Annotated in this window: 57 protein-coding genes and 1 tRNA gene (2 of these 58 only partly in view); 30 read left to right on the top strand and 28 right to left on the bottom strand. The window is 65.3% G+C overall.

Annotated features, from left to right (window positions below; translation table 11 throughout):
• The 3 genes from FAZ11_RS15565 to ntrC all read left to right on the top strand — a co-directional run.
• On the top strand, positions 1-353 hold the 3' portion of the coding sequence (locus tag FAZ11_RS15565) for a DUF4124 domain-containing protein (RefSeq protein ID WP_058768503.1). 286 nt of this gene lie to the left of the window's left edge; the window shows 353 of its 639 coding nt (coding positions 287-639); the start codon falls outside the window, past its left edge; the stop codon is at positions 351-353.
• A gap of 171 nt (positions 354-524) precedes the next feature.
• On the top strand, positions 525-1,589 hold the full coding sequence (gene glnL, locus FAZ11_RS15560) for a nitrogen regulation protein NR(II) (RefSeq protein WP_058761471.1): 1,065 nt from the start codon (positions 525-527) through the stop codon (positions 1,587-1,589).
• A 12-nt stretch (positions 1,590-1,601) separates the two neighbouring features.
• Complete coding sequence (gene ntrC / locus FAZ11_RS15555; RefSeq protein ID WP_058761470.1) at positions 1,602-3,032, top strand: nitrogen regulation protein NR(I); 1,431 nt, start codon at positions 1,602-1,604, stop codon at positions 3,030-3,032.
• A gap of 1,250 nt (positions 3,033-4,282) precedes the next feature.
• On the opposite strand, the gene FAZ11_RS15550 is transcribed toward ntrC, so the two are convergent.
• A complete protein-coding gene (locus FAZ11_RS15550) occupies positions 4,283-4,840 on the bottom strand; it encodes a hypothetical protein (protein ID WP_137279402.1) in 558 nt (185 codons plus the stop codon).
• Between the two features lie 72 nt (positions 4,841-4,912).
• Here FAZ11_RS15550 and FAZ11_RS15545 point away from each other — a divergent pair, with 72 nt between their 5' ends.
• The 3 genes from FAZ11_RS15545 to rarD all read left to right on the top strand — a co-directional run bounded on the left by FAZ11_RS15545 (position 4,913) and on the right by rarD (position 8,881).
• Positions 4,913-5,380 carry a tRNA (cytidine(34)-2'-O)-methyltransferase gene (locus FAZ11_RS15545; RefSeq protein WP_058761468.1) on the top strand — a complete coding sequence of 156 codons (468 nt, stop codon included), beginning with the start codon at positions 4,913-4,915 and terminating at the stop codon, positions 5,378-5,380.
• Positions 5,381-5,456: 76 nt separating this feature from the next.
• Positions 5,457-7,805 carry an FdhF/YdeP family oxidoreductase gene (locus tag FAZ11_RS15540; protein ID WP_420849678.1) on the top strand — a complete coding sequence of 783 codons (2,349 nt, stop codon included), beginning with the start codon at positions 5,457-5,459 and terminating at the stop codon, positions 7,803-7,805.
• Between the two features lie 188 nt (positions 7,806-7,993).
• Complete coding sequence (gene rarD / locus FAZ11_RS15535) at positions 7,994-8,881, top strand: EamA family transporter RarD (RefSeq protein WP_058794293.1); 888 nt, start codon at positions 7,994-7,996, stop codon at positions 8,879-8,881.
• 45 nt (positions 8,882-8,926) lie between these two features.
• Here rarD and secB read toward each other — a convergent pair whose 3' ends face one another.
• Genes secB through FAZ11_RS15520 form a run of 3 tightly spaced genes read right to left on the bottom strand, consistent with a single transcriptional unit; the run spans position 8,927 to position 10,133 of the window.
• Positions 8,927-9,391 (bottom strand): protein-export chaperone SecB, encoded by a 465-nt coding sequence (secB, locus tag FAZ11_RS15530; RefSeq protein WP_058761466.1) that lies wholly within the window; start codon positions 9,389-9,391, stop codon positions 8,927-8,929.
• Positions 9,392-9,418: 27 nt separating this feature from the next.
• Positions 9,419-9,673, bottom strand: coding sequence for a glutaredoxin 3 (gene grxC / locus FAZ11_RS15525; RefSeq protein ID WP_137279403.1), 255 nt, complete (start codon positions 9,671-9,673; stop codon positions 9,419-9,421).
• 40 nt (positions 9,674-9,713) lie between these two features.
• Positions 9,714-10,133 carry a rhodanese-like domain-containing protein gene (locus FAZ11_RS15520; protein ID WP_058761464.1) on the bottom strand — a complete coding sequence of 140 codons (420 nt, stop codon included), beginning with the start codon at positions 10,131-10,133 and terminating at the stop codon, positions 9,714-9,716.
• Positions 10,134-10,314: 181 nt separating this feature from the next.
• On the opposite strand from FAZ11_RS15520, the gene FAZ11_RS15515 reads away from it, so the two are divergent.
• The 4 genes from FAZ11_RS15515 (at position 10,315) to FAZ11_RS15500 (ending at position 14,474) form a co-directional block, all read left to right on the top strand.
• Positions 10,315-10,926 (top strand): NAD(P)-dependent oxidoreductase, encoded by a 612-nt coding sequence (locus FAZ11_RS15515; protein WP_137279404.1) that lies wholly within the window; start codon positions 10,315-10,317, stop codon positions 10,924-10,926.
• Between the two features lie 133 nt (positions 10,927-11,059).
• Positions 11,060-12,343, top strand: a complete 1,284-nt coding sequence (locus FAZ11_RS15510) for a murein hydrolase activator EnvC family protein (RefSeq protein ID WP_058761462.1) — start codon at positions 11,060-11,062, stop codon at positions 12,341-12,343.
• 29 nt (positions 12,344-12,372) lie between these two features.
• Entirely contained in the window at positions 12,373-13,716 is a 1,344-nt protein-coding gene (locus FAZ11_RS15505; RefSeq protein WP_058761461.1) for a S41 family peptidase, read from the top strand.
• 2 nt (positions 13,717-13,718) lie between these two features.
• Positions 13,719-14,474, top strand: coding sequence for a divergent polysaccharide deacetylase family protein (locus FAZ11_RS15500; RefSeq protein ID WP_420849679.1), 756 nt, complete (start codon positions 13,719-13,721; stop codon positions 14,472-14,474).
• A 176-nt stretch (positions 14,475-14,650) separates the two neighbouring features.
• On the opposite strand, the gene FAZ11_RS15495 is transcribed toward FAZ11_RS15500, so the two are convergent.
• The 10 genes from FAZ11_RS15495 to FAZ11_RS15450 all read right to left on the bottom strand — a co-directional run bounded on the left by FAZ11_RS15495 (position 14,651) and on the right by FAZ11_RS15450 (position 22,355).
• Positions 14,651-15,412 carry a substrate-binding periplasmic protein gene (locus FAZ11_RS15495; protein ID WP_137279405.1) on the bottom strand — a complete coding sequence of 254 codons (762 nt, stop codon included), beginning with the start codon at positions 15,410-15,412 and terminating at the stop codon, positions 14,651-14,653.
• Positions 15,413-15,573: 161 nt separating this feature from the next.
• Positions 15,574-16,335 (bottom strand): substrate-binding periplasmic protein, encoded by a 762-nt coding sequence (locus FAZ11_RS15490; protein WP_058761458.1) that lies wholly within the window; start codon positions 16,333-16,335, stop codon positions 15,574-15,576.
• Positions 16,336-16,387: 52 nt separating this feature from the next.
• On the bottom strand, positions 16,388-17,107 hold the full coding sequence (locus tag FAZ11_RS15485) for a substrate-binding periplasmic protein (RefSeq protein WP_137279421.1): 720 nt from the start codon (positions 17,105-17,107) through the stop codon (positions 16,388-16,390).
• Between the two features lie 71 nt (positions 17,108-17,178).
• On the bottom strand, positions 17,179-17,961 hold the full coding sequence (gene hisF, locus FAZ11_RS15480; RefSeq protein WP_058761457.1) for an imidazole glycerol phosphate synthase subunit HisF: 783 nt from the start codon (positions 17,959-17,961) through the stop codon (positions 17,179-17,181).
• A 21-nt stretch (positions 17,962-17,982) separates the two neighbouring features.
• The gene (locus FAZ11_RS15475; protein WP_058779567.1) at positions 17,983-18,279 is read right to left on the bottom strand and encodes a chorismate mutase; all 297 of its coding nucleotides are present in this window, start codon (positions 18,277-18,279) and stop codon (positions 17,983-17,985) included.
• 10 nt (positions 18,280-18,289) lie between these two features.
• A complete protein-coding gene (gene hisA / locus FAZ11_RS15470) occupies positions 18,290-19,027 on the bottom strand; it encodes a 1-(5-phosphoribosyl)-5-[(5-phosphoribosylamino)methylideneamino]imidazole-4-carboxamide isomerase (RefSeq protein ID WP_007159787.1) in 738 nt (245 codons plus the stop codon).
• Between the two features lie 32 nt (positions 19,028-19,059).
• The gene (locus FAZ11_RS15465) at positions 19,060-19,317 is read right to left on the bottom strand and encodes a DUF2164 domain-containing protein (RefSeq protein WP_058761456.1); all 258 of its coding nucleotides are present in this window, start codon (positions 19,315-19,317) and stop codon (positions 19,060-19,062) included.
• Entirely contained in the window at positions 19,317-19,955 is a 639-nt protein-coding gene (hisH, locus tag FAZ11_RS15460) for an imidazole glycerol phosphate synthase subunit HisH (protein WP_137279406.1), read from the bottom strand. The genes FAZ11_RS15465 and hisH overlap by 1 nt, the downstream gene beginning before the upstream one ends.
• Positions 19,955-20,548: an imidazoleglycerol-phosphate dehydratase HisB gene (gene hisB, locus FAZ11_RS15455; RefSeq protein WP_058761454.1), complete on the bottom strand. Its 594-nt coding sequence runs from the start codon at positions 20,546-20,548 to the stop codon at positions 19,955-19,957. The genes hisH and hisB overlap by 1 nt, the downstream gene beginning before the upstream one ends.
• Before the next feature lie 142 nt (positions 20,549-20,690).
• Entirely contained in the window at positions 20,691-22,355 is a 1,665-nt protein-coding gene (locus FAZ11_RS15450) for an OFA family MFS transporter (RefSeq protein ID WP_137279407.1), read from the bottom strand.
• Positions 22,356-22,652: 297 nt separating this feature from the next.
• Here FAZ11_RS15450 and FAZ11_RS15445 point away from each other — a divergent pair, with 297 nt between their 5' ends.
• The 5 genes from FAZ11_RS15445 (at position 22,653) to FAZ11_RS15425 (ending at position 27,017) form a co-directional block, all read left to right on the top strand.
• Positions 22,653-24,872, top strand: a complete 2,220-nt coding sequence (locus tag FAZ11_RS15445; RefSeq protein WP_058772185.1) for an AsmA family protein — start codon at positions 22,653-22,655, stop codon at positions 24,870-24,872.
• Positions 24,869-25,933 carry an A/G-specific adenine glycosylase gene (mutY, locus tag FAZ11_RS15440; RefSeq protein WP_058772186.1) on the top strand — a complete coding sequence of 355 codons (1,065 nt, stop codon included), beginning with the start codon at positions 24,869-24,871 and terminating at the stop codon, positions 25,931-25,933. Before FAZ11_RS15445 ends, mutY begins: the two co-directional genes overlap by 4 nt.
• Positions 25,930-26,202: an oxidative damage protection protein gene (locus FAZ11_RS15435; RefSeq protein ID WP_058768518.1), complete on the top strand. Its 273-nt coding sequence runs from the start codon at positions 25,930-25,932 to the stop codon at positions 26,200-26,202. The genes mutY and FAZ11_RS15435 overlap by 4 nt, the downstream gene beginning before the upstream one ends.
• An 86-nt stretch (positions 26,203-26,288) precedes the next feature.
• Positions 26,289-26,364 (top strand) — tRNA-Phe (locus FAZ11_RS15430).
• A 299-nt stretch (positions 26,365-26,663) separates the two neighbouring features.
• The gene (locus tag FAZ11_RS15425; RefSeq protein ID WP_058761449.1) at positions 26,664-27,017 is read left to right on the top strand and encodes a hypothetical protein; all 354 of its coding nucleotides are present in this window, start codon (positions 26,664-26,666) and stop codon (positions 27,015-27,017) included.
• Between the two features lie 134 nt (positions 27,018-27,151).
• Here the strand turns inward: FAZ11_RS15425 and FAZ11_RS15420 are convergent, their stop codons facing one another.
• Positions 27,152-27,568: a cupin domain-containing protein gene (locus FAZ11_RS15420; RefSeq protein WP_240043608.1), complete on the bottom strand. Its 417-nt coding sequence runs from the start codon at positions 27,566-27,568 to the stop codon at positions 27,152-27,154.
• Positions 27,569-27,794: 226 nt separating this feature from the next.
• On the opposite strand from FAZ11_RS15420, the gene FAZ11_RS15415 reads away from it, so the two are divergent.
• Both FAZ11_RS15415 and FAZ11_RS15410 read left to right on the top strand, forming a co-directional pair.
• A complete protein-coding gene (locus FAZ11_RS15415) occupies positions 27,795-28,001 on the top strand; it encodes a hypothetical protein (protein ID WP_137279408.1) in 207 nt (68 codons plus the stop codon).
• Between the two features lie 213 nt (positions 28,002-28,214).
• Positions 28,215-28,556, top strand: coding sequence for a hypothetical protein (locus FAZ11_RS15410; protein WP_058772220.1), 342 nt, complete (start codon positions 28,215-28,217; stop codon positions 28,554-28,556).
• Positions 28,557-28,821: 265 nt separating this feature from the next.
• Here the strand turns inward: FAZ11_RS15410 and sutA are convergent, their stop codons facing one another.
• The 4 genes from sutA to glnK all read right to left on the bottom strand — a co-directional run bounded on the left by sutA (position 28,822) and on the right by glnK (position 31,550).
• Positions 28,822-29,157, bottom strand: a complete 336-nt coding sequence (gene sutA, locus FAZ11_RS15405) for a transcriptional regulator SutA (protein ID WP_058772194.1) — start codon at positions 29,155-29,157, stop codon at positions 28,822-28,824.
• Between the two features lie 71 nt (positions 29,158-29,228).
• Entirely contained in the window at positions 29,229-29,648 is a 420-nt protein-coding gene (locus tag FAZ11_RS15400; protein ID WP_058761445.1) for a secondary thiamine-phosphate synthase enzyme YjbQ, read from the bottom strand.
• Positions 29,649-29,821: 173 nt separating this feature from the next.
• Positions 29,822-31,162 carry an ammonium transporter gene (locus FAZ11_RS15395; protein WP_058761444.1) on the bottom strand — a complete coding sequence of 447 codons (1,341 nt, stop codon included), beginning with the start codon at positions 31,160-31,162 and terminating at the stop codon, positions 29,822-29,824.
• A gap of 49 nt (positions 31,163-31,211) precedes the next feature.
• Positions 31,212-31,550 carry a P-II family nitrogen regulator gene (glnK, locus tag FAZ11_RS15390; protein WP_003096476.1) on the bottom strand — a complete coding sequence of 113 codons (339 nt, stop codon included), beginning with the start codon at positions 31,548-31,550 and terminating at the stop codon, positions 31,212-31,214.
• 387 nt (positions 31,551-31,937) lie between these two features.
• Between glnK and FAZ11_RS15385 the strand changes: the two genes are divergently transcribed.
• Together FAZ11_RS15385 and FAZ11_RS15380 are read left to right on the top strand one after the other, a co-directional pair.
• The gene (locus FAZ11_RS15385; RefSeq protein ID WP_058772195.1) at positions 31,938-32,237 is read left to right on the top strand and encodes an accessory factor UbiK family protein; all 300 of its coding nucleotides are present in this window, start codon (positions 31,938-31,940) and stop codon (positions 32,235-32,237) included.
• Between the two features lie 64 nt (positions 32,238-32,301).
• Positions 32,302-33,792 carry a YifB family Mg chelatase-like AAA ATPase gene (locus FAZ11_RS15380; protein WP_058772196.1) on the top strand — a complete coding sequence of 497 codons (1,491 nt, stop codon included), beginning with the start codon at positions 32,302-32,304 and terminating at the stop codon, positions 33,790-33,792.
• A 4-nt stretch (positions 33,793-33,796) separates the two neighbouring features.
• Here the strand turns inward: FAZ11_RS15380 and FAZ11_RS15375 are convergent, their stop codons facing one another.
• Positions 33,797-35,050, bottom strand: coding sequence for an MFS transporter (locus FAZ11_RS15375; protein WP_204957108.1), 1,254 nt, complete (start codon positions 35,048-35,050; stop codon positions 33,797-33,799).
• Positions 35,051-35,120: 70 nt separating this feature from the next.
• Between FAZ11_RS15375 and FAZ11_RS15370 the strand changes: the two genes are divergently transcribed.
• Positions 35,121-35,549: a helix-turn-helix domain-containing protein gene (locus tag FAZ11_RS15370; protein WP_058772197.1), complete on the top strand. Its 429-nt coding sequence runs from the start codon at positions 35,121-35,123 to the stop codon at positions 35,547-35,549.
• Between the two features lie 58 nt (positions 35,550-35,607).
• Here FAZ11_RS15370 and FAZ11_RS15365 read toward each other — a convergent pair whose 3' ends face one another.
• The 3 genes from FAZ11_RS15365 to FAZ11_RS15355 all read right to left on the bottom strand — a co-directional run bounded on the left by FAZ11_RS15365 (position 35,608) and on the right by FAZ11_RS15355 (position 39,009).
• Positions 35,608-35,805: a hypothetical protein gene (locus tag FAZ11_RS15365; RefSeq protein ID WP_058768681.1), complete on the bottom strand. Its 198-nt coding sequence runs from the start codon at positions 35,803-35,805 to the stop codon at positions 35,608-35,610.
• A 144-nt stretch (positions 35,806-35,949) separates the two neighbouring features.
• Entirely contained in the window at positions 35,950-37,917 is a 1,968-nt protein-coding gene (locus FAZ11_RS25710; RefSeq protein ID WP_058772222.1) for a methyl-accepting chemotaxis protein, read from the bottom strand.
• Positions 37,918-38,079: 162 nt separating this feature from the next.
• Complete coding sequence (locus FAZ11_RS15355; RefSeq protein ID WP_058789468.1) at positions 38,080-39,009, bottom strand: LysR substrate-binding domain-containing protein; 930 nt, start codon at positions 39,007-39,009, stop codon at positions 38,080-38,082.
• Between the two features lie 104 nt (positions 39,010-39,113).
• Between FAZ11_RS15355 and FAZ11_RS15350 the strand changes: the two genes are divergently transcribed.
• Positions 39,114-40,514, top strand: coding sequence for a NorM family multidrug efflux MATE transporter (locus tag FAZ11_RS15350; RefSeq protein ID WP_058789469.1), 1,401 nt, complete (start codon positions 39,114-39,116; stop codon positions 40,512-40,514).
• Positions 40,515-40,583: 69 nt separating this feature from the next.
• Positions 40,584-41,231, top strand: coding sequence for a LuxR C-terminal-related transcriptional regulator (locus FAZ11_RS15345; RefSeq protein WP_099049426.1), 648 nt, complete (start codon positions 40,584-40,586; stop codon positions 41,229-41,231).
• Here FAZ11_RS15345 and FAZ11_RS15340 read toward each other — a convergent pair.
• Positions 41,194-42,867 carry a hybrid sensor histidine kinase/response regulator gene (locus FAZ11_RS15340; protein WP_081321669.1) on the bottom strand — a complete coding sequence of 558 codons (1,674 nt, stop codon included), beginning with the start codon at positions 42,865-42,867 and terminating at the stop codon, positions 41,194-41,196. The two genes, FAZ11_RS15345 and FAZ11_RS15340, sit on opposite strands and share 38 nt — an antisense overlap.
• 86 nt (positions 42,868-42,953) lie before the next feature.
• Complete coding sequence (locus FAZ11_RS15335; RefSeq protein ID WP_420849682.1) at positions 42,954-44,627, bottom strand: hybrid sensor histidine kinase/response regulator; 1,674 nt, start codon at positions 44,625-44,627, stop codon at positions 42,954-42,956.
• Between the two features lie 769 nt (positions 44,628-45,396).
• Between FAZ11_RS15335 and FAZ11_RS15330 the strand changes: the two genes are divergently transcribed.
• The 4 genes from FAZ11_RS15330 to FAZ11_RS15315 all read left to right on the top strand — a co-directional run bounded on the left by FAZ11_RS15330 (position 45,397) and on the right by FAZ11_RS15315 (position 47,737).
• Positions 45,397-45,891, top strand: a complete 495-nt coding sequence (locus FAZ11_RS15330) for a hypothetical protein (RefSeq protein WP_240043609.1) — start codon at positions 45,397-45,399, stop codon at positions 45,889-45,891.
• A 27-nt stretch (positions 45,892-45,918) separates the two neighbouring features.
• Positions 45,919-46,332 carry a hypothetical protein gene (locus tag FAZ11_RS15325; RefSeq protein ID WP_058768677.1) on the top strand — a complete coding sequence of 138 codons (414 nt, stop codon included), beginning with the start codon at positions 45,919-45,921 and terminating at the stop codon, positions 46,330-46,332.
• Between the two features lie 43 nt (positions 46,333-46,375).
• Positions 46,376-46,876, top strand: a complete 501-nt coding sequence (locus FAZ11_RS15320) for an OB-fold protein (protein WP_058768676.1) — start codon at positions 46,376-46,378, stop codon at positions 46,874-46,876.
• A gap of 219 nt (positions 46,877-47,095) precedes the next feature.
• Entirely contained in the window at positions 47,096-47,737 is a 642-nt protein-coding gene (locus FAZ11_RS15315; protein WP_058768675.1) for a LuxR C-terminal-related transcriptional regulator, read from the top strand.
• Here the strand turns inward: FAZ11_RS15315 and FAZ11_RS15310 are convergent.
• Positions 47,730-49,361 (bottom strand): ATP-binding response regulator, encoded by a 1,632-nt coding sequence (locus tag FAZ11_RS15310; protein ID WP_137279410.1) that lies wholly within the window; start codon positions 49,359-49,361, stop codon positions 47,730-47,732. The two genes, FAZ11_RS15315 and FAZ11_RS15310, sit on opposite strands and share 8 nt — an antisense overlap.
• Positions 49,358-50,053: a YoaK family protein gene (locus FAZ11_RS15305; RefSeq protein WP_058784733.1), complete on the bottom strand. Its 696-nt coding sequence runs from the start codon at positions 50,051-50,053 to the stop codon at positions 49,358-49,360. Before FAZ11_RS15305 ends, FAZ11_RS15310 begins: the two co-directional genes overlap by 4 nt.
• Positions 50,054-50,180: 127 nt before the next feature.
• Here FAZ11_RS15305 and FAZ11_RS15300 point away from each other — a divergent pair, with 127 nt between their 5' ends.
• The gene (locus FAZ11_RS15300; protein WP_058784734.1) at positions 50,181-51,026 is read left to right on the top strand and encodes an EamA family transporter; all 846 of its coding nucleotides are present in this window, start codon (positions 50,181-50,183) and stop codon (positions 51,024-51,026) included.
• 13 nt (positions 51,027-51,039) lie between these two features.
• On the opposite strand, the gene FAZ11_RS15295 is transcribed toward FAZ11_RS15300, so the two are convergent.
• Complete coding sequence (locus FAZ11_RS15295) at positions 51,040-51,834, bottom strand: OBAP family protein (RefSeq protein ID WP_058783191.1); 795 nt, start codon at positions 51,832-51,834, stop codon at positions 51,040-51,042.
• 338 nt (positions 51,835-52,172) lie between these two features.
• Between FAZ11_RS15295 and FAZ11_RS15290 the strand changes: the two genes are divergently transcribed.
• From FAZ11_RS15290 to FAZ11_RS15280, 3 genes are all read left to right on the top strand, one after another.
• Complete coding sequence (locus tag FAZ11_RS15290; RefSeq protein ID WP_058761430.1) at positions 52,173-52,964, top strand: ParA family protein; 792 nt, start codon at positions 52,173-52,175, stop codon at positions 52,962-52,964.
• A 71-nt stretch (positions 52,965-53,035) separates the two neighbouring features.
• Positions 53,036-53,728 carry an AzlC family ABC transporter permease gene (locus FAZ11_RS15285; protein WP_058768669.1) on the top strand — a complete coding sequence of 231 codons (693 nt, stop codon included), beginning with the start codon at positions 53,036-53,038 and terminating at the stop codon, positions 53,726-53,728.
• Positions 53,725-53,761, top strand: partial view of an AzlD domain-containing protein gene (locus tag FAZ11_RS15280; RefSeq protein WP_058768668.1) — the 5' portion only. Its footprint extends 275 nt past the window's final position; 37 of the gene's 312 nt are visible here — the first part of the coding sequence; the start codon lies at positions 53,725-53,727; the stop codon falls past the right edge of the window. The genes FAZ11_RS15285 and FAZ11_RS15280 overlap by 4 nt, the downstream gene beginning before the upstream one ends.

The following is a 53,761-nucleotide window of genomic DNA, read 5'->3' as shown; positions in this document are numbered from 1 at the left end:
TGATCGATCAGCAAGGGCAACTCATCGTCAGCCTGGTCAGTGAGCCGGAGTTGCAACCGGGCCACAGCTATCGACTGCTGCTGGATGACAAGGAAGCCGGTGTCGGCCGCAGCCCGGTCTTCCCGCTGGATGGCCTGGACCGCGGCACCCATCAGTTGGTGGCGGAAATTCTCGCAGCCGATGGTAACGTGCTGGAACGCACCCCGGCCCAGCCCTTCCATCTGCGCCGCCCCTCGCTGGAGCAGAAGCGCCGCGCCCATCCGTGCGCAGCGGCGGATTGGGGCAAAAGGCCGGAATGTCCACTCGACATGAAGCCGCCCGAAGCCAAGAAATCCTGGCTGCCCTTCCTTTAGCGCACCACACTGGTGCGCTTTTCAACTACGCACCATCTTGATACAAATCCAGGACGGTCCGCCGAACCGCGCGACGGCTGTTAGTGCACGTTACAGCGATCTGCCCTAACTCGGGGCGTCTTGGTTTGCTTCTTGCATTTTCCTATCGTCCCTATAGCGCTGTGGCCTCCCATGCCTACCGACGTCATCCACCGACTCCTGCTCGACAACCTCACGACCGCGGTCATTCTGCTGGATGCGGAGTTGCGGCTGGAGTACATGAATCCGGCAGCCGAGATGCTGTTGGCCATCAGCGGTCAGCGCAGTCACGGTCAATTCATCAGCGAACTCTTCACCGAATCGCCCGAAGCCCTGCAGGCGCTACGCCAGGCGGTGGACCATGCCCATCCCTTCACCAAGCGCGAAGCCTTGCTGGTCTCCACCTCGGGCAACAGCCTGACGGTGGACTATGCGGTGACGCCCATCCTGGACCGGCACAACACCCTGCTGCTGCTGGAGGTCCATCCGCGCGACCGCCTGCTGCGCATCACCAAGGAAGAGGCCCAGCTCTCCAAGCAGGAGACCACCAAGCTCCTGGTACGCGGCCTGGCCCACGAGATCAAGAATCCCCTGGGCGGCATTCGTGGCGCCGCCCAGTTGCTGGCCCGCGAACTGCCCGAGGAATCCCTCAAGGACTACACCAACGTCATCATCGAGGAAGCGGATCGCCTGCGGAATCTGGTCGATCGGATGCTCGGCTCCAACAAGCTGCCGAAGCTGGCCATCACCAACGTGCACGAGGTGCTGGAACGGGTCTGCAGCCTGGTGGAAGCGGAAAGCCAGGGGTTGATCAACCTGGTGCGTGACTACGACCCGAGCATTCCCGACCTGATGATCGATCGCGAACAGATGATCCAGGCGGTGCTCAACATCGTGCGCAACGCCATGCAGGCCATCTCCCAGCAGAACGAATTGCGCCTGGGCCGGGTGACGCTGAGAACCCGCACCCTGCGCCAGTTCACCATCGGCCACCATCGCCATCGCCTGGTGTGCAAGGTGGAGATCACCGACAACGGTCCGGGCATCCCCCCGGACCTGCAGGAAACCATCTTCTATCCCATGGTCAGCGGTCGCCCCGACGGCACCGGCCTGGGGCTCGCCATCACCCAGAACATCATCACCCAGCACCAGGGGCTGATCGAGTGTGAAAGCCATCCGGGCCACACCGCCTTCAGCATCTTCCTGCCGCTGGAATAACGAGGAGCACGCATGAGCCGTTCGGAGACCGTCTGGATCGTCGACGACGACCGTTCCATCCGCTGGGTCCTGGAAAAAGCCCTGCAACAAGAAGGCATGACCACCGTCGCCTTCGACAGCGCCGACAGCGTCATGACCCGCCTCGGCCGCCAACAGCCGGACGTGGTGATTTCGGACATCCGCATGCCCGGCACCAGCGGCCTGGACCTGCTGTCGCGCATCCGGGAAATGCATCCGCGTCTGCCGGTCATCATCATGACCGCCCATTCCGACCTGGACAGCGCCGTGGCTTCCTACCAGGGCGGTGCCTTCGAATACCTGCCCAAGCCCTTCGACGTCGACGAGGCCGTGGCCCTGGTCAAGCGCGCCGGGCAACACGCCCAGGAGCAGCAGGGCTTCGCCGAGCCGGCGCACCTGACCCGCACCCCCGAGATCATCGGCGAGGCGCCGGCGATGCAGGAGGTGTTCCGCGCCATCGGCCGGCTCTCGCATTCCAACATCACCGTACTGATCAACGGCGAATCCGGTACCGGCAAGGAACTGGTCGCCCACGCGCTGCACCGCCACAGCCCGCGCGCCGCGGCGCCCTTCATCGCCCTGAACATGGCCGCCATTCCCAAGGACCTGATGGAATCCGAGCTGTTCGGTCATGAAAAGGGCGCCTTCACCGGCGCCGCGGCCCAGCGCCGTGGCCGCTTCGAGCAGGCCGATGGTGGCACCCTGTTTCTCGACGAGATCGGCGACATGCCGGCCGACACCCAGACCCGCCTGCTGCGGGTGCTGGCCGATGGCGAGTTCTATCGTGTCGGCGGCCATACCCCGGTCAAGGTCGACGTGCGCATCATCGCCGCCACCCACCAGAACCTCGAAGGCCTGGTGCGCGAAGGCAAGTTCCGCGAGGACCTGTTCCATCGCCTCAACGTCATTCGCATCCACATCCCGCGGCTGGCCGATCGCCGTGAAGACATTCCCGCCCTCGCCCGCCACTTCCTCGCCCGCGCGGCCCAGGAACTGGCCGTGGAGCCCAAGACCCTGCGCGGCGAGACCGAGGAATACATGAAGGGCCTGCCCTGGCAGGGCAACGTGCGCCAGCTGGAGAACACCTGCCGCTGGATCACGGTGATGGCCTCCAGCCGCGAGGTGCTGATCGACGACCTGCCACCCGAGCTGCTCAACCAACCCCAGGACGCCGCCCCCGCCGCCAACTGGGAACAGGCCCTGCGGCAATGGGCCGACCAGGCCCTCACCCGTGGCCAGTCCAGCCTGCTGGACAATGCCGTGCCGGCCTTCGAACGCATCATGATCGAGACCGCCCTCAAGCACACCGCCGGCCGCCGCCGCGATGCCGCCGTGCTGCTCGGTTGGGGGCGTAATACCCTGACGCGCAAGATCAAGGAGCTGGGCATGAAGGTGGATGGGCCGGATGAGGATGGGGAGGACTAGTTTTTGTAGGTTGGGCTGAGCGATAGCGAAGCCCAACGCTCTGGGCTAACTTGGTGCCTAGCTGCTTATTGAGTGCTTTGATGGTTTTTGTTTCGCCCACCCGGGCGAGTCACTTTTGCCAATCGCGGCTACGCGCCCCGGACAAAAGTAACCAAAACCGCTTGCCCCACGTTTCGGCCCTTCGCTGCGCTCCGGGTCCCCTCGTTCCGGCGCCGCTCCAGGGGCACGGCACGAAGGGGCATCCTGCCCCTCGCGCCTTGCTCGGCGTCCTGCCTCGCATCCCCCTCCGCGACACCTGCACTCGGCCTCACTGACGGGGCGGGGCGCCAGCCTGAGGATTTGTTGTTCACGGATCTGTAGCGTGGAAAACCGTGTAGCGTTTCCCACTGGCAGCCCTCAACCACCGAAGCCCAAGCCCTTGGAGCACTGCCTTTATCGCGGCCATGGGCCGCTCCTACGGAAGCCGGATACCCCGTAGGAGCGGCCCATGGCCGCGATAAAGGCGGTGTCAGGGCGTGGCGGCCTTTTCCATAAGTGAGCTTGGTCTTGAACATTGGACAAGGCTGCGCCGTTGTCCACGCTACGTGCTGTTTGGTTGTTCAACCGAAACTTTCAGGCTGGCGAATCGCCCCGTTCAGGAGGGCGAACGCCAGTGTCGTGGAGTGGGTCGAGCCGCATGGATGCGGCGAGAGGTCCAGTGGGCCAGGGACGGCCCATCTGGACCGACCCCGGAACGGCGCTGGCGTGAGCGGACCCGGAGCGCAGCGCAGGGCCGGATGTCCGGGGCAAGCGGTTTTGGTTACTTTTGCCGCGATTGGCAAAAGTGACTCGCCCGGGTGGGCGAAACAAGAGCCATCAGAGCACTCAATAAGCAGCCGGGCACCTATAAAGCCAAGATTGCAGCTACGTAATGTTGGGCTTCGCTTGCGCTCAACCCAACCTACAAAGTCCCAAAAACACCCAACCCCAAAACTTGGCACACCTCCTGCAATATCCTAGGTAACTACCCTTTTGGGGACCTCGGTACAGGCAGGCTGGGGAATCCCCTCTTTTCTTCTTGAGGCCATCACTCCGTGTGATGGCCTCTTTTTTTGCCCAGAAAAAGCCCAAAACCCCGCCCTAGAGCGATTCTTGCGCGAAAAAGCTCAGCCACAGCCAAACGCCAGAACCACCTCGGCAAGCCCAGCCAACCGCCATTCCGCGTTCAGCTCTGGTGCATAGCCGCGCTCTTTGCCTAATAACAGGGCATTTCAGGGCGCCAGCGGCACCTCGACGTGCAGCACCCAGTTTTCGCCCTCTTCCACCAGGCGATCACTGGCCTGCAGGGCGCCACCGACACCCACCAGCAGCACCTTCAGGTCCTGGCCATCCTGGCGCACCGTCCAGGAGAAACTGCCGCCCGACCGCACCACCCGCCCATCGCGTTCACCGCCATCCCAACGTGCACGTGGCAGGCGCAAGCTCAGAGCACCGTCGGGGCGATAGCGTTCGTAGAACAACGAGCGATCTGCGGTGATCAGCAGCTCGAAGCGCGACGGATCCTGCTGGGTCTCTACGCTCAGAATGACCGGGCGGCGGGCCTCGGCCGACCAGGGATCGGGGTGGTTACGCTGGTACACCAACTGGCCGATGATCATTCCGAAAAGCCCGGCGCCCAGCGCTGCCGAGGCCAGCCAGAGCGTCAGGCGCCGACGCTGGACGCGCCATTCGGCCTTGAGCAATTCCGGGTTTTCCACCCGCGCCAGTTCGTCCTGGCGTGCCCGGTGTTCGCGCAGTAGTAGCTCGACCAGCCGTTGCCAGAGGCTCATCGACCTGCCCCGCTCGCGACGGCGCGGCGGCGGCGCAGTACCATAGGCGCTTTGCCAGGCGCCCTGCCCTTCATGTTCGACATCATCCTCTACCAACCGGAAATTCCGCCCAATACCGGCAACGTCATTCGCCTCTGTGCCATCACCGGCTGCCGCCTGCACCTGATCGAGCCGCTGGGCTTCGCGCTGGACGACAAGAAATTGCGCCGCGCCGGTTTGGACTATCACGAGTGGTCCACGGTGCGGACCCACGCCAGTCTCGCGGCCTGTATAGCAGATTTGCAGCCGCCCCGACTGCTGGCCTTCACCACCAAGGCCAGTCATCCCTTCACCGAGATCGCCTATGCGCCAGGCGATGCCCTGCTGTTCGGCCCGGAGAGTCGCGGGCTGCCGGCCGAGGTGCTCGAGTCGCTACCGCCCGAGCAGCGGTTGCGCCTGCCGATGTTGCCCAACCGGCGCAGCCTCAATCTGTCCAACACCGTGGCCGTGGCGGTCTACGAAGGCTGGCGCCAACTGGGTTTCGCCGCACCGCCCGGCTGACCGCCAGAACCTTCCCGCCAGACGCGCCGTCCCATGACCTACAGGCACATCGCCAGACCGTCACGTGAGGCGCACCATGAGCAAGATCGGCAAACCCAAGGTTGAACGCTACGACGCCCCCTCCGGCGGCTGGGGCTCGGCCCGCTCGGTGACCGAAATCGTGCTGCGCGAGCGGGTGCCGCTCAAGTCCGGCGCCCTGTTGGCCAAACAGAACAAGCACGGCGGCTTCGCCTGCGTGAGCTGCGCCTGGGCCAAGCCGGGCAAGCCCCATCCGCTGGAATTCTGCGAGAACGGCGCCAAGGCCACGGCCTGGGAAGTGACCAGCAAGAGATGCGGACCGGAGTTCTTCGCCCAGCATTCGCTGAGCGAGCTGCGGGGCTGGCGCGACTATGATCTGGAAGAGGTCGGTCGGCTGACCCATCCGCTGCGCTACGACGCCGCCAGTGATCGTTATCGGCCGGTGAGCTGGGCCGAGGCCTTCGCCGACATCGGCGCCGAACTCAAGGCGCTGGACCCGGACTCGGTGATCTTCTATGCCTCGGGTCGCGCGGCCTTGGAGACCTCCTACCTCTATCAGCTCTATGCGCGGCTGTACGGCACCAACAATCTGCCGGACAGCTCCAACATGTGCCATGAGAGCACCTCGGTGGCCCTGCCCAAGAGCATCGGCGTGTCCGTGGGCACCGTGACCTTGAATGACTTCAACCAGGCCGATTGCCTGTTGTTCTTCGGCCAGAATCCGGGCAGCAACAGCCCGCGGATGCTGCACGACCTGCAGGAAGCCCGTAAGCGCGGTGCGCCCATCATCACCTTCAATCCCCTGCGCGAACGCGGTCTGGAAACCTTCGTCAATCCGCAGTCGCCGGTGGAGATGCTCACCGATCACTCCACCCAGATCAGCACCCAGTACCACCAACTCAAACCGGGTGGCGACATCGCCGCCCTGGCCGGCATGTGCAAGGCGCTCTTGGCCGCCGATGACGAGGCCCGTGAGCAGGGTCGCCCCGCCGTGCTTGACCATGCCTTCATCGCCGAGCACTGCCACGGCTTCGCCGACTTCTGCGAATGGCTGCAGCGCCAGGAATGGCCACAGCTGGAGCGCCAGTCGGGCTTGACCCGTAACGCCCTGGAAGCAGCCGCCGCCGTCTATGCTCGCTGCCAGAAGGTCATCGGCATCTATGGCATGGGCCTGACCCAGCACAGGCATGGCGTGGAGAGCATCCAGATGCTGGCCAACCTGCTGCTCTTGCGCGGCAACATCGGCAAACCCGGCGCCGGGATCTGCCCGGTACGCGGTCACTCCAATGTCCAGGGCCAGCGCACCGTGGGCATCACCGAGAAACCGGAGCTGGCTCCGCTGGACCAGCTCGGCGAGCGCTTCGGCTTCAATCCGCCGCGGGAAAAGGGCCGCAACACCGTGGAAGTCTGCGAGGGCATTCTCGACGGCTCGGTGCAGGCCTTCATCGGCTTGGGCGGCAATTTCCTGCGCGCCATTCCCGAGACCAGCCTGATGGAGCCAGCCTGGCGGACCTTGAAGCTATCGGTACAGATCGCCACCAAGCTCAATCGCAACCACCTGGTGCCGGCGGACAAGGCCTACCTGCTGCCCTGCCTCGGCCGGACCGAGATCGATCGCCAGAATGGCGTGGAACAGGCCCACAGCACCGAGGACAGCACCGGCTGCATCCACGGCTGGCGCGGCGTGGCCGAGCCGCCGGAAGGCGACCTGCTGTCGGAGCCGGCCATCGTCGCCGGCCTGGCCAAAGCGACGCTACCGGATAACCCCAAGGTGACCTGGGATGCCTGGGTCGCCGACTACGGCCTGATTCGCGACGAGATCGCCCTCTCCTTCCCGGAGATCTTCCACGACTTCAATGCCCGGATGTGGGAGGTGGGGGGGTTCCATCGCCCGCTGCCGGCCGCCAAGCGCGAGTGGAAGACTGAGACCGGCAAGGCCAATCTCAGCGTCCCGCGCAGCCTGGAAGAAGATCCGGACATGCCCGCTGCCGGGCGCGACGTCCTGACCCTGATGACGTTGCGCAGCAATGATCAGTTCAACACCACCATCTACGGCTACCACGACCGTTTCCGCGGTGTGAAGGGGACCCGGGCGGTACTGCTGATGAACCGCAACGACATCGAACGCCTGGGCCTGGCCGAAGGCGACAAGGTGCAGGTATCGACGGTAGCCGATGATGGCGTACGTCGTGAGGTGGGCCCGTTGCGCGTCACGCCCTACAACATCCCGGAAGGCGCCTGTGGCGGCTACTACCCTGAATGCAACGCCCTGATCCCGCTCTGGCACCATGCCGAAGAGAGCAAGGTCCCGGCCGCCAAGGCCATTCCGGTACGGCTGAACAAGCTGATCGCGGCGAACGACGGCAGTTTTCCGGTGGAGCCCGAGGGTTATGGCGCCCAGCAATGAAGCCGGACAGCGCTGATCGCGCCTGAGCCAAGCGCTGCGCGGCCGTTATGACGATGCTGCCGTAGCAGCCCAGGCGATACCAGGTCGACCGCTATCAGCATAGGGCAGGTTTCTCACCTGCCCCGACAGCAGGCGACACCTTGAGCTATCCTGGCCGGACAAGAACGTTGTCTGCCTAAGGATTTCTCATGCCTGCCTTGCGCCAGGGCTATGCCCTGGGCCTCACCGCCTATGGGCTGTGGGGCTTGTTTCCGCTGTTCTTCAAACTGCTGGCGGCGCTGCCGTCCCTCGAGATCCTGTTCCAGCGCATCCTCTGGTCCGCGCTGTTCAGCGCCCTGTTGCTGCTGGTCTGGCGGCATCGTGGCTGGTGGGCGGAGCTACGCGCCCATCCGCGCCGCTTGGCCTGGCTGGCGCTATCCGGCGCGCTGGTCGCCAGCAACTGGCTGGTCTACATCTGGGCGGTCAACAACGCCCATGTGGTCGAGGCCAGCCTGGGCTACTACATCAATCCGCTGGTCAACATCCTGCTCGCCCTGGTGATCCTCGGCGAACGGCTGCGCCCGCTGCAATGGCTCGCCGTGGGCCTGGCGGTGCTGGGAGTGGCTCAGCAGCTGTGGACCCTGGGGCAACTGCCCTGGGTCTCCCTGGCGCTGGCCCTGACCTTCGCCTTCTACGGCCTGGTCCGGCGCCAGACGCCGGTGGCCGCCCTGCCGGGCATGGTGGTGGAAAGCTGGCTGCTGGTACCGGTCGCCCTGATCGCGCTGCCGCTGCTGACCCCGGGTGCGAGCCTGCAAGCAGAGGTCTGGCACTCCTCCCTGGGCCTGCTGATCGTGCTGGCCGGCCCGATCACCCTGATCCCCTTGCTGTGCTTCAACGCCGCGGCGCGCAAGCTGCCCTATTCGACCCTGGGCTTCTTGCAGTACATCGCCCCGACCCTGGTCCTGATCCAGGCGGTCTGGCTCTATGGCGAGCCCTTCCCGCGCGAGCGGCTGTTCGCCTTCCTCTGCATCTGGGCGGGTCTTGCGGTATTCAGTTTCGATCTCTGGCGCGCCAGTCGCAAGCTGAAGGCCAGATAGCAAAACGCCCCTGGCAAGGGGCGTTTGTCATCGCAGCGGAGCCGATCAGGCTTCGCCAGCGGTTTGCATGCGCGCCAGTTCCTGGGCGTACAGGGCGTCGAAGTTCACCGGCTGCAGCATCAGCGCCGGGAAGGAGCCACGCACCACCATGTTGTCCAGCGCCTCGCGGGCGTAGGGGAACAGGATGTTGGGGCAGAAGGCGCCCAGGGCGTGGGCCATGGAAGCGGCGTCCAGGCCCTTGATCAGGAAGATGCCACCCTGCTGCACTTCGGCGATGAAGGCGGTCTCTTCCTTGTTCTTGACGGTCACGGTCAGGGTCAGCACCACTTCGTGGAAGTCGTCGCCCAGGGTCTTCTGGCGAGTGGCCAGGTCCAGGTTGACGTTGGGCTGCCAGTCCTGGCGGAAGATCTCGGGGCTCTTGGGGGCCTCGAAGGACAGGTCGCGGATGTAGATGCGCTGGAGGGAGAACTGAGCGCCGTCTTCCTGGGCGCCATTGATTTGATCGGTCATGGTAGGGCCTTGAGTGATGAGTGTTGGTCAGACGGACAGCAGCGGATCGAGGCGTCCGCTTCGGTCTAGGGCATAGAGATCATCGCAACCGCCGACGTGGGTCGTGCCGATCCAGATCTGCGGCACGCTGGTGCGGCCGGCCTTGCGGGCCATTTCGCTACGCAGGGCCGGTTGGCCATCGACGGAAATCTCCCGGTAGGCCACGTTCTTGCGATCGAGCAGGTGCTTGGCACGATGGCAATAGGGACACCAGGCACTGGTATAGATGACGACGTCGGTCATGCGCGGTCTCCAGTGGCCGCTGACGCGGCCACGCTAGGGGTCACTTCACCAGCGGCAGGTTCTCTGCACGCCAGGTGGCGATACCGCCGTTCAGACGAGCGGCGGTAAAGCCGGCCTTCTGCAGATCGCCGCACACAGCGCCCGCCTGCTGGCCGGCGCTGTCCACCACGATCAGGGTCTTGGCCTTGTGCTTTTCCAGTAGAGACAAGCTGCTGGCGACTTTCTCCTGAGCGATGTTCAGGGCGCCGACGATATGCCCGGCGGCGAAATCCTTGCTGGAACGGATGTCGACCACCACGCCTTCCTCGCGATTGAGCAGCGCGGTGAGTTCACCGGTGGAGAGGCTGCGCCCACCGCGACGGGTTTCGTTGAACAGCATCAGGGCGACGATGGCGATGAAGGCGGCGACGAGCAGCGGATGATGGGTGGCGAATTCGACCACCCGACCGAGAAATTCCATGATTGAGCAGCTATCCGAGAAGGGCTAAAAATGCCGGCCAGTATACACAGCCCCCCGGTAGCGCCATACCCTCGCCGCCCCGGGTTATCGGCGGGTAACCTGCACACGCGAAACTGCCTCCTTGGAAGCCTGCGGCGGTCTGCTTAGGCTTGGCTTTCCTTCATTCATCGGGAATCCCGCCATGACCTCCATCGCTCTGCTCGGCGCCACCGGCAATGTCGGCAGCCGCCTGCTCGACGAAGCCCTCGCCCGTGGCCATAGTGTCACCGCCCTGGTGCGCGATCCTGCCCGCCTCGCGCCCCGGACCGGCCTGACGCTGGCTACCGGCGACGTCGCCCACAGTGACACTGCCCAGGCCCTCGTCGGCCATGAGGTCTTGATCAGCAGCCTGAGATTCGCCGACGTCGCCCCGGCGACGCTCATCGATTTCGCCCGCGCCGCGGGCATCCCGCGCCTGCTGATCGTGGGCGGCGCCGCCAGCCTGAGCCTGCCGGACGGCACGCGCCTCTTCGATGCGCCGGCCTTCCCGGCGGAATACCGCAGCGAAGCCGGTGCCGGCATCGCCACCCTGGAGGCACTGCGGGAGGTCAGCGACCTCGACTGGGTCTTCGTCAGCCCGCAGATGGTCTTCTTTCCCGGCGAGCGGACCGGCCACTTCCGCCTGGGCCGCGACGCCCTGCTGTTCGATGCCGCGGGCGACAGCCGGATCTCCTACGAAGACTTCGCCGTGGCCCTGCTCGACGAAGTCGAGCGACCCGCGCATCACCGCACTCGCTTCACCGTCGGCTACTGAAAGAGAAATGCTCCCTCGTTCGCAGCCTGACCGCCTGGGCGGGCTGTGAACGCCGAACGGCGTACCTTGGCGTTTTTTTTGCCGGATGTGACGGGCATACTAGGCGCTTCGCCCTGGAAAGCTACGACCCCGCATGCGCCGTTTTCTCGTCTCTCTTCTGCTCGCCAGCGTTCTCGCTCCTGCCCTGGCCGACGACCGCGCCGATACCCAGCGGCAGATCGAGCAGACCCGTCAGGAAATCCAGGAGATGCAGAAGGTGCTCAAGCAGGTGCAGGCCGAGAAATCCGGCGTGCAAAAGCAGCTGCAGAGCACCGAGACCCAGCTGGGCGATTTGGAAAAGCAGGTCGACTCGCTGCAGAAGCAGCTGGAGAACGGCGAAAAAAAGCTGCAAGAGCTGGACGGTCGCAAGAAGAAGCTCGACCAGTCCCGCGCTGAACAACAGAAGCTGATCGCCGTGCAGATTCGCGCCGCCTACCAGAGCGGTCGCCAGGAATACCTCAAGCTGCTGCTGAATCAGGAACATCCCGAGAAGGTCAGCCGCACCCTCACCTACTACAACTACCTGAACCGCACCCGCCTGGATCAACTCGCCACCTTCAACGACACCCTGCGCGAGCTGCGCGAGGTGGAACAGGGCATCCAGCAGGAGCAGAGCGATCTGGTCGCCCGCCGCGAAGACCTGGAGAAGCGCCAGGCGGAGCTGGTCGAGGTGCGCAAGGAACGTCAGACGGCGCTGGCCAAGATCAACGAGGATTACCGCGACAAGAGCCGTGAGATCCAGGCCCGCGAGCAGGACCAGGCCGCCCTGAACAAGGTGCTCAAGACCATCGAGGAAACCCTCGCCCGCCAGGCGCGCGAAGCCGAGGAGGCGCGGCAACGGCAACTGGCCGAGGCCCGCGCGCGTGAAGCTCGCGATGCAGCGCGGCGCCAGGCGGAAAGCGATACGAAAGCCGCCCGACCCTCGAACGCCCCGGACATAGCGGTGTCTAGTGCAGCACCCGCATATGGCGGTGCCTTCGCCAATGCCCGCGGCAAGCTGCCCTGGCCGGTCGACGGCCGTCTGGTGGCGCGCTTCGGCAGCCCGCGCGGCGACGATCCCCGGGCGAAATGGGACGGCGTGCTGATCGCCGCCAGCGCAGGCACTCGGGTCAAGGCGATACACGACGGTCGGGTGGTCTTCGCCGACTGGCTAAGAGGCGCCGGCCAACTGGTTATCATCGATCATGGGAATGGCTATCTCAGCCTGTACGGACATAATCAGAGCCTGCTGAAGTCTGCAGGTGATGTGGTCAAGGCCGGGGATGCCATCGCGACTGTCGGCGCCAGCGGCGGTCAGGAAGCCTCAGCCTTGTACTTCGCCATCCGCCAACAGGGTCGCCCGACGGACCCGGTCATCTGGTGTCGTGCTCAGGGATAGTGAGACACACCCCGGTTTAGGAGCTGCACATGCCGCATCGCTTTCGTCCCACCGCCCTGGTCCTCGCCCTGTTGTTCGGTGGCGTTGGAGTCGTCCAGGCGCAATCGCCGCAGAGCGTGCCGGCGGCGGTGACGCCGGTCCCCTCGGGCACCGCCACCGATGCCCCGGCCAGCGCTCCGCTGCCACTGGACGAGCTGCGCACCTTCGCCGAGGTGTTCGACCGCATCAAGGCCGCCTATGTGGAGCCGGTTTCAGACAAGGTCCTGCTGGAGAACGCCATCAAGGGCATGCTCAGCAACCTGGATCCGCACTCCGCGTATCTGGAGCCCAAGGATTTCGCCGAACTGCAGGAAACCACCAGCGGTGAATTCGGCGGCCTGGGCCTGGAAGTCGGCCAGGAGAACGGCTTCATCAAGGTGGTCTCGCCCATCGACGATACCCCAGCGGCTAAGGCCCACCTGCAACCGGGCGATCTGATCGTCAAGATCGATGGCCAGCCGACCAAGGGCCAGACCATCAACGAAGCCGTCGACAAGATGCGCGGCAAGCCGGGCAGCACCATCACCCTGACCATCGTGCGCAATGGCGGCCAGCCGTTCGACGTCAAACTCGCGCGGGCGGTGATCAAGGTCAACAGCGTCAAGAGCCAGCTGCTGGAGCCGGGCTATGGCCTGATCCGCATCTCGCAATTCCAGGTCAACACCGGCGAAGAGACGGTCAAGGCGCTGAACAAGCTGCGCCAGGAGAACAAGGGCAAGCTCAAGGGCCTGATCCTCGACCTGAGAAACAACCCGGGCGGCGTCCTGCAATCGGCGGTGGAAGTGGCCGACGCCTTCCTCAACCACGGCCTGATCGTCTACACCAAGGGCCGGCTGCCCAATTCCGAGCTGCGCTTCACCGCCGACGCCGCCGATCCCAGCGACAAGGTGCCGCTGGTGGTCTTGATCAACGGCGGCAGCGCCTCGGCCGCGGAGATCGTCGCCGGTGCCCTGCAGGACAACAAGCGCGCCATCCTCATGGGCACCGACAGCTTCGGCAAGGGCTCGGTACAGACCGTGCTGCCGCTGAACAACGACCGCGCGCTCAAGCTCACCACGGCGCTCTACTACACGCCCAGCGGTCGTTCGATCCAGGCACAGGGCATCACCCCGGACATCGCCGTCGCCCAGGCCAAGGTCACTCCCGAGAGCGGCGGCGACGAGTACTTCAAGGAAGCGGATCTCGCCGGCCACCTGAGCAATGGCAACGGCGGCGCCGACCGCCCGACCGGCAGCAAGAAGCCCAACCAGAGCCCGCGACCGCAGGATGATGACTTCCAGCTCTCCCAAGCCCTGTCGCTGCTCAAGGGGCTGAACGTCACCCATACGCCGTGAGGGTGAGACAGCTGCTGCTGGCCGGGGCGCTCGCGCTGGCTAGCGGCCTGGCCCTGGCGGCACCCGCGCGCCTGACCATCGTCATCGACGATCTTGGCCAGAATGCGGCCCGGGATCGCCAGGTGCTGGAGTTACCGGCGCCGGTGGTCCTGGCGATCATTCCCGAGACCCAACACGCCAGCGAACTCGCTGCCCAGGCGCATCGCGCCGGCCGCACCGTGCTGTTGCACCTGCCCATGGACCCGGCCGGCGGTCCCTATGCCTGGCATCCGGAAATGTCGTCGGCGGAGCGCCTGCAACGCCTCGACCGCGCCCTGGAACGAGTGCCCGAGGCCGATGGGGTGAACAACCACGAAGGCAGCCGCATGACCGCCGACCGACCGGCCATGGCCGAGCTGATGCAGGTACTGCAGCAGCGCCACCTGCTGTTTCTCGACAGTCGCACCAGCGCCGCCACGGTAGCCGCGGCGGAAGCCCAGAAGATCGGCCTGGCCAGCGTCTCGCGCGATGTTTTCCTCGATAACGAGGCGACGCCCGCGGCGGTGGCCGCCCAACTCGCCGAGGGCGTGCGCCTGGCGCAGCGCCAGGGCAGCGCCGTGCTGATCGGTCATCCCTACCCGGCGACCCTGGCGGTGCTGGCGCAGCAACTGCCGCGCCTCAAGACCCAGGGCGTGGAGATCATCGACCTGCCGCAGATGATCGCCCTCCGCGCCAACCAGGCCATGCCCGCACATGGTCGCGACGGGCGCTATCGCTAGTGTGGTGTTTCAGAAGTTATCTACACAATTTTGGCGTCGCTTTTCGTCCCTGGGCGGCGTTGCCACTCCTCGCCATAGCCCTGCTATGACTCGTCCCGGCGCCTGGCCCAGGAACAAAAATCACTCGCCAATTCTTGCGCGAACTTCTGAAACACCACACTAGGGCGCAGCCGGCGTCAGAGGTAACGCTTGGTGATGCCGTCGACCACCCCTTCCTTGCGCATGGCGTCCAGCGCCTGTTGCAGGCGGGTTACCACCTCGTTGGGCGTATCCTTGTTCAGGGCCAGATAGAGGGATGCCTCGCGCAGACGCAATACGGTCTTCAACTGGGTGACACCGGCCTGCTTGGCCAGATAGCGGCCAACCGGGTCGGTGGTGGCCCAGAGATCCAATTGACCGTTCTGCAGCTTGGCCACGTTCTCCTGATCGCGCAGGGCGTTGATGGGCGCCAGCCCCTCGCTTTCGAGATAGCGGCTGACAGCATCGTTCTGGTAGGCGCCCACGCGGTATTTGGCCAGGTCCTTGATGCTGGCGAGCGTGATCGTACTGTTCTGCGGCGCCAGGACCACCCAGGAAGTCGGTGCCAGCGGACCGACCCATTTGAACAGGGCTTCGCGTTCCGGCGTGCGGGTGGTGGAGAAGATGCCGTAGTTGGCGTTCTCCAAGGTAAGGTTGTAGATCCGCTCCCAGGGAAAGCGCAACGACAGGTCGTAGGAAAGCTTGGCACGCTTGAACATCTCGCGCACCAGATCGGTACTGATACCCTCGATGGACGCATCCCGGGCGAAGTTCTTACCATCGACCGCCATGTTGTAAGGGGGGAAATTCTCGGTGAACAAGACCACTCGATAGTCCGCCGGTAACTCGGCTCGAGCCTGGGCCAGGCTCAGCATGCAACCCAGTAGTACGCCCGCGACACCCCACCCCGACTTGCGCATTGCTCCTCCCTTGGCCACTACCGGCCGACTACTAGGTTTCGAAACCGCCTCACAACGAAGTCCGCTCGTGACCCTCGACGCCCGGCAACCCGCCCGTTGGCGCGCCGAGCAGGCGTGCCTCAGCCCGCGCCTGCCCGCGCTACCGGACGATGGGTCCGGGCTTAGAGGTAGTTGTTGGTGATGCTATCGACCATGCCTTCCTGGCGCATGGCGTCCAGCGCCTGCTGCAAGCGGGTCACCACCTCGTCGGGAGTATCCTTGTTCAAGGCCAGGTACAGTTCGGACTCCTGGAAGCTCAGCAGGGTCTGGAGGTTGCTCACCCCCTCCTGCTTGGCCAGGTAGCGCGCCACCACGTCGGTGGTCGCCCAGACATCGATCTCGCCCTTCTGCAGCCGGGCGATGTTCTCTTGGTCGCGCAGCGCTTCGCTGGCGACGATGCCCTTGTCCTTGAGCATCTGGCTCACGGCGGAATTCTTGTAGGCGCCGACGCGCAGCTTGGCCGCGGCCGCCAGGTCAGGCACCTTGACGGTGCTGCCGGGCAGCGTCATGAACACCTTGCGCGTCTTGCCCAGCGGACCGACCCACTTGAACAGCGGCACCCGTGCGTCGGTACGGGAGACGGAGAAGAGTCCGTAGTTGGGGCTGTCCAGGGTCAGGTTGTAGATGCGATCCCAGGGAAAGCGCAGCGACAGGTTGTAGTCGATCTTCGCGCGCTTGAACATCTCGCGCACCAGATCGGCGCTAATGCCGTCGATGGACTCGTCACGGGCGAAGTTCTTGTCATCGATCGCCATGTTGAACGGCGGGAAATTCTCGGTCAGCAGTACGATCCGATAGCCGGGAGGCAACTCTGCCCGCGCCGTTCCCATCCCGAGCGCGCACCACAGCAATACCCACGCGAAACCCAATCCCGACTTGCGCATTTCCTCTCCTTGAGCGACCGCTCGATCCCGCGCCGACCCTATCTGGCCAACGTTACAGATAACGATTGAAGATGCGCTGAACGTCGCCCGCCTGACGCATCTCGTCGAGGGCTTTTTGCAGCTTCTGTACCACCTCGTCCGGGGTCTGGTTGTTCAACGCCAGATACAGCTCGCCGGTGTTGAAGCGCAACAGCGTCTTGAGTCCGGACACGTTCTCCTGGCGCGCCAGGTAACGCCCGGCCGGATCGCCCGTGGCCCAGACATCGATCTGCCCTTTGAGCAGGCGTTGCACGTTTTCCTGGTCGCGCAGCGCGAGGTCCGGCTGGAAACCCTGCTGGACGAGACTCTCGGCGATGGCATCGCCCTTATAGGCGCCGACTTTGAGCTGCTGCTGGCGCACATCGTCCAGGCTGCGCAGTTGCAGGTGGCTATCGGGACGGCCGAGCAACACCCAGTCATCCGGACCGATGGGGCCGACCCACTTGAACAGGGCTTCACGCTCGGGCAGGCGCGCGGTGACGAAGACGCCATGGTCGGGCTGATCCAGGGCCATGCCGTAGATCCGCTCCCAGGGAAACCTGAGGGTCAGGTTGTAGGGGATGCCAGCGCGCTGGCACATCTCGCGGACCATGTCGACCGCGATGCCCTTGAGATCGGCATCACGGGCGAAGTTCTTGCCGTCGACGGAGAAATTGTAGGGCGGGAAATTTTCGGTCAGCAGGGTGAGCTGATAGCCGTCTGGAAGATCGGCCCTTGCCGCTGTGGCTGACATCAGCAGCAAGCCAGCCAAGCAGCCCCAGAATCCCTTGCGCACGCCCTACTCCCAGCCGGCAGCGCCGGTGCTTAAGATTTTGTGGAGCGTATCACAATCCCTTTTTCGGCCAGGTACCGTTTGGCCTCGGGAATGGTGCATTCGCCGAAATGGAAGATGCTGGCAGCGAGCACGGCCGAGGCCTTGCCTTCGAGAATGCCATCGGCCAGGTGCTGCAGGTTGCCGACGCCGCCGGAGGCGATCACCGGAATCCCCACCGCCTCGCTCACCGCTCGGGTCACGCCCAGGTCGAAGCCATTCTTCATGCCGTCCTGGTCCATGCTGGTGAGCAGGATCTCACCGGCGCCCAGGCCTTCCATCTTCTGCGCCCAGGCCACGGCGTCGAGACCGGTGGGCTTGCGCCCGCCATGGGTGAAGATCTCCCAACGCGGTGCCTCACCGGGGCCACTGACGCGCTTGGCATCGATGGCCACCACGATGCACTGGGAGCCGAAGCGCGCCGCGGCTTCGCCAACGAACTCCGGGGTGAAGACCGCCGCGGTGTTGATCGAGACCTTGTCGGCCCCGGCATTGAGCAGGTTGCGGATGTCCTGCACGGTGCGCACGCCGCCGCCCACGGTCAGCGGGATGAACACCTGGCTGGCCATGCGCTCTACGGTGTGCAGGGTGGTGTCGCGACCCTGGTGGCTGGCGGTGATGTCGAGGAAGGTGATCTCGTCGGCGCCCTGCTCGTTGTAGCGGCGGGCGATCTCCACCGGGTCACCGGCATCGCGGATATTCTCGAACTTGACGCCCTTGACCACGCGGCCATTGTCCACGTCCAGGCAGGGGATGATGCGTTTCGCCAGCGCCATGTTTCTCTCCAGAAGACGAAGTCAGGTACGTTGCTGCAAGGTGGCGTGTTCCGCCAACTCAGCCTCGATGAATGCGGCGATCATCGCCCGGTAGACCTGCTCGACCACGACAGGTGGCGCGCCAGCCTCAGCGGCCAGCGCCTTTACCTTGGCGATGACCTGCTCCACTCGCTGTGGTGCTCGTACGGCAGCATCGTCCTTCTTGAAGCGTGCGGCTTGGCGAACATAGGCACCGCGCGCCGCCAGCAGTTGAACGATTTGTTGATCGAGTTCGTCGATCGCTCCGCGAACCTCATCCAGCGAAGAGCATTCGATCATCGTCGCGTCCTCAGACCTTGAAGTTGTCGCACAGCGCCTGGGCCTCGGCGACGTCGAGGGTACCCTCGTAGATCGCGCGGCCGGTGATGGCGCCGATGATGCCCGGGCTGCGGGCGTCGAGCAGGTTCTGGATATCGCCCAGGTTGTGGATGCCGCCGGAGGCGATCACCGGGATGCTGGTGGCTTCGGCCAGGGCGCGGGTGGCGGGCACGTTGCAGCCCTGCATCATGCCGTCGCGGGCGATGTCGGTGTAGACGATGGCGCTGACGCCGTCGGCCTCGAAGCGGCGGGCCAGGTCGGTGACCTGCAGCTCGCTGACCTCGGCCCAGCCGTCGGTGGCGACGAAGCCATCCTTGGCATCCAGGCCGACGATGACCTTTCCGGGGAAGGCGCGACAGGCTTCGGCGACGAATTCCGGCTGCTTGACCGCCTTGGTGCCGATGATCACGTAGCTGACGCCGGCGCGCACATAGTGCTCGATGGTCTCCAACGAACGGATGCCGCCGCCGATCTGGATCGGCAGGCCGGGATAGCGCCTGGCGATGGCGGTGACCACCTCGCCGTTGACCGGCTGGCCTTCGAAGGCGCCGTTGAGATCGACCAGGTGCAGCCGGCGGCAGCCGCCGTCGACCCACTGGGCGGCCATGGCCACGGGATCGTCGGAGAATACGGTGGAGTCTTCCATGCGCCCCTGGCGCAGGCGGACGCAGGCACCGTCCTTGAGGTCGATGGCGGGGATGATCAGCATGGCAATACCTTGGCTCTCGGGGTGAGGGCGATCTAGGGCTTTTCCAGCGCCCAGATGTCGCTTTCCAGGCTGTCGACACGCTCCCTGAGCAGGGTCTGCACGTCGGCAACCGCCTTGTTGTAGTACAGCGGCCCGCACTCGCGGGCGAAGAAATCCAGCAGTTCCTCGACTTCGAAGCGCCCGAGGCGGACCTCGAAGCTATCGTCCAGCAGGGTCTGCAGGGCCGTGACCAGGCGCTGGGTCTGCTCGGGCTCGAGCGTCACCAGCGGCGCGGACGGCTTGCGCGCCATTACCAGCGGCCGTCCCAGGCGAGGAAGTTGGCATAGAGCTGCAGACCGTAGTCGGCGCTCTTCTCGGGATGGAACTGGGTGGCGAAGCGCGAGCCGTCGGCCAGGGCGGCGGCGAAGTCCAGGCCGTAGTGGCCACGACCGACCACCTGGCGCGGATTGCCGGCCTCGACGTAGAAGCTGTGCACGAAATAGAAGCGGGCGCGATCAGGGATGCCGTGCCAGAGCGGATGGTCGAGCACGTGGCTGACCTCGTTCCAACCCATGTGCGGCACCTTGAGGGCCTCGCCCTCCTCCTGCATGCCGCCCGGGAAGCGCCGCACCGCGCCGGGGAACAGGCCGATGCAATCCACGCCGCCGTTCTCCTCGCTGCGCTGCATCAGCGCCTGCATGCCGACGCAGACGCCGAGGAAGGGCCGGTCCTGGCTGACTTCACGCACCAGCTCATCGATCCCCTGACGGCGGATCTCGGCCATGCAATCGCGGATGGCGCCGACGCCGGGCAGGACGATGCGGTCCGCCTCGCGGATCACCGCGGGATCGCCGGTCACCAGCACCTGATGGCTACCGGCGTGCTCCAGGGCCTTGGCCACGGAGTGCAGGTTGCCCATGCCGTAGTCGATGACGGCTACCGTCTGCATCACAGGCACCCCTTGGTGGACGGCATGACGCCGGCCATGCGCGGGTCTTCGCTGAGGGCCATGCGCAGGGCGCGGCCGAAGGCCTTGAATACCGTCTCGATCTGGTGGTGGCTGTTGACCCCACGCAGGTTGTCGATGTGCAGGGTCACCTGGGCGTGATTGGTGAAGCCCTGGAAGAATTCGAGGAACAGATCGACGTCCATGCGGCCCACGGTGGCGCGGGTGAAGGGCACGTTCCAGTGCAGGCCGGGACGCCCGGAGAAGTCGATGACCACGCGCGACAGGGCTTCGTCCAGCGGCACATAGGCATGGCCGTAGCGCTGGATGCCCTTCTTGTCGCCAACGGCCTTGGCGAAGGCCTGGCCGAGGGTGATGCCGATGTCTTCCACCGTGTGGTGATCGTCGATGTGCAGGTCGCCACGGCAGTGGATATCGAGGTCGATCAGGCCGTGACGGGCGATCTGGTCGAGCATGTGCTCGAGGAAGGGAACCCCGGTATCGAAGCGCGCCGCGCCGGTGCCGTCCAGATCCAGGGATACCTTGACCTGGGTTTCCAGGGTGTTGCGCTCGACGGTTGCCTTGCGTTCGGCCATAGCCTGCTCCGCGAAAATCGGTGGGCGAAAGGGCCGATATTATAGGCGTGCGAGGGCTGGATCGAAAGCGCGGCGGGACGAGGCGTCCCACCGCGAGGGGCGCCCTCGTCGGGCGCCCGCTGCCGCTTGGCTGAACGAGTGCTTAGCTGAAGAGCGCGGCGGTTTTCTGCAGGGTGATCCAGATACCCCAGGCCAGCGGGATACCCACGGCCAGCCAGGCCAGGATGGCCAGCGGCTTGGTCTTGGGATCGGCGCTCCACTCCAGCACCTGGGTGTTGCCGGCGCTGCTGTCATGGCTATTGGCACGCTCGACGGCGAGTTCGGCCTCGGTCATGAAGTGCTTGTCGGCCACCGGGCGCACCAGCAGGTTGCAGATGAAGCCCAGCACCAGCAGGCCGGCCAGGATGTACAGGGTGATGTCGTACACCTGGGCGCGGGGGATGCCCATGCCGAGCTGGTATTCGCGCAGGTAGTTGACCAGCACCGGACCGAAGACGCCGGCGGCGGCCCAGGCGGTGAGCAGGCGACCGTGGATGGCGCCGACCATCTGGGTGCCGAACAGGTCGGCGAGGTAGGCCGGCACGGTGGCGAAGCCGCCGCCGTACATGGACAGGATCAGGCAGAAGGCGAAGACGAACAGCGCCACGCTGCCCAGGTGACCGGTCCAGGGCACGATGGCATAGAGCACGAAGCCCAGGGTGAAGAAGACGAAGTAGGTCATCTTACGGCCGATGTAATCGGAGAAGGATGCCCAGAAGAAGCGACCACCGATGTTGAACAGGCTCAGCAGACCGGTGAAGCCGGCGGCGATGGCGGCGATCTGCTTGAGCTGATCGGCGCTCAGTTCACCATAGGTCAGCCCAGTGCCCAGCAGACGACCACCGAAGACTTCCTGCAGCAGCGGCGAGGCCATGCCGATGATGCCGATGCCGGCGGTGACGTTCAGGCACAGCACCGCCCAGACCAGCCAGAACTGCGGAATGCCCCAGATCTTGCTGACGTGCACGTGGCGATTGGTGATCATGGCGTTCTGCGCCTTCTTGGTCGAAGGCGTCCAGCCGGCGGGTTTCCAACCGGTCGGCGGCACGCGGTAGCTCAGGGCGCCGCTCATCATGAAGACGAAGTAGATCACCGCCATGACCAGGAAGGCCTGCCATACACCGACTTGGGTCGCCGAGGCGAAGTGGCGCATCAGCAGGTCAGCCAGGGGTGCACCCACCATGGCGCCGCCACCGAAGCCCATGATGGCCATGCCGGTCGCCATGCCGCGCTTGTCCGGGAACCACTTGATCAGGGTCGACACCGGCGAGATGTAGCCTAGACCCAGGCCGATACCGCCGATCACGCCGGAGCCGAGCCACAGCATCCAGATCTGGTGGGTATAGATGCCCAGGGCGGAAATCAGCAGACCGCCGCACCAGCACAGCGCCGAGACGACACCGGCCTTGCGCGGACCGGCATGCTCCAGCCAGCCGCCGAACAGGGCGGCCGAGCAGCCGAGGAAGATGAAGAACAGGGTATAGATCCAGCCGAGCTGGGAGATCTTCCAGTCGCAGGTGGCGCTGAAGATCTGCTCGAAGAAGCCTATGTCCACCGGACAGGCGACAGCGGCGGTGATGCCGACAGCCTTGGACAGCGGCAGCCAGAACACCGAGAAGCCGTAGGCCATGCCGATGCATAGATGGATGGCCAGGGCGGCCGGCGGTACCAGCCAGCGGTTGAAACCAGGGCGCGCGATGATGCGTTCCTTGGAGAGGAAAGCCGGTCGTGCCGAAACGGCGCCGCCAGCGGTCAGTGTAGTGCTCATGGGTTCAGCCCTTTTCTAGTGTGTAACGTTCGGGCCGGTGGACATTCCCTGCACGCTTCCCCGTAAACGAGTCAAAGAAACGGCGTCAACCGACCGAAGGTGCGCGACATTAAAACGCACCCCTGGCTAACTGCCACCCCTTCTCATTTACCAGGGTACGGGCGGTGCCAGACGTCCGACGAAACGGGCGACCACCACGGCTGTCACAGGCCCGACACCCCGGTGTCATCCGGGCCAGTCCAAGCCCTTATACTGGCCAGTCGCGCCATCGCCCGTCGGAACAGGAATTTCCTCGCCATGAAAGCTTTCGCCAAAGTGCTGGGTATCGTTCTCGTCGGCCTGCTGCTCCTGCTGGTCGCCGTAGGCTTCGCCCTCACCCACCTGGTCGATCCCAACGACTACAAGGACGAGATCCGTCAGCTGGCACGCGACAAGGCCAACGTCGACCTACAGCTCAAGGGCGACATCGGCTGGAGTCTGTTCCCCTGGCTGGGCGTCGAATTGCACGACGCCACCCTGGCCAGTGCCGCCACCCCGGATCGCCAGCTCGCCCAGGTGCAGCGCCTGATCCTCTCGGTGCGCCTGCTGCCCCTGCTGCTGCGCCGCGACCTGGAGATGAGCGACGTCAAGATCGACGGCCTGGACCTCACCGCCAGCCGCGATGACCAGGGCCGCAGCAACTGGGCGGAGATCGGCCGCCCCGCGCCCCAGCCCGGCCAGGCCGACGCCCCTGCGGCGGACACCCCCGCCGCGAACGAACCCGCGACAGGCCATCGCCAACCGCTCAAGCTCAACGTCGAAAGCCTGACGATCCGCAACTCGCGCATCGAATACAGCGACGCCCGCAGTGGCGCCCACTACGCCTTCGACGGCATCGACCTGCAGACCGGTGCCATCTACCCCGGCACGGCCATTCCGCTCAAGCTGGCCGGTACCGCCAGCACCACCCAGCCACCGGTGAATGCCACGGTGCAGCTCAGCGGTGAATTCCGCTACGATCCGGCCAGCCAGCAATACGCCCTGGACGGCCTGCAACTCACCGGCGATGCCACCGGCGAGCCCTTCAACGGCAAACTGGTCAACTATTCCGCCAGCGGCGAACTCGCCGTCGACCGCCGCGCCCAGACCGCCGAATGGACCAGCCTCAAGCTCACCGCCAACGACCTCAAGGCCCTGGGCGATCTCAAGCTCACCGGTCTCGAGACCGAGCCCCAACTGACCGGTGGTGTCTCCATCGCCCGCCTGGACCTGCGCGCCTTCCTCGACAGCATCGGCGTCGAATTGCCGGCCATGGCCGATGCCAAGACCCTGCAGCGCTTCGAGATGAACGCCCAGCTACAGGCCAGCCGCAATGCCCTGGTGCTGAACGACTTCAACTTCAACCTCGACGACAGCACCCTCAAGGGCCGCGTCGCCGTCGACGACATCGCCCGCCGCGCCCTGCGCGTCCAGCTCAGTGGCGACACCCTGGACCTGGATCGCTATCTGCCGGCCAAGACCGCCGCGGCCCGCCAGGCCAACGGTGCGCGCCAACAGGAAGTCGCCCAGGTCGACGCCAGCGCGGCCCAGGGCAACTCGCCGTTGCCGGAAGCCCCGACCCAGCACGCCTGGAGCCAGGAAAACCTGCTGCCGGTGGAGCGCCTGCGCAGCCTCGATGCCAATGTCGAGCTGAGCCTGCAACAGCTGACGCTGGACCATCTGCCCTTCGAGAACGCCAGCTTCAAGGCCACGGCCAACGATGGCCAGTTGCAACTCAGCGACCTGAGCGGCGAGCTGTTCGGTGGCAACTTCCAGGCCAATGGCACCCTCGACGTGCGCGGCGCCCAACCCCAGCTCAGCGTCAAGGAACGCATCAATGGCGTGCCGGTGGAGCGCATCCTGCAGGCCCAGGGCCAGAAGCCGCCGGTGGAAGGCCTGCTCGACCTGGACGCCGACCTGCGCAGCAGCGGCGCCAGCCAGCGCGCCCTGATCGACAATCTGGACGGTACCGCTCGCTTCGCCCTGCGCAATGGCCAGCTCATCGACGCCAACGTCGAAAGCCAGCTGTGCCAGGGCATCTCCCTGCTCAATCGCAAGCCACTGGAACTGCCCCACGGTGGCCAGAACACCCCGTTCCGCCAGTTGAGTGGCACCCTCAGCATCGTCAACGGCGTGGCGCGCAACCAGGACCTGCGCGTCAGCGTGCCGGGACTGGCGGTCAAGGGTGATGGCGACATCGACCTGCGGACCCTTGGCCTCGATTACCACCTGGGCATCACCGTCCAGGGCGACACCAACGCCGCCGCCGATCCGGGCTGCAAGGTCGGCGAACGCTATGCCGACATCGAGTGGCCACTGCAGTGCCGCGGTCCCCTGGAACTGGGCGCCAAGGCCTGCCGCCTGGACCGCCAGGCCATGGGCCAGATCATCGCCCAGGCCGCCGGCAATCGTCTGAACGAAAAAATCGAAGAGAAGCTCGGTGATAAGATCAGCCCCGACATTCAGAACGCCATCCGGGGACTGCTGCAACGCCGATGACTGACGACGCTTTCGGTACCGCCGTACTGGCCTGGTACGACCTGCACGGCCGCAAGGACCTGCCCTGGCAACAGGCCGTGACGCCCTATCGTGTCTGGGTCTCGGAGATCATGCTCCAGCAGACCCAGGTCGCCACCGTGCTGGGCTATTTCGACCGCTTCATGCAGGCGCTGCCCACGGTCGAGGCGCTGGCCGCCGCGCCCGAGGACGAGGTGCTGCACCTCTGGACCGGGCTCGGCTACTACAGTCGCGCGCGCAACCTGCACAAGGCCGCCAAGACCGTGGTCGAGCGCCACGGTGGTGAATTCCCCCGCAGCGTCGAAGCCCTGGCCGAGCTGCCCGGCATCGGCCGCTCCACCGCCGGAGCCATCGCCAGCCTGAGCATGAACATCCGCGCGCCCATCCTCGATGGCAACGTCAAGCGGGTGCTGGCGCGCTACACCGCTACCCCGGGTTATCCGGGCGAGCCGGCCGTGGCCCGGCGCCTGTGGGACGTGGCAGAGCGGCTGATGCCCCATGAGCGCGTCGGCCACTACACCCAGGCGATGATGGACCTGGGCGCCACCCTCTGTACCCGTAGCAAACCCAGCTGCCTGCTGTGCCCGGTCAAGCCCGGCTGCCGCGCCCACCTGCTGGGCCAGGAGACCGACTTTCCCGCATCCAAGCCACGCAAGACGCTGCCACAGCGGCACACCCTGATGCCGCTGTTCGTCAACGACGACAATGCCGTGCTCCTGCAGCGACGGCCTTCCACCGGCCTCTGGGGCGGCCTGTGGGGACCACCGGAAGTGGCCGACGTCACCGAATTCGAAGTCCTGGCCGAACGCCAGGGGCTGACCATCGACGAACGCCAGGCGCTGCCCGGCCTGGTGCATACCTTCAGCCACTTCCAGTTGGCCATCGAGCCCTGGCTGGTGCAGGTGGACCACCGCCGCCACGCCGTGGCCGAGGGCGACTGGCTTTGGTATAACCTCGCCTCCCCGCCGCGCCTGGGCCTCGCCGCCCCGGTGCAGAAACTGCTCAAGCGCGCCGCGCAGGCGCTCAAAGGAGAACCCGCATGACCCGCACCGTGATGTGCCGCAAGCACAAGCAGGAGCTGCCCGGCCTCGATCGTCCGCCCTACCCCGGCGCCAAGGGCGAAGACATCTACCAGCACGTCTCCAAGCAGGCCTGGGAAGAGTGGCAGAAACACCAGACCATGCTCATCAACGAGCGCCGGCTGAACATGATGAACGCCGAGGATCGCAAGTTCCTCCAGGCCGAGATGGACAAGTTCCTCTCCGGCGAAGACTACGCCCAAGCCGAAGGCTACGTACCCCCCAGCGCCTGACCCAACAGCTAAGCGCCCGAAAAATCTAAATTTTTTTGGGCTCGCTGTTGACACAAGGTCGAGAAACGCTTTTAATGCGCCCCGTTGCCCAGGTAGCTCAGTTGGTAGAGCAGGGGATTGAAAATCCCCGTGTCGGCGGTTCGATTCCGTCCCTGGGCACCAAAATATAGCTCCGTGGGTTCTGTTGAACCCCGGAGATCAGAAAAACCGGCCTAGGCCGGTTTTTTTGTGCCCGGAAAAAAGCATGACGGGCGCCCTGCGCGCGGTTGGTACTGCGGCCGCTCCCGCCTTCCCAGCGAAGCCTGACGGATGTCGACCGTCACCCAAAGGCTCGCCTTAGAGCCTCCACAGCCCCTCGTCTCCGTAAAAAATTTTGCCCAACCCTGCTTGACTCTCTACCCACTACAGACTTCGTAATAGCGTGGCATCACCCAACCGCCACCCTTTTCGGAGTCAGTACCATGACCACCTGCAGCGACAAGCATCACGCCAACCACAGCCACCAGCATGGGCCGAATTGCGGACACACCGCCATCGAGCACGACGGCCACGTCGATTATCTCCATGACGGCCACCTGCACCACATGCATGGCGATCACGTGGACGAGCACGTCATCGAAGTCAGCGCCACCAATCCCGACCAGTGCACCCATGGCCAGAGTTCCGGCCATGCAGCCGACCATGTCCACGGCCCGGACTGCGGCCATGAAGCCGTGCCCCATGGCGACCACGTCGACTACCTGGTGGATGGCCGCCTGCACCATGTCCACGACGGCCATTGCGACGATCATGGCCCGGTGACCCTGGCTAAGTAGCCTTCAGCCGATCGCTCAGCGGGCGCCCTTCCTTCTCGTCCCGGAAGGGCGCTGGATCGGCACAGCACCTAACGACGCTCGCGACCAACGATAGCCTGGCCGTTATCGATTCCTGGCCGTGCGGATGCCTGGGCTCAGGTCGCCGCCTCGAAGTGAATCGCCAGCCAGACGCTGGCAACCGCGGGATCGGTAAAGGTCACCCAGTGCTCGGTATGCGCCGGGATGAACAGCGTGTCGCCCGGCTGCAAGGCCACCTCGCGCCCCTCCAGGGCCACCCGCGCGGCCCCTTTGAGCAACACGACCCATTCGTCGTGCGCCTGCCGATAGGGCTCGTGGGCCGGGGTGGACTGTCCCTGGGAAACGATGCGCTCGATCCGGCATCCGGGCCTACTGAGCAAAGGTGTGAATACCTCCGCAAGAGCGGCGTCGGGCAGGTCGTTAAACAGATTGATCATGACGTTTTTCCAGAAGCCGCGGCGGCCGTTCGCGCTATGGTCAGCAAGGCTGCTCCAGTCGTGCCGCCTGCTCAAGTCCCGGATGAATCCGCTCATCACCTCATGAGCCTTCACGATGACCGCAAAGACGCTGGCAATTGCCGTAAAGAGTGGGAACGGCCCGACCTTTTCATCGCATCGTCACCTCATGAGCCGCCTTTTCGGCGATGATCCGGAACACGATTGGCAAGCGGCCTTCACTGCCGCGCCGCCAGGGTCGCTTCGCACCTTCACCGCGGGCGCGACCCCTCTTCTGCTCTCAGCGCACGGAGGCGCTTACCCGATGCCCATTCGCTTGCTCCCCCTTGCCGATCAAAGTGGCGTCCTGCCCCAGGCGATGCTCGACCCCTCCCTGGCCACCCCTACGCAGCCTGCCGTCCCGCTCTGGCTGTCGCTGCTCAGTGGTATCAGCCTGTGGCTGAATCGGCTCTTTCTCGGCCTGGTCATGGCGCTGGTCGGCTTTACCCTCTGGCAGTGGTGGCAGGGATGAAACGACGCCTGGATCAACTGGAGCTGGCGATCCTGATGTGCGGCATCGGCCTCCTGGCGCTGGCCCTCATATTGGCGGTGGGCATGCAGGGTCTGGACTGGGGCTGAGCGGACCCGGCGGAGTCTTACCAGACCTTTACCTGGCCTGACGCCCGCTGACAGCCAAAGGTGTTTCATGGTGACGCGGCCCATCGAGCGCCGCGAGGAGAGCACCATGGCATCGCAAGCGTCCCTGATCCTGCTGTTGACCGCCGCCCTGACCGCCAGCAGCCTGGCAGCGGCCCACGAGCTGCCGGGCGACGGTCCGGCGCAACGCTGGACCATCGGCGCCGAGGCGGGCCCCGACGCGGCCGATTTCAGGCCGGTGGGCGAGTACCGACGGCATCACCGGTACCACCCCTACTACCGTAGGGATCGCTACCCCTACAGCTACTATCGCCCCTATCCACAGCAGGAATACGTCGCGCCCCATTGGCGTCCGCTCCCACCCGGGCATTATGCCCCGCCGCCTGGTTACGAGACGCGCCCCTATTACGGTCCGCCCCGGCATTGGTGAACTGCTTGGCATAGCCGGACTCGAATGGTGGCCTTTTGCGATGAGTAGCACAGGCAACTATTTGCCAGGGGAGCAGAATGCCATCACCCACTAGGGCTTTCAGGGCGCCGCCAACATGTATGAGAGAGACGATGTAATCTGCATGGCCTGCCTTGCAACCATGGCTGCGGCCTTTACCGGCTTCATCATGGTGATGGCACTGGTCTGATCGCCAGACAAACGAAACCCCGCCGCGGCGGGGTTTCGTAGGCGGTATGGCGCGATCCTAGATAGGACGACTGCCATATTTGCTATCGGGCTTCTTGGGCGGATCGGCAACCACATTGGCATCGATTTCCTGCACCTTGCCACCGCGCGCCAGGAACTCCTGCATGGCCTTTTCCAAGGCGTCCCGCTCGCGCTGCTTGGCCTCGACGGAAGGCAGCTCCTCGGGCTCCGCTTCCCGCTTCTTCTTCGCCTTGCTGGTGGACGCCGGCGTCTCGCCGTCGCCACTGTCCTCGGCTTCGGCGTCTTCGGTCGCCGCGGCGAATTCTTCGTTATCGCCCTCGTCTTCCTCCGCCCCCGTCTCCAGGTCGTCCTGCTCGAGATCTTCGTCGCTCATAAACCGCCTCCAAACACATTGGTAAAATCGGGCCGCGCGTTTTGACGCGACCTCCAAAGAAAAATTCCTGGCTATTCGCCTTGCAGCGTCGCGATCACGCGACGTGCGCCGCCCTGGTCGCGGTGCTCACCCAGATAGATGCCCTGCCAGGTCCCCAGGGCCAGCCGCCCCTGCTGGATCGGCAGGCTCAGGCTGCAGCCGAGCAGGCTGCTCTTGAAATGCGCGGGCAGGTCATCCGGCCCTTCGTAGTCATGCTCATAACCACCCTGGCCCTGGGGCACCAGTTGGTTGAAGAACCGCTCGAAGTCGCGCCGTACCGCCCCATCGGCATTCTCGTTGATGGTCAGGGACGCCGAGGTGTGCTGCAACCACAGGTGCAGCAGTCCGATCCGGCACTGCCCCAGCTCCGGCAGCTGCTCCACCACCTCATCGGTAATCAAATGGAAGCCGCGCGCCCGCGCGCGCAGGGAAAAGGTTCGCTGCAGCCACATGAACAACCCCCGCCGACTGACTGGGCGCGCATTCTAGCGCGACGATCGGAAAAGCAAAGCGGTGAATGCACACCGCCGGCGTGCAGTCTAGACACAGCAGGACGACGGTTGTTCCAGCCGTATGGCAGACGCAAAAAAGGCGCCTCGCGGCGCCTTTTTCGGCTGAGTCCGGCTTACAGGTTGTAGCCGCGCTCGTTGTGCAGGGTGAGGTCCAGACCCACGGTCTCTTCTTCCTCGTTGACTCTCAGGCCCATGACCATGTCCAGCACCTTGAGGATCACGAAGGTGACGATGCCGGTGTAGATGATGGTGAAGGCAACGCCCTTGAACTGGATGAAGAACTGCGCGCCGATGTCGGTCACGGTACCGAAGCCACCCAGGGACGGGGCTGCGAAGATACCGGTCAGCAGGGCGCCGACGATGCCGCCGATGCCATGCACGCCAAAGGCGTCCAGGGAGTCGTCGTAGCCCAGCTTGCGCTTGAGGCTGGTGGCGCTGAAGAAGCACAGCACGCCAGCGGCCAGACCGATGATCAGGGCGCCCATGGGGCCGGCGGTACCAGCGGCCGGGGTGATGGCGACCAGACCGGCGACCACGCCGGAAGCGATGCCCAGGGCGCTCGGCTTACCGTGGGTGATCCACTCGGCGAACATCCAGCCCAGGGCGGCGGCAGCGGTGGCGATCTGGGTGGTCAGCATGGCCATGCCCGCGGTGCCATTGGCGGCAGCGGCGGAACCGGCGTTGAAGCCGAACCAGCCGACCCACAGCATGGCCGCGCCCACCAGGGTGTAGCCCAGGTTGTGCGGTGCCATGGGCGTGGCCGGGTAGCCCTTGCGCTTGCCCAGAACCAGGGCAGCGACCAGACCGGCGATACCGGCGTTGATGTGCACCACGGTGCCGCCGGCGAAGTCCAGCACGCCCCAGTCCCACAGCAGGCCGCCGTCACCGCTCCAGACCATGTGGGCGATGGGGGCGTAGACGAAGGTGAACCACAGGCCGGTGAAGACCAGCATGGCGGAGAACTTCATGCGCTCGGCGAAGGCACCGACGATCAGCGCCGGGGTGATGATGGCGAAGGTCATCTGGAAGGTGACGAAGACGCTTTCCGGGAACAGCGCGGTGGCCGAGGTGACGGCATCGTGCTGCAGGCTGGAGAGGAAGGCCTTGCCCAGACCGCCGATGAAGGAGTTGAAGTTGGTGACGCCCTTCTCCATGCCGGTGGTGTCGAAGGCCAGGCTGTAGCCGTAGAGCATCCACAGGATGCTGACGAGACCGGTGATGGCGAAGCACTGCATCATGACCGAGAGGACGTTCTTGGCGCGAACCATGCCGCCGTAGAACAAGGCGAGCCCCGGAATGGTCATGAACAGCACGAGTGCCGTCGAGACCAGCATCCAAGCGGTATCACCGCTATTGATGGCAGGTGCCGCAGCCGCTTCCTGGGCCATGGCTAGGCCCGGCAGCGCTACGAAAGACATGAGGGCTCCTAGCCCTGCGTACTTGCGCAGAGTCATCGTTGTTTCTCCTGGGGCTCGTTTGGGGTTGGGCTGTCGGTTTAAATCGTCAGATGGCGTCTGTGTCGGTTTCGCCGGTACGGATGCGGATGGCCTGCTCGAGGTTCACCACGAAGATCTTGCCGTCGCCGATCTTGCCGGTGTTGGCAGCCTTGGTGATGGCCTCGATGACGCGGTCGAGTTGATCGTCGGCGATGGCGACGTCGATCTTGACCTTGGGCAGGAAGTCGACGACGTATTCGGCGCCGCGATAGAGCTCGGTGTGGCCCTTCTGGCGACCGAAGCCCTTGACCTCGGTGACGGTGATGCCTTGCACACCGATCTCGGACAGCGACTCACGCACGTCGTCGAGCTTGAATGGCTTGATGATGGCGGTGACTAGTTTCATGAACTTCTCCCGATTGAGTGGACTGGCCCCAGGAAAACAAACCCCGGCCCAAGTCTAGCGCAGTGACCGTCTGTTTAACCGTCGACGTGTTGATCGCCGGGGTCATGGCAAAAGCGCCGTGGCGTGCCTCTGACCCAGGCGCCTCCGACGCTCGTCTCTGCATCGGCAGTAGCAGAAAGCTTGCCAATTTTGCGAACGGGTACGGATTCCACGGGCCGCACGCCTCGCACGCCACCTGACGGGGCAAATCCCAAGCTGGCGAGAAACACTTTGCACCAACAATGAACAGCTCTACGACTCGCTTAGCACCAAAGCGGTGCAGCTGCCGCCGACGGCAGTCTAAGCCTGGCGTGTTACACTTGGGCTTTGATCCAGCAGGGGATAACCATGTCCGCGACCCGTTCGTTGTTCGATTCCCTGACTCAGCAGGCCAGTCGGCTGTTCGGTCAGGACTCGCCGCTACCGAAGGCGGAAATCGAGAGTCAGTTCAAGGCCCTGCTGCAGGGTGCCTTGAGCAAGCTCGACGTGGTCAGTCGCGAGGAATTCGATGCCCAGATGGCGGTACTGGCCCGTACGCGAGCCCGCCTGGAAGCGCTCGAACTACGCCTGACCGAGCTGGAAAAGACCCAGACCAGCAGCGTTACGCCACCGGTTACACCGGCCACGGACGTCGCGCCCGCCGACTGATCCGTGATGGCTGCGCCAGGATGGCGCAGCGTTTCGACTGGCGCACCACGATCAAGGAGAGATCATGTCGCTTGCCCTCGTTCACACCCGCGCCCAGGTGGGCGTGGAAGCCCCGCCGGTGGTCGTCGAGGCGCACCTCGCCAACGGCCTGCCCGCCCTCACCCTTGTCGGCCTGCCGGAAACCGCTGTCCGCGAAGCCAAGGACCGGGTGCGCAGTGCCATCCTCAACGCTGGCTTCGAATTCCCCAGCCGCCGCATCACCCTCAATCTCGCACCGGCCGATCTCCCCAAGGATGGCGGACGCTTCGATCTCGCCCTGGCCATTGGCATCCTCGCCGCCAGCGGACAGTTACCCGCCCAGGGACTCGACGGCTACGAGTGTCTCGGTGAATTGGCGCTGTCGGGCGCGGTGCGACCGGTACGCGGCGTACTGCCCGCAGCCTTGGCCGCCCGCGCCGCCGGACGGGTGCTGGTGGTGCCCCGCGCCAATGCCGAGGAAGCCTGCCTGGCCAGTGGTCTGCCGGTGCTGGCGGTCGACCATCTGCTGGAATTCGCCGGCCACCTGAGCGGCCAGGCGCCCCTCGCCCACTACCAGCCCAGCGGCCTGCTGCGCACGCCTTTGCCCTATCCGGATCTGGCGGAGGTGCAGGGTCAGCAGGCAGCCAAGCGCGCCCTGGTCGTGGCGGCGGCGGGTGCGCACAATCTGTTGCTGGCCGGCCCACCGGGGACCGGCAAGACCTTGCTCGCCAGTCGCCTGCCGGGGCTGTTGCCGCCGCTGGACGAGGACGAAGCGCTGCAGGTAGCCGCCATCCACTCGGTGGCCGGCCCCGAACCGCTGGAGCATTGGCCGCAGCGTCCGTTTCGTCAGCCACACCATTCGGCCTCCGGGCCGGCACTGGTCGGCGGCGGCAGCCGGCCAGGGCCGGGCGAGATCACCCTAGCCCATCGGGGGGTGCTGTTTCTCGACGAATTGCCGGAATTCGACCGCAAGGTGCTGGAGGTCCTGCGGGAGCCACTGGAGAGTGGCGAAATCGTCATCGCCCGGGCCCGCGACCGTGTGCGTTTTCCCGCGCGTTTCCAGCTGGTGGCGGCGATGAATCCCTGCCCCTGCGGTTATCTCGGCGATCCCACCGGCCGTTGCCGCTGCAGCCCGGAACAGGTCCAGCGCTATCGCGCCAAGCTCTCCGGCCCACTGCTCGACCGGATCGATCTGCACCTGACCGTGGCTCGGGAAAATCTACGTTTGGGCGCCCCGCCAGCGGCCGAACTGACGACCGCCGAAGCCGCCCGTCAGGTGGCGGACGCCCGCGCCCTCCAAATGGCGCGCCAGGGCCGCCCGAACGCCCTGCTCGGGCTGGATCAACTGCACCAGGTTTGTGCATTGAGCGAGGCGGATCAACGCTGGCTGGAAGGCGCTGGCGAGCGCCTGAATCTCTCCCTGCGTGCCCTGCATAGAGTCATCAAGGTGGCCCGTACCCTGGCCGATCTGGCGGGGCAGGCCACCATCGAACGAGCGCAACTGGCTGAAGCGTTGCAGTATCGGGCGAGTCACTAGACCTTCAATGTCCGTCGTGCTTGTGGCGAAGGTCCATTGCGACGGGCCAGACAGCCAGCGCGAGCATCGCCGCGAGCAGTATCGCGATACTGGCGAAGACGCCTTGCAGCCCCGCTGTCAGCGACTGGGTGGTTAGACGGCTTAGGCTGTCGGCTCCTGCATTCAGAGTAAACAAGGCACTGACACAGCAAGCGCCGACGAGTAGGCCGAGGTTGCGCGACAGGTTGAGTAGACCAGCCAGCGTCCCACGCCGCTCGGGTACGGCCTGCTCCAATAGATAGGCATTGTTGGCCGCCTGGAACAGTTGATAGCCCGGGGTAAGGATGACGATACCCAAGATATAGCCGGTGATGCCTAACCAGGGTGGTAGCAGGGCCAGTAGCGCGGCGCCCAGTGTCAGCATGATCAGGCCTAGCAACCTGACACGGATCGAGCCCCAGCGGTCTACGGAGCGTCCTGCCGGTATACCGCAGAGAATCGACAGGCAAGGGCCCACCGCCATGACCAGCCCGGTCATGGCGGTGCTGGCACCCAACCCAAGGCTTAGATAGAAGGGAGCCACGACCAGCGTCGCCATCATGGTCATGGCGACGACCAGATTGAAGATCAGGCTTGGTAACAGCAGCCATTGCAGCGCGCCGGCTACAGAGGTAGCGGGACTGCTTGCGGCTGAGACGTCACGTCTTGGCAGTTCCTTTCTAGCCAGCACAAGCGTCCCCAAGGCCCCGGCCAACTGCAGCCAGAACACTGTTCGCCAGCCGCCGAGCGGTTCCAGCAAACCGCTGATCACCGGTCCGCCAGCGGTTCCCAGAGCAGAGGCGCTGGCCAACAGGCCAAGCGCACGCCCCAGTGTGTCTGGAGGCAGGTACTGACGCACCAAGGCCAGTGCCAGGGTCATCACGCAGGCGGCACCGGCGCCCTGTAGCAGCCGCGCCATGCTCAATACCACGAGATTCGGCGCCACGGCGCAGAGCAAAGAGGCGCCAGCGAACAGCGCCAGCCCGGCCAGGTGAACGCGACGAAGGCCAAAGCGATCGCCATGGCGACCCGCACCAAGGGCAGCGAGCGTGAGACCGAGCAAATAGGCGATCACCACCGTCTGGATCTGTAGGAAAGAGGCCGAGTAGCGCTCGGCGAGTACGGGCAACAAGACGTTGGCGGCACTGGTGCCGAAGGCGCCCAGGAGCGTCGATACGAACAGCAGGGGAAGGATCCGGCCAGTAGGCTCGGTAGCTGAAGGCGGTGCGGCTTTGTCCACGGGTTACTCCTCGTTGCCTGACAGGCATCCGCAGGAGAAACTACCGCCTCAAGTCGACTTGAGGTCAAGCATGGATACGCTCGATATCGGCGAAGTCGTCCGCCGGAGTGGGGTGGCGGCCTCAACACTGCGCTATTACGAGGAGATAGGCCTAGTCGCCTCCTGCTCCCGCAGCGGCCTGCGTCGGCAATTCCCGGCTAAGGTGCTGGTGCAGCTCCAGTTGATCAGCATGGGGAAGATGGCGGGGTTCTCGCTGCAGGACCTGGTCACCCTGTTCGGCGAACAGCACGAGAACCCGAACATTCCGCGCGATGAGTTGAGACGCAAAGCCGCCGACATCGATCAGCAGATTCGCACCCTGAGTGCTCTGCGCGAAACCCTGCTTCACGTCGCGGATTGCCCGGCGCCGTCGCATCTGGATTGCCCGACCTTCAGACGGCTGATGGACCTCAGTGGTCGGCAAGCCAGGCGGGGCCTATCTCGCAAGACGCCGTGGTAAGGAGGTTGCCTTGAAAAGTTCTGCTTATCTGGCACCTCTGGCCTTGCCCGTTTGGGTGTCATCCCATCTGGCGCCTGCTCCGCTCGCCAGACCGTGACTTCTCCTGCAAGTCGTCCTTCAACGCCTGGTTCTCCTGCGCCAACTCGAAGCACATCGCCCGCCACTGGTGGGCGAGTTCGCGGTAATCGTCCCGCTCCGCGCGCAGGGTCGTCAGCATGCGTTCGACGGCTTGCACCGTCTCGTTCGATACGCCCATTTCAGCCCCTCCTTTTATACTGTATTTGCATACAGTAGTCAGAGGATTGAACCTGGGCAAGCTCCGTTTCGATAAAGAATGAAAAAGGGAGGCCCAAGCCTCCCTCTCGCACTCGCCTTACCGGTCGTGGCCGGCATAGGCGATCTAGCTGAAGCGACCAACCTCGGCGCTCAGGTCTTCGGCCAGGTGGCGCAGTTCGCCGGCGGTACCGGCCAGGCCCTCGGCGGCGTCGCGCTGGGCGGCGTTGTCCACGGCGATGGCCTGGATGTTGCGACTGAGGGCAGTGGCCGTGGTGCTCTGCTCGGCGGTGGCCTGGGCGATGCCGGAGAATTGCTCGACCGCCTCGGCGACCTGCTGGTCGATGCTGCGCAGGGCCTGGGCGACATCGGCATTACGCGCCAGCCCTTGTTCCATGAGGCGATTACCTTCATCGATGGCGCCCATGGCGCGTTGGGTTTCGTCCTGTACCGCACCGATCATCTGCGAGATCTCGCGGGTGGCGGCGCTGGTACGGCCGGCCAGTTGGCGGACCTCATCGGCGACCACGGCGAAGCCGCGGCCCTGCTCGCCGGCGCGGGCGGCTTCGATGGCGGCGTTGAGCGCCAGCAGGTTGGTCTGCTCGGCGATCCCGCTGATGACGCCGATGATGCCGCCGATCTGCTGGGAACGGTCGTCCAGGCCCTTGATGAGTTCGGCCGTGCTGGAGAGCGAGTCGGCGATCTGCTCCAGGGCGCCCGAGGCCCCTTGCATGGCCTGGGTACCGGTGCGGGTCTGCTGGGCGTTCTCCTGCACCAGGCGCTCGGTGCGCTGCATGCCGTCGGCGATGTTCTGGGCGGTGGCGCTGAATTCCTCCACGGCGCTGGCCATGCTGTCGATCTGGCTGGACTGCTCGGCGGAGCGGCGCAGGGTTTCCTCGGAGAGCTGGCTCAGTTGCTGGGAACGCTCGGTGACCGCGCGCGAGGAGCCGCGCACCTGTTCGACGGTCGACGCCAGGGCGTCGGCCATCTGGTTGAAGCTGTGGGCGAGCTCGCCGATCTCGTCGTGGCTGCGCGTCTCGACGCGCACGCTCAGTTGGCCACGGCCGAGGGCCTGGGCGCGCTCCACCAACTGGGCCAGCGGGCTGAGTTTGCGCCGGAGCAGCAGCACCGAGGCGGCCACGGCCAGCAGCAGGGCGATCAGGCTGCCGATGGCCAGGCGCAGACCAACGGCGTGCACGGGCGCCTCCAGTTCAGCCTCGGGCAAGGTGGCGACCACGGTCCAGCCTTCGCCTTCGACCGGGGCGCTGACGCTGAGGAAGTCCTCGCTACCGTCACTCCAGTTGAATTCGTGTCGCTGCGGCTTGGCCTTGAGTTCGGCGAGTAGCTGGTCGCTGTTCTTGGCATTGGCAGGCGATACCAGCCAGTGGCCCTGCTCGTCGAGCAAGGCCAGGGAGCCGGTTTCGCCGATGCGCAGCTTGCTCAGCTGGGCCAGTTGCTGGGCCTGGGCATCGGTGTAGTCGAAGCCGACGAAGAGCACGGCGATGACCTTGCCGGCGCTGTCGCGTACCGGGGTGTACTGGGTCATGTAGGAGCGCCCGAACAGCTGGGCCCGACCGACATAGCCCTGGCCCTGCAAGAGGCCGGCATAGGCCGGATGCTTGCGATCGAGCTGGGTGCCGATGGCGCGGGCGCCATCCTGCTTCTTGAGCGAGGTGGTGATTCGGATGAAATCGTCGCCGTCACGGACGAAGATGGTGGCGACACCGCCGGTCAGGCGGGTGAAGTCATCGACCAGGGTGAAGTCATTGTTCAGCGCCTTGCCGTCGAACAGCAGCGCAGGGGCGGTGCCATTGCCCAGCGGCAGACGCTCGCCGGGAAGGCTCAGGCCGCCGTCGAAGCGCCGCTCGAACAGGTTGGCGAGGCGCTGGGTGCTGACCTTCAGGGTGGCGAGGAAGGTGCTCTGCTGATCGGCGAGCAACTGGGCTTCGCTGCTCAGATGCTTGCGCTGGGTGCCTTCGATGGACACGCTCAAGGCGTGCAGGGCGAACAGGCAGCTGCCCGCGATGACGACTACCAGTACCAGGCTCAGGGCGAGCGCAAGTTGTCGCGCAATGCTGGTACGTCGGGGAGAAATGACCATAGGTGCTCCTGGGCGTCTAGACCCTTTAGGGCAATGTAAATTTGCGGCGAAGGCTATTCTTGGACGAACCGCTCTACGGCGGCCTTTCCAAAGACTCACGGATAGTTTATCGGCTAAAGGAGAGCGAACTAAAGAAATTGACAGTTGTCTGGCGCCTTATTTATGACGAGACACACTCGGCAGTGTCTGGGCCGCGACTTCCCGTTGGAGAAAATCCGCCAGTTGGCGAAAGCGTGCCTGACCGCGACGCGCGCGCGGCCAGACCAGGTAATAACCCTCACCACTGGCCACGGCAGCGGGCCAGGGCAGCGCGATGAGACCGGCTGCCAGATCGTCGGCAAGCATGACCAGATCGCCGATGGAGACGCCGTAGCCGCGCGCGGCAGCGGCCATGCCCAGTTCGAGGGTATCGAACACCTGGCCGCCGCTCACCGGCACCGCCTGAGTCAGCCCCATGGCCTGCAGCCAGCGCCGCCAGTCGCGCCGGTCGAAGGTGGGATGCAGCAGCTCTTCCTGCCGCAGTCGGGCCACGTTCCACACTCCGCTACGAGCCGCGGCCGGTGAACAGACCGGCACCAGCCACTCCTCGAACAGCGGCACCACCTCCCAGTCCGCTGGAAAGCGACCGTCGCCCAGCAGCACGGCGCAATCGAAGGGTTCATGGAAGAAATCGACCCGGTCACTGGTCATCCAGACGCTGGTGAGCTGGATATCCAGCTGCGGACTGGCCTGCCGGAAGCGCGCCAGCCGCGCCAGCAGCCAGCGCAACGACAGGGTGGTGGGCGCTTTCAGGCGCAGGGTGCCTTCCTCCACGGCGAGATTGCCGCAGGCGCGCGCCAGTGCCTCGAAGCCTTCGCTCAGGCCCGGCAGCAGCAGCTTGCCGGGTTCGGTCAGGACCAGGTGGCGACCGGCGCGCTCGAACAATCGACAGCCGAAGGTCTCTTCCAGGGTCCGCACATGGCGACTCACCGCGCTCTGGGTCAGCGACAGTTCCTGGGCGGCGCGGGTGAAGGAGCCATGCCGGGCCGCGGCCTCGAAGGCGCGCAGGGCATAGAGCGGCGGCAAGCGCGCGGCAGACTCGGACATGACTCTGACTCATGGGTGGCATGGCTATTTTCCGATTGTGGGGCGTGCGCCGTGGCCGAACAATGAGTTCTTGTCGCCTGTCACCCCCGTCCTCGAGATCGCCCATGTCTGCGCCGCGCCATGAATTGCTCGCCCTGTTGCGCCTGGCCCTGCCGCTGATCGGTGCCCAGTTGGCCTATGTGGCCATGGTGTTCACCGATACCCTGATGATGGGGCGCCTGGGTCCGGCAGGGCTGGCTGGGGGTGGCCTGGGTGCGTCGGTGTATTCCTTCGTCTCGGTGATCTGCATCGGGGTGATCACCGCGGTAGCCAATCTGGCGGCACTGCGCCGTGGGGCGGGAGACACCGAGGGCGTGGCGGCGGTGACGGCAGCGGGTATCTGGATCGCCCTGGCCCTGGCGCTGCTGGCCGGCTGCCTGCTGTGGAACATCGAGCCGCTGCTGGCGCTGGCTGGCCAGCCGGAGGAGAGTCGCCAAGCGGCAGCGGTCTTCCTGCGTTGCCTGGCCTTCGCCCTGCCCGGCCATCTGCTGTTCATGACCCTGCGTGGCTTCACCAGCGCCCTGGAGCGACCCGGTCCGGTGTTGACCATCGTGCTCGGCGCGGCGGCGCTCAATGCGCTGCTCAACCTGGCGCTGCTGCACGGCTGGGGCGGGCTGCCACAACCAGGACTGCCAGGCATCGGCACGGTGACCGCGGTGGTGATGAATGGCGCGGCGCTGTGCCTGGCGCTGTACATCAGTCGGCATCCGGCCTACGCCCCCTACCCTCTCGCCCGCTACCTGCGGCGACCGGATCGCCGCGCCTTGGCCGACACCCTCGGCCAGGGCCTGGCGATCAGCGGTACCTACGCGGTGGAAGCCTGCCTGTTCCTCTCGGCGGCACTGTGCATGGGGGCGCTGAGCGCCACGGCGCTGGCGGCCAACCAGATCGCCTACCAACTGGTGTACCTGGTGTTCATGCTGCCGGCCGGGCTCTCCTATGCCACCAGCATCCGCATCGGCCAGCACCAGGGTGCGGGTCGACCCCGCGAGGTGTTGCTGGTGGGGCGCCTGGCCATCGGCGGCGGCGCCTTGGTGATGTCGGGCATCGCCGTGCTGTTCTGGTGCTTTCCCGGCTGGTTCGTGGGCCTGTTCCTGCCGGACGCCCACAGCCCGGTGGCGGAATTGGCGCGCCAGCTGGTGCTGATCGCCGCGCTGTTCGTCATCTTCGATGGCACCCAGTGCATCGCCCAGGGCGCCTTGCGCGGCATCCACCAAGCGCGCCTGGGCTTCTATGGCGGCCTGCTCTGCTACTGCCTGATCGGCGCCGGCAGCACCTGGCTGCTGGGCCTGCATGCAGGCCTCGGCCCACACGGCGTCTGGTGGGGCCTGGCGCTGGGCCTGGCCTGCGCGGCGGTGCTGCTCAGCGCGGCCTTCGAGTGGCTGATGCGCCGGCAGTTGCACGTCCCAGCGAGAGCCTTCGACCCTGTAGACCTTGAGGTAGAGCGCTCCAGCATAGTGAGGTAGGATGACTCCTCAAGGAACGTCCTGGCCTCCCGGCCGAGACGTAACGACAGGCCAGTCAGGATCATGCCGATGGAACGCTTCATTGTCGCCGACGACCATCCGCTCTTTCGCGATGGCCTGGTGCGGATCCTGCGCCAGGAATTTCCCGACCTCCATGTCGAGGAGGCTGGCACCTTGCAGCAGGCGCTCGAATTGGCACGCCAAGGCGAACCGCCCGCCGGTCTGCTGCTCGATCTGCTTTTCCACGGACAGGATCTGCGTCCCTCCCTGCAGGCCCTGCGCAGCGAATTCAGCCGCAGCTCGCTGATCATCATTTCCATGCTGGAAAGCCCGGATGTCATCGAGCAGGTGATGGCCGCCGGCGCCGATGGCTTCATCGGCAAGGGCTTGCCCCCCGCCACCATCGCCGCGGCCATCCGCGAGGTCCGCGCCGGCGAGTTCGTGGTGCAGGCGATGCCCGGTCGTCCGGCCGACACCCATGCCGCCACGGTCCTGACCACCTTGACGCCGCGTCAGCTCGAGGTGCTGCAAGGCCTGGTGGAGGGCTTGAGCAACAAGGAAATCGCCCGGGAGCTGGGTATCTCGCCCTTCACCGTGCGCCTGCACGTGTCCTCGCTGCTGCGCGCCCTGGAGGTCAATAGCCGCTGCGCCGCCGTATCCGTCGGCATGCAGGCCGGACTCAGGCCGGCGTTGCGGGAGGCGTCGACTCCAGCCTGAAGGTCCTCAGCAAGGCCCGCAATTCGTGGGGCCGGACCGGCTTGGACAGGATGGGTACCCGTGGATCGTCGATGGCACGCCGCACCTGGGCCACGTCGTGCCCGGAGATGACGATGGCCGGTACGTGCTGGCCCTGCAGATCACGCAGATAGGCCAGGCAGTCGGCACCCGAGGCGGTCCGATCCAGGTCGAAGTCGGTGATCACCAGGTCGCAGGGAGTGAAGCCTTGCGGGATGCCGGTGGCGGTCTGCACCTCGCAGCCCCAGTGGCGCAGCAACGTCGCCGTGGCCAGCAGCACGCTGACCTCGTCCTCGATCAGCAGGATGCGCAGGCCGGACAACGGCTGCGTGGCGACGGGCAGCGCCGGTACCGGACGCGGTGGCGCTTCGCCTGTCACCGGCACCAGACCTTCCAGCGCGACCCGCGTGCCCTGTCCAAGTCGTGAGCGAATGCTCAGCCGCAGCCCGAGCAGGGTGGCAATGCGCTGGACGATGTTCAGCCCCAGGCCGACGCCTTCGATGTCGCGGTCACGTTCGGCCTGTATCCGGTAGAACTCCTCCCCCAGGTGCGGCAGATGCTCGGCGGCGATACCGCGACCCTGGTCGTAGAGCACCAGGCTGCGTAGCGCGCCAATCCGCCGCACGCCCAGCAGCACCGGACGCCCCGCGGCGTACTTGAAGGCGTTGGAGAGCAGGTTCTGCACCACGGTGGTCAGCAGTGCCGGATCGCTGTTCACCTGCAGCCGGCTGGGTCGCAGGCGGATCTCCACCCCCGCGCGGCTGGCCGCGGCGGCGTTTTGCTGCACCACGTCGGTGAGCAAGTCGTCCAGATCCAGCGGCCGGACCTGGGGCTTCATCCGCTCCTGATCCAGGGTGTAGATGTCCAGCAGGGAGCGAAACAGACCCTCCAGGCTCTCCAGGGAACGGTCGACGTTGTCGACCAGCTGCCGCTCGGCCGCACCCAGGTTGGCGTTGCGCAGGCAGGTGGTGAACAGGCCCAGGGCATGGATCGGCTGGCGCAGGTCATGGCTGGCCTGGGCCAGGAAGCGCGACTTGCCACGTTGCGCGGCCTCGGTCTCGCGCAGTGCTCGCTGCAGCCGGTCAAGCAGGTAGTAGATATAGCCGGGCACGATCAGGGTGGTGATCAGCAACGCCAACGGGATGGCCGGATGCTGCAAGAGAAAGGGTGTGAAGGGCACGACCAGCGCCAGGCTGGCCAGGGCCAGGGCGGTCGCCAACAGCAGATAGCCACGCCCGAATCTCAGGCCGTTGCCGACGGTGATCCACAGGATCACGCCATGCAGCGCCAACAGCTGTTCGCCGGCCAGAAACATCGAGTAGGTCAGGGAGCCGTAATCGAAGCTCATGGCCAGCAAGCGGCGCCAGTGCCGGACACCCGGTCGCTGCTTGATGTCCCGCCAGAGCAGGATGGCGGCGAACATGACGCCGACGTAGCAGATCAGGATCCGCTGGAGGCTGCTCCGGTCCAAGCCGCCGCAGTAGTACAGGACGATGATGTACAGGATCGCCAGGCTGGCCACCACCAGGCGGATGTTCGCTTGCCCCAATTCCGCGTCGCGCCAATGCAGGGCCGGAAGGTCGTTGCGAATGTCCGCGAGCAAACGCGATCTCAGCATTGCCGGCACTCCTCTGCCCGGCTCCGCACATCCGGAGGACAGCACACGCCTGGCGCCGCCCTTCTCACGCGCGGATAAGACACGGCTCAGGCCTCCACCGGGTTGACCGCTGATTCCAGCTTGAAGGTGCGCAGCAAGGCTCGCAATTCGTGGGGCCGGACCGGCTTGGACAGGATGGGTACCCGCGGATCGTTGATCGCCCGTTGCACCTGGGCCACGTCGTGCCCGGAGATGACGATGGCCGGCACGTGCTGGCCCTGCAGATCCCGCAGGCAGGCCAGGCAGTCGGCACCCGAGGCGGTCCGGTCCAGGTCGAAGTCGGTGATCACCAGGTCACAGGGGGTGAAGCCTTCCGGGATGCCCGTGGCGGTCTGCACCTCGCAGCCCCAGTGACGCAGCAGCGTCGCCGTGGCCAGCAGCACGCTGACCTCGTCCTCGATCAGCAGGATGCGCAGACCGGACAGCGGCTGTGCTGAGGCCGGCACGGCGGGCACCTGCCGCGGCGCGACCTCGCCCGCCACCGGCACCAGCCCTTCCAGGGCAACCAGGGTGCCCTGCCCGAGACGCGAACGAATGATCAGCCGCAGCCCAAGCAGGGTGGCGATCCGCTGGACGATGTTCAGCCCCAGACCGACGCCTTCGATGTCGCGGTCGCGCTCCGCGCGTACCCGGTAGAACTCCTCCCCCAGGTGGGGCAGGTGTTCGGGCGCGATGCCGCGGCCCTGGTCGTAGAGCACCAGGCTGCGTAGCGCGCCGATCCGCCGCACGCCCAACAACACGGGCTTGCCGGCAGCGTACTTGAAGGCGTTGGAGAGCAGGTTCTGTGCCACGGTGGTCAGCAGTGCCGGATCGCTGTTCACCTGCAGCCGGCTAGGTCGCAGGCGGATCTCCACCCCCGCCCGACTGGCCGCGGCAGCGTTTTGCTGCACCACGTCGGCCAGCAGCTCATCCAGGTCCAGCGGCCGGACCTGGGGCCGCATCTGCTGCTGGTCCAGGGTGTAGATGTCCAGCAATGAGCGAAACAGGCCCTCCAGGCTTTCCAGGGAACGGTCGACGTTGTCGACCAGTTGCCGCTCCGCCGCGCCCAGGTTGGCGTTGCGCAGGCAGGTGGTGAACAGGCCGAGGGCATGGATCGGTTGGCGTAGGTCGTGGCTGGCCTGGGCCAGGAAGCGGGCCTTCGCCCGTTGCGCGGCCTCGGTCTCGCGCATGGCCCGTTGCAGCCGCTCGAGCAAATAGTAGATGTAGCCTGGGACGATCAGGGTGGTGATCAGCAGCGCCAGGGTCACCGCCGGATACTGCCGCAGGAAGGGCAGGCCGGCTACCAGGATACCCAGGCAGAGCAAGGCGAAGCCGGTAGCCAGCAGCAGATAGCTGCGGCCGAATCTGAGGCCATTGCCCACGGTGATCCAGACCACCACGCCATGCAGCAGCAGGAAGTTCTCACCGATCATCAACGTGGAAAAGGTGATGGTGCCGTAGTCGAGGCACATGCCCAGCAGGCGTCGCCAGAAGACGATGCCCGGATGACGACCGATATGGATCAGCAGCCCGGTCGCGATGAGCAGGAAGCAGGTGTGGGCGACCAGAATGGTCAGGAGCACCTCGAAGTCTACGAGGCCACCCCAGTACAGCAAGACGACATACAGTGTCGCCAGGGCAGCGATGACCAGGCGGATGCGCGCCTGGCCGCGTTCGGCATCGGCCCACTGCATGGCTGGCAAATCGTTACGCAGGCTCAGGGCGAAGCGCGAATTCAGCATTGATACCACTCCCAATAGCGCCGGTGACCAGCGGACCTGTGTTCAGGGGTCGCCAGATGCTGAACAGCCTTATTGACTGAAGACATAACGAACGGTTAACCCTGGCGACTTCAGGCGCACCGCGCGGACTTATTGAAAAATACGATTAGCCCAAGTTAGTTCGACTAAACACGTAGAATATCGCTCACACTCTCCAACAATTAGCTTATAGGGCACGAGCCTGAATTCGCAGCCATACTTATCGCAAAAATAGAATTATAGCTACCTGGCCAGATTTCGACTCAAGGGTCAGTCGACAGTTATTCAGGACGCGCAACTTTTGCCTAGGTGTACGGGCACAACACCAAGGCCACACTAGGTTCTGTACGAAAAATCGCCGAGCGAAGGTCAGGCGAGGCGAAAAAGGCTGAGGAAGCGGAGTTTACGCGCGGTAAATGAGCATTCCGAAGCCTTTTTCAACGAAGCATCACCGAGCGCAGGTATTTTTCGTACAGAAGCTAACAATTAGTGCAATCCGAAAGACCCAGTACATCTGTACTATTCCGGCGAAAATCCTTTCTTCCTAGACTTCTCCAGTCTTTCGAATGAGTTCAGCGTTGCCAGCGCCGGACTAGGCCTGGTCGCCGCTGGAAACATTGCGCTCGCAATCTTGCGTCATGCGCGTCGCGGGGTAGCGGCCTGGTACAGAGCCTCGCCGAGGCTCGGGAAGCATGCCGGCCTGACTCGCGCCATGGCGAGAAACTCAGGATCAACCTACAAGGACTCGTCCATGCCCTACTCTTCGCGGAATAACCTGTTGCTTATCCTGCCCTTGCTCCTACTGGCCTTGTTGACTGGCTGCCAGCAAGGCGGCGGCGTTAATGGCCTCATGGATTCACTGAATCCGGGTGCTAAAAAGTACGATACCGCCTACCTCAAACAAACGCTCATATCTGGCAAAACAACCAAAGCCCAGGTGGAGCAGTTATTTGGCGCGCCTTATGACGAGCGCCTGGAAGCCAGCAGCAATAACAACAGAACGATTTGGACGTACAACAAGAACGATGAAGGCTTGGACAAATACATGAAGCTCGCGCACAAGTATGTGTCTACCGAAACCAGCCTCAAGATGTATGACACTGAAGCCCAGGTCGATAAAGGCCAACGCATGCTGGATGACGCCAACAGCGTGGCGGGAACCCGCAAGTCCACCAATAGCAAGTCGGGGACGGTCTTGACCATCTATTTCAAAGATGACGTCGTCGACTACTACAGCATTTTTTGATGTTCACGCGACAGAAGAAATCAACCTATGCCTGTTATCGCCCGACTGAACAGATCCCTTGCCTGGTTACTGGCGAGTAGTCTGGCCGCCCTGACGTCTCTCGCCGTCCATGCCGAAGACCGCGCCTGCACCCTCGAAGGCAAGGTCAACGCCCTGGGTACCCTGGTGGATACCAAGGACTGCCTGGTGGTGAAGAGCGCCGAACTCTCCGCTGCCCGGCTCAAGGAAAGTTGCACGGCCCTCGCCCAGCTGGCGGCGGTGGGCGGCGGCGGACCGGCCAAGATCACCTACAGCGAGACCTGTCCGGCCAATCCCCAGGCGGTCTGCAAGCACTTCATGGGGCAGCCGGTGGATTACTACTACTACCGCCGCGATGCCGACCTGCTGGAGACGACCCGCAAGGGCTGCGGGCAAACGGGTGGGGCCTGGTGGACGCCCTGAGCCTCTCCACCCAGGCGTAACCCGACTCGAAAAGGAATCCACAATGAAGAGATACCTGCCACTGGCATTCATCGCCCTGCTGTCGGGCTGTGAAAGCCTCGATAGTGCCATGTCCGCCACCAATAACGCCCTCGGCACCACCGGCGACCTCCTGAGCGGCGACCTGCGACCGCTCGCCGCGGCCCAGCCCGCCACGCTGACGGACATCTGGCGGGACTGGCAGCAGAACGAGGTGGCGGCCAAGGACAAATGGAGCCTCAGGACCCTGGAGATCCCCGGGATCGTGACGCGGGTGAGTGCCACGGGGGTGATCGTCGGGCAAAACAAGCTGGCCGTGATCTTCAGCGACCCCAACAATCCCAAGTGCACCGCCCAGGCCCTCACCCGCGACGATTTGCTGGTCAACAAGACCGCCATCAACAAGCTCAAGAAGGGTGATCGCATCACCGTCACGGGCGTGCTGGACAGCGATCCGGCGTTATTGAACGAAGATCAAAAATGCTGGCTGACCATCGGCAAGGCGAAGATTACCGCCCGTTCATGACTCTGATGCTCAGGCGGCGGAGGATGGTGGATACCTGCTGCCACTCGCCATCCAAGAACAGGGCGGCGGCCACTCAGGCGCCGTTCCAAGGCGGCGGCGCGCTAAAACGCCCCATAACAGTATTACTAATGGCCCATTAGGACGGGCTACGCTAGACTGAAAGTTTTGGACCGCCAACCGGTGCTGCGACCGGATGCCGCAGTCCCAGGATAGTTATCGATGGAACGCTTCATCGTCGCCGACGATCACCCACTCTTCCGCGAAGGCCTGGTCCGTATCCTGGGCCAGGTGCAGCCGGGCGCGCGGGTGGAACAGGCCGACAGTCTACAGCAGGTGCTGGAGCTGGCACGCCAGGGCGAGCCGCCCACGGCGCTGCTGCTGGATCTGCTGTATCCGGGGCAAGACCTCAGCTTCTCGCTACGCGCCCTGCGCCAGGAATTCCGGCGCAGCACCCTCATCGTGGTATCGATGCTCGAGGACCCCATGGTCATCGAACACCTCATGGCGGCCGGGGTGGACGGCTTCATCGGCAAGGCGCTGCCGCCGGCGACCATGGCCGAGGCCATTGCCGACATCCTGGCCGGCCAGCCGGTGGTGCGCTATGCGACGACGACGCTGACGACGAGCAGCGCGACGCCCGATCACCGCTTGCAGGCGCTGACGCCGCGCCAGCTGGAGGTGCTGAGCCTGATCACCCAGGGCCTGGGCAACAAGGAGATCGCCCGGCTCCTGGCCATCTCGCCCTTTACCGTGCGCATTCACATCGCCGCGCTGCTGCGCACCCTGGGCATCGGTAGCCGCGCTGCCGCTCAGGCTTTCGGTGTCCAGGCCGGCCTCGGCGCGCGACGCCCGTTCAGCTAGCCGCCACGCGAAACGCCAGCAGCAGGGCGCGCAATTCTGCCGGTCGGACCGGCTTGGCCAGCACCGGGATCTCGGGATCGCCTAGCGCTTGCTGCACCTGGGGGATGTCGTGCCCGGTGACGACGATCGCCGGGATGCGCCGTCCCTGCAGCCGGTTGAGATAGGCCAGGCAGTCGGCCCCGGAGGCACTGCGGTCGAGGTCGAAATCGGTGATCACCAGATCGCAGTCAACCGCGTTGCCGGGGATGTGGGTCGCGGTGGTGACGCTACACCCCCAGCTGCGCAGCAGCGTCGCGGTGGCGAGCAGGACGTTGCCATCATCTTCGATGAGCAGCACGCGCCAGCCGGCGAGCAGGGCTGGTGGTCCCGACGGTGGCGGCGCTGGCTGCGCCGGCGGAGCAACGCTCACTGGCAGGCCCTGCAGGGTGACCGCGGTACCGTGACCGGGGCGCGAGCGGAGGATGAGTTCGAGGTCGAGCAAGGTGGCGATGCGCTGCACGATGGACAGTCCCAGACCGACCCCTTCGATATCGCGGTCCCGGGTCTCCCGCACCCGATAGAATTCCTCGCACAGGTGCGGCAGGTGCTCGGCGGGGATACCGGGGCCCTGGTCGTACACCGTCAGCGCCAGGCGCCCGGCGCGGCGGCGCGCCGCGATCAGTAGGGGACGGCCAGGCGCGTACTTGAGGGCGTTGGACAGCAGATTCTGCAGCGACGTGAGCAGCAGCGCCGGATCGCTGTAGACCTGCAGACCGCAGCGCCGCCAGCGGATCTCCACGCCGGCCCAGCGCGCGGCCTCGGCATTCTGCCGGAGCAGGTCGTCCAGCAGCGTATCCAGGTCGATCAGGGTGCGCCGGGGGCTGACCTGCTTCTGGTCGAGGGTGTAGATGTTCAGCAGCGAACGGAACAGTTGCTCGACGCCGAGCAGAGAGCGATCGATGTTGTCGACCAGCCGGCCCTGGTCCGCGCTCAGTTGGCCATCGCGCAGGCAGGCGGTGAACAGGCCGATGGAATGGATCGGCTGGCGCAGGTCATGGCTGGCCTGCGCCAGGAAGCGCGCCTTGGCCTGATTGGCGGCCTCGGCTTCGCCCAGCGACTGCTGGATACGCGTCAGCAGGAAATACACATAGCCAGGCACCAGCAGCGCGGTCACCAGCATCATCAGCGTCACCGTGGGATAGCGCTGCAGGAAGGGCATCCCCGCGATGGTGGCACCCATGGCGGTCAGCGACAGCAGGGTGGCCAAGAGCAGATAGCCACGACCGTAGCGCAGGCCATTGCCGACCGTGACCCAGAGCAGCACGCCGAACAGCGGCAGCAGGGCCTCGCCGCTGGCGATGGAGGAAAAGGTGATGGCGCTGAAGTCCAGACTCATGGCCAGCAGGCGGCGCCAGGGTTTCACCCCCGGTCGCCGGCGCACCGCGAAGAACAGCCCCAGGGCCAGCAGCGCGAACAGCGCGTAGCACGCCAGGTTGGCCAAGAGAACGCCCGTATCGAACAGCCCCCAGGCCCAGGCGCCGATGACATAGACCGAGACCGGCAGGACGAAGGCCAGGCGGATCTTGGCCTGGCCCAGTTCAGGATCGCGGGCGACGACGCCGAGGGCGGATACCGACGCGCTCATGAGGCCAGATACCCCAACTGCCAGGAACGCGGTATCAGCCGGAAGATCACCGCGAGGATGGCCGCGCAGCCGGCGCTGGCGTACCAGGCCGCCAGCCCCAGGCGTGCCTCCAGCAGGGCGCCGAGAACCCCACCGAGCAGCATCCCCAGCCAGGGCACCAGTTGTATCCCCCAGCCGCGGCGGCGCTCGCCTAGCAACCAGCGGCCCAGGCCACGCCCGAAACGCGACAGGGCACCGGTGACATAGGTGAGACCGATCGGCAGGCCATAGACCTGTTCCACCACCACGTTGACCATGCCCATGGCGAATACCCCGACCAGTAGCGCGGCGCCGGCGTCCGCCAGGCTGGCAGCCACGGCCAGCAGCAGGGCCAGCAGCCCGAGCAGTACGCAGGCGCGCTGGTGGGTCAGCCGTTGCAGCAGTACGCCACCGGCATTGCCCAGCACGAAGACGCCGATGGCCGCGGCCAGGTGCGCTGCGGTGCCCCACCGACCGGCGGCCACGTCGGTGGCCAGGCGGGTGGTATTGCCGCTCATGAAGGAGGCGAAATCGCCAGTGGCGAGAAAACCAATGGCATCGGTCATGCCCGCCAGCAGCGACAGCCCGGCGACCAGGGCCAGGCCGACCGCGCCATGGCGAGGCGTCGCGGGCGCCGGGAGCGATTCCGGTGGACTAGGGGCAGTGGCGGTCATGGGCAGCCATCCTGGCGCGGTAGCGGAGTACCGCCCTAGTGTGCGGCGTGCAGCGTCCCGCCGCCAAGAGCGCAGCCGCGGCAGGCGCCTTCGACTAGACTAATGGACCCGCCTGGCCGGAGGCCAAGTGACTACGCCCCTGTTCGCCCTGGTACTGCTCGCCGCCCTGCTGCACGCGGGCTGGAACGCCCTGCTCAAGATCGGTCTCGACCGCTTTCTCACCGCCAGCCTGATCCAGATCGGTGCCGGCAGCGCCGCCCTGCTCGCACTGCCCTTCGTCGCCGTCCCACCCGCTGCGGCCTGGCTCTGGATCGCCCTCTCCGCCCTGCTGCACATCGGCTACAACGCCTTTCTCGCCCGCGCCTATCGCTATGGCGACCTGGGCCAGGTCTATCCCCTGTCCCGTGGCAGCGCACCGCTGCTGGTCAGTGGCGTGGCCTTCTTCGCCCTGGGTGAAGCGCTCTCGCCGCCGGCGCTGCTCGGCCTGGGTCTGCTGGTGACGGGGCTCGCGCTGATGGCGCTGCTGGGCGCCCGCCGCGGGACGCCCCCGAGCCTGGCACTGCTGGTCTGCGCCTTCACCACCGGCGCCTTCATCGCCAGCTACACCCTGGCCGACGCCCTCGGCGCCCGCGCCAGTGGCGATGCCGTGGCCTATGCCCTCTGGCTGTTCGCGGTGAACGGCGTGGTGGCCGCCCTGGTGCTGCGCCTGACCCGCGGCGCCCAGGCCTTCGTCGGCCTCGGGCCGCATTGGCGCGCCGGCCTGGCCGGCGGGGTGATGTCGATGCTGGCCTACAGCCTGGTGATCGTCGCCACCACCCAGGCCCCTATCGGCCTGGTCTCGGCGTTGCGCGAGACCAGCGTGCTGTTCGCCCTGCTGATCGGGGTGGTCTGGTTGCGTGAATCCCTGCCGCTGGGGCGAGTCTGCGCCGGCCTGGCCATCGTCGCCGGAGCGGTGGCGATCAAGTTGGCGTGAATGGCTATCCGCCTCACGGCTTGTTCGAACTGGCGTTGACGCCTGCTTCGCGGTGCTCGCTATCGTGGGTATGCAACTGGCCGGTGGGGTCCTCTAGCTGGATCACCTTGCCCTGCTGCCAGGCGTCGGCACCGGGGGCGACCGCGGGCGTTGGCAGGTCGGCGCGGGCGGCCTTGGTGTCGGCGCTGGACACGCCCAGGCGGCGGTCGCGTTCGGCGAGCAGCTTGGGGTCGAGCTGGCCGTCGGCGGTGAAGCCCATCATCAACTGGGGGACGCCGAGCGGCAGTTCCAGGTCCTGGTCGGTATGCCAGGTGTGCCACGTCTTGCCGTAGGTGTGCACCAGCTTGTCCATCAGGCGATGCTCGGCTACCTGGGGCACGCCCGGTGCGATCAATTGGCCGGATTTCACCTCGTGGACATGACTGTGCCACAGCGCCTTCTCGGCCTCGGGCAGGGTCTTGAACAGCCGCTCGCTGATGATGTACTCGACCCCCATCAACTTGGCCTCGGCGACGTTGCCGTCGTAGATCACGCACTGGAACATCTCTTCGCCCAGCACGCTGCAATAGTGATGGGCTTCCATCTGGCTCTTGGGATGGCCGTTGTAGAAGTGGAAGCCGTCCAGGTAGGTGTTGAGGGCGGCGATGGGGGGCTTGCGCTGCAGCAGATCGGCGCCGGCTTCGAGGACGCGAGTGTCGGTCTGGGCGGGAGCACCCGGCACCGGGACGGGCGAGCGGGTGTCGTTGGCGGCCTGGGCCAGGGGTGTGCAGGCGAGCAGCAGCAGGGCGGGGAGCCGGAGGGCGGTCATGGCGGATTCTCGATGAGAGCGTGCCGAATTCGAAGGCCGCCTCAGCGCCAAGGTTCCACCGCTGCGCTAGTCTCTGTACGAAAAGCGCCTGCGCTCGGTGATGCATCGTTGGAAAACGCTTCGGAATGCTCATTTACCACTCGTAAACTGCGCTTCCTCAGCGTTTTCCGCCTCGCCTGACCTTCGCTCGGCTGCTTTTCGTACAGAGCCAATCTCGTCATACGAATGTCATGCAATGGCCATAAATTCGTCATCGTCCGACCGTGGCGTTTCGGTATAAGCAAAGCGGTCGCTTGGGCTTCGCGCCCCTGGCTTTCCACTTCTGTCGGGACGACTCCATGAACGCACACAGCTCTCCTTCCGGTCAGGCCCTATGCCGCGTGGTCTTCAACAAGAAGGGCGGCGTCGGCAAGTCCAGCATCGCCTGCAACCTGGCGGCCATCAGCGCCCACGAGGGCTATCGCACCCTGCTGGTGGATCTCGATCCCCAGGCCAATTCCAGCCAGTACCTCACCGGCCAGGTGGGTGAAGACCTGCCCCACGGTATCGCCGACTTCTTCAAGCAGACCTTGAGTGGTGGCAAGAAGGCCCAAGCCAATATCCACGCCACCGCCTGGCCCAACCTGGACCTGATCGCCGCGTCCGGCGAGCTGACCGAGCTGCAATTCAAGCTGGAGTCCAAGTACAAGATCCAGAAGCTGGCCAAGTACCTGGAAAAACTCGGCGAAGACTACGACCGCATCTACCTGGACACCCCGCCGGCGCTGAACTTCTACAGTATCTCGGCGCTGATCGCCGCCGACCGCTGCCTGATCCCCTTCGACTGCGATGTCTTCGCCCAGCAGGCGCTGTACGACCTGATCGAAGAGCTGGAGGAAATCCGCGAGGACTACAATGAGCACCTCAGCGTCGAAGGCATCGTCATCAACCAGTACCACGCCCAGGCCAGCACTCCGCGCCAGCTGATCGAAGAACTCCAGGCGCGCGACCTGCCGGTGCTGGCGGCGCCGCTGATGGCCTCGGTGAAGATGCGCGAATCCCACCAGCAGCATCGCCCGCTGATCCACCTGGACCCAGGCCACAAGCTGACCAAGCAGTACCTGGAGTTGTTCGCCCTGTTGGAGCGATAGCGCAAGAACATTCAAGACACTGCCCGCGGTGATCGGGCACGCTGGCTCCCCCGTTGCCCGGAGCCTTGCCGATGTCCGCTTCCCGTCGCCGCGCCTTCCTCCAAGGTGCCTGGCAGATCATGCCGCTGTCGCTGGCCTGTGCGCCCTGGGGCATCCTGGTCGGTGCCCTGGCCATCGAGACCGGCCTCAGCGTATGGGAAGGCCAGGCCTTTTCCCTGCTGGTATTCGCCGGGGCCGCGCAACTGGTGGCCCTGGGCATGCTCAAGGCCGGCGCGGGCCTGGCGGCCATCCTGCTGACCACCCTGCTGCTGACCTCCCAGCACCTGCTCTATGGCTTGCATATGAGACGGGTGCTGGCACCGCAGCCACTGCCCTGGCGACTGGGCTTCGGCTTCCTGCTCACCGATGAATTCTTCGCCCTGAACCATGCCGAGCAACCGGCGGGCTTCGATCGCTGGCGCGCTCTGGGGATGGGGCTGAGCTTCTATCTGCTGTGGAATCTATTCACTCTCGCCGGCCTGCTGCTGGGCCGGGTGCTGCCGAGCCTGGGCGCCCTGGGCCTGGACTTTTCCATCGCCGCCACCTTCATCGCCCTGGTGGTGCCGCTGGTACGGGACCTGGCCACCATCGCCTGCGTGATCACCGCCTTGCTGGTCTCGGTGTGGCTCCACCAACTGCACTGGCAGGGCGCCCTGGTGCTGGGCGGCCTGGCGGGGATGAGCGTGGGCTTCCTGGTGCGCCGGTTGCGGGAGCGTCTGTCGTGATCCTCGCCACCGTGCTCGGCATGGCCGCCCTGG

Origin of the sequence: Pseudomonas rhizoryzae (assembly GCF_005250615.1) — a bacterium.
GTDB classification, from domain to species: Bacteria; Pseudomonadota; Gammaproteobacteria; order Pseudomonadales; family Pseudomonadaceae; genus Chryseomonas; species Chryseomonas rhizoryzae.
The sequence above is the reverse complement of the archived record's forward strand: the minus strand, read 5'-3'. Positions and strand labels throughout refer to the sequence as shown.

What these genes read in the sequence shown, in the direction of transcription:
- glnL (WP_058761471.1), top strand. Translation starts at nt 525, where the DNA reads ATGCCTACCGACGTCATCCACCGACTCCTGCTCGACAACCTCACGACC.
- ntrC (WP_058761470.1), top strand. Translation starts at nt 1,602, where the DNA reads ATGAGCCGTTCGGAGACCGTCTGGATCGTCGACGACGACCGTTCCATC.
- FAZ11_RS15550 (WP_137279402.1), bottom strand. Translation starts at nt 4,840, where the DNA reads ATGAGCCTCTGGCAACGGCTGGTCGAGCTACTACTGCGCGAACACCGG.
- FAZ11_RS15545 (WP_058761468.1), top strand. Translation starts at nt 4,913, where the DNA reads ATGTTCGACATCATCCTCTACCAACCGGAAATTCCGCCCAATACCGGC.
- FAZ11_RS15540 (WP_420849678.1), top strand. Translation starts at nt 5,457, where the DNA reads ATGAGCAAGATCGGCAAACCCAAGGTTGAACGCTACGACGCCCCCTCC.
- rarD (WP_058794293.1), top strand. Translation starts at nt 7,994, where the DNA reads ATGCCTGCCTTGCGCCAGGGCTATGCCCTGGGCCTCACCGCCTATGGG.
- secB (WP_058761466.1), bottom strand. Translation starts at nt 9,391, where the DNA reads ATGACCGATCAAATCAATGGCGCCCAGGAAGACGGCGCTCAGTTCTCC.
- grxC (WP_137279403.1), bottom strand. Translation starts at nt 9,673, where the DNA reads ATGACCGACGTCGTCATCTATACCAGTGCCTGGTGTCCCTATTGCCAT.
- FAZ11_RS15520 (WP_058761464.1), bottom strand. Translation starts at nt 10,133, where the DNA reads ATGGAATTTCTCGGTCGGGTGGTCGAATTCGCCACCCATCATCCGCTG.
- FAZ11_RS15515 (WP_137279404.1), top strand. Translation starts at nt 10,315, where the DNA reads ATGACCTCCATCGCTCTGCTCGGCGCCACCGGCAATGTCGGCAGCCGC.
- FAZ11_RS15510 (WP_058761462.1), top strand. Translation starts at nt 11,060, where the DNA reads ATGCGCCGTTTTCTCGTCTCTCTTCTGCTCGCCAGCGTTCTCGCTCCT.
- FAZ11_RS15505 (WP_058761461.1), top strand. Translation starts at nt 12,373, where the DNA reads ATGCCGCATCGCTTTCGTCCCACCGCCCTGGTCCTCGCCCTGTTGTTC.
- FAZ11_RS15495 (WP_137279405.1), bottom strand. Translation starts at nt 15,412, where the DNA reads ATGCGCAAGTCGGGGTGGGGTGTCGCGGGCGTACTACTGGGTTGCATG.
- FAZ11_RS15490 (WP_058761458.1), bottom strand. Translation starts at nt 16,335, where the DNA reads ATGCGCAAGTCGGGATTGGGTTTCGCGTGGGTATTGCTGTGGTGCGCG.
- FAZ11_RS15485 (WP_137279421.1), bottom strand. Translation starts at nt 17,107, where the DNA reads ATGTCAGCCACAGCGGCAAGGGCCGATCTTCCAGACGGCTATCAGCTC.
- hisF (WP_058761457.1), bottom strand. Translation starts at nt 17,961, where the DNA reads ATGGCGCTGGCGAAACGCATCATCCCCTGCCTGGACGTGGACAATGGC.
- FAZ11_RS15475 (WP_058779567.1), bottom strand. Translation starts at nt 18,279, where the DNA reads ATGATCGAATGCTCTTCGCTGGATGAGGTTCGCGGAGCGATCGACGAA.
- hisA (WP_007159787.1), bottom strand. Translation starts at nt 19,027, where the DNA reads ATGCTGATCATCCCCGCCATCGACCTCAAGGACGGTGCCTGCGTCCGC.
- FAZ11_RS15465 (WP_058761456.1), bottom strand. Translation starts at nt 19,317, where the DNA reads ATGGCGCGCAAGCCGTCCGCGCCGCTGGTGACGCTCGAGCCCGAGCAG.
- hisH (WP_137279406.1), bottom strand. Translation starts at nt 19,955, where the DNA reads ATGCAGACGGTAGCCGTCATCGACTACGGCATGGGCAACCTGCACTCC.
- hisB (WP_058761454.1), bottom strand. Translation starts at nt 20,548, where the DNA reads ATGGCCGAACGCAAGGCAACCGTCGAGCGCAACACCCTGGAAACCCAG.
- FAZ11_RS15450 (WP_137279407.1), bottom strand. Translation starts at nt 22,355, where the DNA reads ATGAGCACTACACTGACCGCTGGCGGCGCCGTTTCGGCACGACCGGCT.
- FAZ11_RS15445 (WP_058772185.1), top strand. Translation starts at nt 22,653, where the DNA reads ATGAAAGCTTTCGCCAAAGTGCTGGGTATCGTTCTCGTCGGCCTGCTG.
- mutY (WP_058772186.1), top strand. Translation starts at nt 24,869, where the DNA reads ATGACTGACGACGCTTTCGGTACCGCCGTACTGGCCTGGTACGACCTG.
- FAZ11_RS15435 (WP_058768518.1), top strand. Translation starts at nt 25,930, where the DNA reads ATGACCCGCACCGTGATGTGCCGCAAGCACAAGCAGGAGCTGCCCGGC.
- FAZ11_RS15425 (WP_058761449.1), top strand. Translation starts at nt 26,664, where the DNA reads ATGACCACCTGCAGCGACAAGCATCACGCCAACCACAGCCACCAGCAT.
- FAZ11_RS15420 (WP_240043608.1), bottom strand. Translation starts at nt 27,568, where the DNA reads ATGAGCGGATTCATCCGGGACTTGAGCAGGCGGCACGACTGGAGCAGC.
- FAZ11_RS15415 (WP_137279408.1), top strand. Translation starts at nt 27,795, where the DNA reads ATGCCCATTCGCTTGCTCCCCCTTGCCGATCAAAGTGGCGTCCTGCCC.
- FAZ11_RS15410 (WP_058772220.1), top strand. Translation starts at nt 28,215, where the DNA reads ATGGCATCGCAAGCGTCCCTGATCCTGCTGTTGACCGCCGCCCTGACC.
- sutA (WP_058772194.1), bottom strand. Translation starts at nt 29,157, where the DNA reads ATGAGCGACGAAGATCTCGAGCAGGACGACCTGGAGACGGGGGCGGAG.
- FAZ11_RS15400 (WP_058761445.1), bottom strand. Translation starts at nt 29,648, where the DNA reads ATGTGGCTGCAGCGAACCTTTTCCCTGCGCGCGCGGGCGCGCGGCTTC.
- FAZ11_RS15395 (WP_058761444.1), bottom strand. Translation starts at nt 31,162, where the DNA reads ATGACTCTGCGCAAGTACGCAGGGCTAGGAGCCCTCATGTCTTTCGTA.
- glnK (WP_003096476.1), bottom strand. Translation starts at nt 31,550, where the DNA reads ATGAAACTAGTCACCGCCATCATCAAGCCATTCAAGCTCGACGACGTG.
- FAZ11_RS15385 (WP_058772195.1), top strand. Translation starts at nt 31,938, where the DNA reads ATGTCCGCGACCCGTTCGTTGTTCGATTCCCTGACTCAGCAGGCCAGT.
- FAZ11_RS15380 (WP_058772196.1), top strand. Translation starts at nt 32,302, where the DNA reads ATGTCGCTTGCCCTCGTTCACACCCGCGCCCAGGTGGGCGTGGAAGCC.
- FAZ11_RS15370 (WP_058772197.1), top strand. Translation starts at nt 35,121, where the DNA reads ATGGATACGCTCGATATCGGCGAAGTCGTCCGCCGGAGTGGGGTGGCG.
- FAZ11_RS15365 (WP_058768681.1), bottom strand. Translation starts at nt 35,805, where the DNA reads ATGGGCGTATCGAACGAGACGGTGCAAGCCGTCGAACGCATGCTGACG.
- FAZ11_RS15355 (WP_058789468.1), bottom strand. Translation starts at nt 39,009, where the DNA reads ATGTCCGAGTCTGCCGCGCGCTTGCCGCCGCTCTATGCCCTGCGCGCC.
- FAZ11_RS15350 (WP_058789469.1), top strand. Translation starts at nt 39,114, where the DNA reads ATGTCTGCGCCGCGCCATGAATTGCTCGCCCTGTTGCGCCTGGCCCTG.
- FAZ11_RS15345 (WP_099049426.1), top strand. Translation starts at nt 40,584, where the DNA reads ATGGAACGCTTCATTGTCGCCGACGACCATCCGCTCTTTCGCGATGGC.
- FAZ11_RS15340 (WP_081321669.1), bottom strand. Translation starts at nt 42,867, where the DNA reads ATGCTGAGATCGCGTTTGCTCGCGGACATTCGCAACGACCTTCCGGCC.
- FAZ11_RS15335 (WP_420849682.1), bottom strand. Translation starts at nt 44,627, where the DNA reads ATGCTGAATTCGCGCTTCGCCCTGAGCCTGCGTAACGATTTGCCAGCC.
- FAZ11_RS15330 (WP_240043609.1), top strand. Translation starts at nt 45,397, where the DNA reads ATGCCCTACTCTTCGCGGAATAACCTGTTGCTTATCCTGCCCTTGCTC.
- FAZ11_RS15325 (WP_058768677.1), top strand. Translation starts at nt 45,919, where the DNA reads ATGCCTGTTATCGCCCGACTGAACAGATCCCTTGCCTGGTTACTGGCG.
- FAZ11_RS15320 (WP_058768676.1), top strand. Translation starts at nt 46,376, where the DNA reads ATGAAGAGATACCTGCCACTGGCATTCATCGCCCTGCTGTCGGGCTGT.
- FAZ11_RS15315 (WP_058768675.1), top strand. Translation starts at nt 47,096, where the DNA reads ATGGAACGCTTCATCGTCGCCGACGATCACCCACTCTTCCGCGAAGGC.
- FAZ11_RS15310 (WP_137279410.1), bottom strand. Translation starts at nt 49,361, where the DNA reads ATGAGCGCGTCGGTATCCGCCCTCGGCGTCGTCGCCCGCGATCCTGAA.
- FAZ11_RS15305 (WP_058784733.1), bottom strand. Translation starts at nt 50,053, where the DNA reads ATGACCGCCACTGCCCCTAGTCCACCGGAATCGCTCCCGGCGCCCGCG.
- FAZ11_RS15295 (WP_058783191.1), bottom strand. Translation starts at nt 51,834, where the DNA reads ATGACCGCCCTCCGGCTCCCCGCCCTGCTGCTGCTCGCCTGCACACCC.
- FAZ11_RS15290 (WP_058761430.1), top strand. Translation starts at nt 52,173, where the DNA reads ATGAACGCACACAGCTCTCCTTCCGGTCAGGCCCTATGCCGCGTGGTC.
- FAZ11_RS15285 (WP_058768669.1), top strand. Translation starts at nt 53,036, where the DNA reads ATGTCCGCTTCCCGTCGCCGCGCCTTCCTCCAAGGTGCCTGGCAGATC.